The sequence below is a fragment of the Psychrobacter cryohalolentis K5 genome (genome assembly GCF_000013905.1).
In the GTDB taxonomy this organism is placed as follows: domain Bacteria; phylum Pseudomonadota; class Gammaproteobacteria; order Pseudomonadales; family Moraxellaceae; genus Psychrobacter; species Psychrobacter cryohalolentis.
This window is the reverse complement of sequence record NC_007969.1, coordinates 2,249,183-2,306,853: the sequence shown is the minus strand read 5'-3', so window position 1 is coordinate 2,306,853 and position 57,671 is coordinate 2,249,183. Positions and strand designations below refer to the sequence as shown.

The window sequence follows — 57,671 nt, the reverse complement described above, 5'->3', positions numbered from 1 at the left end:
TCAGCGATTGATGAACGCCGCTTTGAAGGATGGTCATTACGCTCTATTACGCTTGAGCGCTGGATGGTTAATGAGCCTAAGCTAAAAGCATTTATGCCTTTTAGACCTGATAGCTGGAAGTCAAACGAATGGCAGCAGTTTCTAGATATTCTGCAAGGCTATTATGAAGCGCAGGAAGTGACTGGTGATACTGATTCTCAGCCGATAAAATACAGCACGCTAGGGTTAACATTAGGCAAAGTAGTAGGGCAGCACCAAGCATTTTTCTTGATCCAAACCATATTGGGTGGATTGATTGTGTTAGCGCTACTGTGGCTGATTTTATCCGATAAGATTTTCTAAATATCTATATATGTATTCATGAAGTCAGCATAAATTGCTGGCTTTTTTTTGTTTTTACAATCAGGTGTTAAGTGGTTGTTAGGCTGCACGGACAAGGCGTAATAGATATATTTTATGCTGAAAAGCAGAAACTAATACACATAAAAAACCCCTATCACAGTATGTTGTGATAGGGTTTTTAGTGGTGCGCTTATTAGTCTTATCTAACGCTTAACAAGCATATTTGCTAATAAGTGACGCCAAATAGTGGCGTCCCCAGGGGGATTCGAACCCCCGTTACCGCCGTGAAAGGGCGGTGTCCTAGGCCTCTAGACGATGGGGACTAGTACAACGCTTCAGCTGCTTTCACCTTTATGCTGAAGTGGTGCGTATTTTAATGGGGTCTGCGCTTGCTGTCAAGCCTTTTTCTACGTCTTTTTAAAATTAAATATCTTTTTTTAAGCGCGCGACGTGGATGCAGGTCATTACGCGTCAAATGATATCGAATCCACAACGAAGTACAAGTACTGATCGTTAGTGCAAGCAGCATATAGCCGATGATCGTCGCCCATAATTTAAACTGTGGTTCCATCATAAAGTCCCTCATAATAAGCTTTAATCGTCTATAACAGACGCTAAAAGCACAATAGGTAACTTAAACCATCTATAGATCTAATCATCGCTTGAGCAAGATGTACGCAAATGATTAAATCGTCCTGTTAAATTGTAAGGTTAAAGTTAGCAGACCTTACAAATAGCACTATTATGGGTAGCGAGCAACACGTACTCTGTAATAACTGATTTATTTGCTATTATCAGTCGCAGTTTCTGTGATTTCAGGCTCGCTGTGCATGGCATTAGCGAGCATAGGATAATTATTTAAGATATAACAAAACAGCTCAGCGGTTTTTTGCGTGTCGTAGAGTGCAGAATGAGCGTCGTTACCATCAAAATCAAGTCCTGCGGCTTTACAGGCACGTGCTAGCACCGTTTGACCAAAGGCAAGTGCTGATAAAGTCACCGTATCAAAGACTGAGAAGTTATGGAAAGGATTGTGGCTCTTATTATTGGTACGTAATACCGCGGCATTTAAAAATGCCAAATCAAAATGTGCATTATGTCCGATTAACACACATTGACGGCAGTCTTCAATACGGCGTACTTCTTTTAACCCTTTAAAAATACGACGTAGCGCCGTTTTTTCGTCTTCAGCAATGGCTTTACGCAGCGGATTGTTAGGGTCAATGCCGGTAAAGGCGAGGGCACTTGGCTCAAGATTTGCCCCTTCAAAAGGTTCGATATGAGCATTAAATGCCTCACCAGGATAAAAAACACCCTGCTCATTCAGTAGTACAGGAATACAGGCAATCTCTAACAAGGCATCAGTTTGCGCGTTAAATCCTGCCGTTTCAACATCCACTACTACTGGTAGGAATTTCCGAAAACGCTCTTTTAGTTTCAGGGGTGCTAGCGTTTCTGTCGTCGACTCTATAGGAACGGCTACATCTATTTTGGGTAAAGCGGTATCTTTTTTAATGGTCATATCAGGTTAAATCGCTTTTATCAGTCGGGCTATTGTGTTTAATAAAAAAATAAACTTCCTATGACACTCATACTATTTTTCAATGGACAGATAGCATTACTATCATAGGATAAAATACAGATAATTTTACTTTATAAAAAAGAGTTTTAATTAAAAATTATCCTTTGATCGACCAAGGTAATGTCTCGCCTGCCATCAGTGGAGTTAATGAGCTACCATCAAAATAAGGATAATTTGTTGGTATTTGCATAGGTGCGTTAACAAGGGTGACCGTGCTCTCGTTAACGGGCAAACCGTAAAATTGTGCACCAAAACGACTGGTGAACCCTTCTAATCTGTCAATTTTACCAACACTATCAAACGCTGTGGCATATAAAGGTAGTGCAGTCGCTGCGCTATAGCAGCCAGCACAGCCACAAGCCGCTTCTTTCTTATCGGTCGCATGGGGTGCAGAATCAGTACCTAAAAAGAATTTTGGGTTGCCGCTGGTAGCGACATCAAGCAATACTTTCTGATGGCTTTCCCGCTTTAAGATAGGCAAGCAATAGAAGTGCGGTTTAATACCACCAAGCAATAGGTGATTGCGGTTAAACATCAAATGCTGCGGCGTAATAGTGGCAGCAATTTGATTGCCTTGTGACAAGACAAAATCAGCCGCATCACTGGTGGTGATATGCTCCATCACAATTTTCATGGTTGGGAACTTTGCGATGATTTGTACCATCACTTCATCCAAAAAGCGCTTTTCACGATCAAAAATATCAACATGGTCGTGAGTGACTTCTCCATGTAGCAGCAAAGGTAGATTGTATTTTTCAAGCGCTTCAAAGACATTGACACAGGCATTGATGTCGGTGACGCCATCAGCAGAGTTGGTGGTAGCACCAGCAGGATAGAGCTTGACCGCTTGTACGATGCCAGACTTTGCCGCCAGCTCAATATCTTGTGCGGTGGTATGATCGGTGAGATACAAGGTCATGCGCGGGTCAAATGATGCTTTACGCTCAGCGCTCAGATTGCTGATTTCTAGATGTTGCATGATACGCGCGCGATATGCTTGCGCGTCGTCAACGTTTTTGACTGGTGGTACAAGGTTTGGCATACAGATGACGCGATTAAAGCTCTCTGCCGCATGAGGAACTGTGGTTGCTAGCGCCTTATCGTCACGCAAATGAATGTGCCAATCATCGGGTTGTAGGATGGTCAATTCTCTAATTGAATCAGTCATAGTATCGTCGCGCTCTATATCGTCATATCTGGGAGTAAAAGGGAGTCTTGCTGTGCGGCTATCATAACAGATTTGCTTACCTGACTAAATATGTGGCTGAATATCTATACATAATATCTCTACAGAAATGGTAGGTAATTTATTCATCTGTAAAAGTAAGATGCCATGTTCACTCTATTATTGGCGAGAAAATTATTGCTTTAGTGGCAACTAAACTTGGGCAAAAACCTCATGCCTAACGGCAGTGCCACTTTTGCCAATGGTAAATATGATGTACACTGAGCGAGCAATCTATCTTCCTCGTGATATAGTCGATTTACCTATCATTAAATTCCTCATACTAGGAGTGTTTCATGGCTCAGCTTGATCCAAAAACTATTAATAAAATCGTATTGGCATATTCAGGGGGTCTTGACACCTCAATCATCGCTCGATGGCTACAAGAAACCTATGATGCAGAAGTGATCACTTTCACTGCGGATATTGGTCAAGGTGAAGAAGTTGAGCCTGCGCGTGCCAAAGCTGAAGCCATGGGTATCAAACATATCCATATTGAAGACTTGCGCGAAGAATTTGCTCGTGATTACGTGTTCCCAATGTTCCGTGCCAATGCCATCTACGAAGGTGAGTATCTGCTTGGTACTTCTATCGCGCGTCCACTCATCGCTAAGCGTTTGGTTGAAATCGCTAAAGAACATAATGCTGATGCGATCAGCCATGGTGCAACCGGTAAAGGTAATGACCAAGTACGCTTTGAGCTTGGTGCCGTCGCTTTATCTCCAGACGTCGTGACTATCGCGCCTTGGCGTGAGTGGGATTTATCGAGCCGTGAAAGCTTGATGGAATATGCTAAAGAGCATAATATTGCCATCGACTATGCGGGCAATAAGAAAAAATCTCCGTACTCGATGGATGCCAATTTATTACATATCTCTTATGAAGGCGGCATTTTAGAAGATCCGTATGCTGAAGCAGAAGATGACATGTGGCGCTGGTCAGTAAGCCCAGAAGAAGCACCAGATGAAGCCCAATATCTGGAATTAGAGTATGAAAAAGGCGACATCGTTGCCATCGATGGTGAAGCGCTTAAGCCATATGAAGTAATGATTAAGCTTAATGAGATTGGTGGTAAGCATGGTATCGGACGTTTGGATATCGTTGAAAACCGTTACGTCGGTATGAAGTCGCGCGGCTGCTACGAGACGCCAGCGGGCACCATTATGTTAAAAGCGCATCGTGGTATTGAGTCATTGACACTTGACCGTGAAGCGGCGCATCTAAAAGATGAGCTGATGCCACGTTATGCTAAGACTATCTACAACGGCTATTGGTTCAGCCCTGAGCGTATGATGCTACAGGCGCTGATTGATAAGTCACAAGAGTATGTTAACGGTACGGTACGTGTCAAATTATACAAAGGTGCTGTAAGCGTGGTTGGTCGTAAGTCAGATGATTCGTTATTTGATGAAAAAATTGCGACTTTTGAAGATGATGCGGGCGCCTATGATCAAAAAGATGCAGAAGGTTTCATTCGTCTAAATGGTTTACGTTTGGCAATTGAAGCCAGCCGTGGTCGCGATTTATCAAAATAAGCAACGTTAACGAAAGGTTTTTTAAGTCCCTGATGAATTAACTGACCGATAAAAAAGAGTCGCTATTTATATAGCGCCTCTTTTTTTATTGCTGATAGGTTTTTATTACACTATTTTCAGGCGCGGCTTTGTCATTCAGCTTTTGACTTTTTATCATCAGCAGCGATATCATCGTCTACCATAACGATAGCCACATCTTGCTGTTTCCGCTCTTCCGTTTCAGAGTCTTGCGCTAACACTTCATTGGTAGCAAGTACGACGCCGTTGGCTTTTTGCGTTTGATACTTGATGGTTGCCAATATTCCAAGCCCACCAATCACGAGAATAATCAGCAGAATGACGGGATTTTTCCATAGGGGGACTGATGCCTCGTATTCAATCGGCTTTTCGCTAAGGGTGCTTGGTGTATTATCATTGTTGCTATTACTGCTCAGCAATCCTGAGCTAACCAACGGCGGCTTTGGTGGGTTGATAGGTTCAGAAGTAATGCGTAATCGATTACGCTGCAAATATATCTCTGATATTTTAGCCAGTTGTACTAGCCAGCGTTGATGTGGCAAGCCAATAGCCGTCATCGGTGCAAACATCAATAAGTCATTGTGTTTACCTTGTTGAATGTTTTCAGCTGAGCGTCCAATGGCTTTTAAGTAGTTACCAGTCGCTAACTGCATGTCTTTTACTGGCTCAAATTGTTCGGGTATGAATGCTGTCAGCTCATACCAGTAAGGATCAAAAGCTGGCGGGTTATCTGTCAATTGCTCAGCGATTAATAAGTAACGCTCGTCGCTAGCTACTGACTCTATTTTTACCGCTTCTACTGCTGACAATATGATTTGCGCCTCATCGCTATGATCAGCTGATTCGTTAACAGCTAAATTTAAGACAGGGATAGCAAAACGCGCTTTGGACAAAAATTGTGGCTGTAAGGCGAACCATTTATTCACCTCATCATGATCAAGTTGGCTATACTCAACCAAAATAGCAAGCTCACGTAGCACAATGACGCATAGGGTAGTAAGCAAAATTTGTACTTGTGGCGCTGTCGCGTCAATCTGTGCTGCAATATACTCACTGGCTTTGCTCACCCGTGCATTATCATGGAATATCGCATCGGCGGCATCATGGCGATGGTATAACGTTGTATTTAGAGTGGCAAAATTCATAGAATTGTACTGGCGCATTTCTTTGACGGCACTGCGACCAAATAGCTTTTTGCTTAGAGCTTGTCCTTGATGGCGCTGCTGATAAGCGAGAAGAGCGCTGATAATCGCTTGCAAGCTGGCATCCATTGCCAAACGCGCTTGCGGCAATGACAGCGCTGCTGCATCTGCTAATAATGACACCAATGGCTTGGTATCTTGATATAGAAAATCATACATCGACACCCGTGTCGGTGAAATAGTCGTCATAATCTGCTAGCATCAAAAAGTGTGCCCCTATATTACGGTGTCAAATGTCTTGATACAATCCCTTGATAATAGAAAGACTCACTCATTTTTATGCTGCTATGGTGAGTTCAATATAAAAGAGTTACGTTCAGAATAGCATTATACTTGGATAAATTTCTCTCGCTTGCTGTGCGCTTCGCACTCCAGAGGCTTCGCAAAATTTATCCAAGCAGTACTGTATTCTTTTTAAATTGAATCGACTATAACAGCCATCATCGATATAACTGCCGGAAAATTGCTATGACAGATAACGGAAATCTTACGACCCAGATAGTGATTAGCATTGCTCAGCAAACTTTGACCGTTTATAGGCGGCAAAAAGTTATTGCTGAATATCCTATATCAACAGCCAAAAATGGGATAGGCAGTCAACAAGACAGTGGTTGTACACCACTTGGTCAGCATATCATTGCAGAAAAAATAGGCGGCAATGCGCCAAGTCATACGGTATTTATTGGACGTATAGCGACGGGAGAAATATATAATGCTGAGCTTGGGGCATTGAACCCTAAACGTGATTGGATACTAAGCCGCATTCTTTGGCTAAGTGGTCTTGAGGAAGGCTTTAATAAAGGCAGTAATAGTCAAGGTGGCTGCGATACTTATCATCGCTATATCTATATTCATGGAACACCTGACAGTGAGCCGATGAGCGTGCCACTCTCACATGGCTGTATACGTATGCGCAATCAAGATATTATCGAATTGTTTGAGCAGATTGAGGAAGGGACAGCAGTGAATATTATCGCCCAATAAAAGTAGTATTAAGTAGCTGTAGTAGTAATGTATGGATTATAAATTGAGTCGACGATATAAAAAAGACAACCCTTATTCAGTGAGCTGTCTTTTTCTCTAATATTGATAAACATAAAATGACAATATACTCAATTACCAAAATACAGAGCAATCATAAAATTTATCCAAATGTTTTTCTGTGGCTTTTTCGATTGGTATCGAAGCAGCATTTAACCAGCCTGCCGCATATAAAGCAGCAGAGTCAGAGCTGGCTTTACATTGATAGTACTGCTGACAGTCAATCATATTGAGCTGTTGACCCAGTGCTTTCTGTGCTTTTACGGCACGTTTTAGCCAGCGCTTGGTTTTCTTTTTGCTATACAAAGGTGCTACTAATTCGCTGATAGAACATAGATTTTTTAGATGAGCATGTAGGTTATGCAATGCTTTTATGATGGATTCTTTCTCTAACTCACTATCTGAATCATCATAGCTGTCCTCTAAATATTGCTCAGCTTCAAGTAATTTGTCATAGTATTTAATAAGTACTTTTTCAAGCTTATTGATAGCCAGCTTATCTGTTTGAGGCTCAAGACTAGGGTCGCTCATAGTAAAGGCGATGAGCTCAAGCAACATGATCTGGAAGTCGTTAGCACTGATTGCAGTCACTGGTGTAATTTTGATAGCATCAATATCCGCTGTCCAATCAACGATAGGTGCACCGTGCTGTTGTAACATTGGTTCAATATGATTACTAAGATGAGCAAGCTTACGATAATCAGCGAGTAAAGTAGCAGTTTGTTGCAGTATGGCTGACCAATCCGGATTGATTTCATCTGAGAAGCTATCAAATGCTTGTAGTACAGTGTGCAAGCGCTCTATACCGATAGATAGCTGTAAAATGTGATCATTGTCTTTACTGCCTGCCACGATGGCGCTGCTATTTGGGAGTATTTGCAATAAGCAGTTATGCACGACAGCGCGTAAAAAAGCAGGCATAGTGATTTTTTTATTGATACTAAGGGTGCTCAAGTCAGCAGCAGTGGCTGAGCTATAATTTTGTCCCTTAATAAGTAAGCCACCACGCTCGGCTTTAGTGACGGTAGAAAGGCACAGTTTATGACGCTGACACCATGTTTTAGCCGTCGTAAATAAAAAATCTAACTCACCTGCTATGAGCTCAAATTCAACTTCTTGAATGGCATCTCTTTGAGTATCATCAGTACCATGGATAATTTCTCCATAGTCGTAAGCCATCTCAATACTGTTAACGACTTCATCGCTCGTATCTTCTATCAATAAGCGGGTAGTACGCTCTACATCAGTCACATATAAACGGGTCAGTTTTTTAGCCAGTTTTTTGAGCTTAAAATCTGTCAATGCTGGGGCAATAAGGCTATCTTTATAAATCGTTAAATCAGGCATCAGCGCGTTATTTTCGAGCATGTTTTGTACCTGCTCATTATCTAATGTGGCATTGTGCTCTAGGCGCGCTGCAATACCATCGCCACCCGCTTTGATAGTTTGCACCCAAGCATCACCCTCCTGACGAATACGCAGGCCAATACCAGCCTGTGCAAGCTGCTGGTCAGGGGTGTCATAATAATGCGCAGCCAGTTGTGTTACTTGTGATGATTTGACTTTCGCTTGGCGCATAAGACCCTTTAATCGCGACTCTGGTACCAAGAATTTCAGCTCTATTTCTTGCATGATGGCTCCTGATTGTTTTAATAAATTTATATTATTACCATCGTATGAAAGCTATCAGTGAATAACAAGTAAAACTTTCGTTTTGGTTGGCTAAATCGAGCCAAATAATTATTGAGTAAATGAACATCAGTTAATTAAAACAGTGACTGAATAGCTCTGTTATTTGGGTAGATATCGTTATTTATAGCGCACAAAAAAGCCGCCCTACCATGTAGGACGGCTTTTCTCAAAACTTTTACTTATAAAATGTACTTATAAGTGGTCGGACATTAGAACTGGTTCATCGTGTTCTTGCCGCCGCCAGCTTTAAGGGCGTTTTCACCAGAGAAGATCTCTTTATGATCATCACCAAGGTCAGAACCCGCCATTGCTTGGTGTTTAACACAAGCGATGCCTTCACGGATTTCTTTACGTTGTACGCCAGCTGCATAAGCAAGCATACCATCTTCACCGAAGTAGCCTTTAGCAAGTTCATGAACGCTAAGAGCCGTGGTGTGATAAGTAGGTAGCGTGATTAAGTGATGGAATACACCTGCTTCACGTGCTGCATCGCGTTGGAAGTTTCTAGCCGCTTCGTCAGCTGCTGTATCAAGCTCAGTACCATCGTAATCAGCACTCATCAAGTCAGCTTTATTATAGGCAGATAGGTCTTTACCTTCTTCTTCCCACTGAGCGATGATTTGCTTACGGAAGTTCAGCGTCCAGTTGAACGATGGGCTGTTGTTGTATACAAGCTTGGCTTTTGGCTGTTGCTCTTTAATACGGTCAACCATCATTTTGATGTGTGCTACGTCTGGAGTCGGTGTTTCGATCCATAGTAGATCAGCGCCGTTTTCTAGAGCAGTTACACAGTCAAGGACCACGCGATCGATGTTGGTGTCTTCACGGAACTGATATAAACCGTTAGGCAAACGAACTGGACGTACTAATTTGCCGTTATGCTTAAGTAAGCTGTCGTTCTCTTTGGCGTTTTCTAGCGTGACTTCTTCCATCTCGATAAAATCGATGTACTGAGAAGCAAGATCGCCTGGCTCATTTGATACTGGGATTTTTTGCGTTAATGACGCGCCTTCAGAGTCAGTACGAGCAACGATAACACCGTCTTCAACACCAAGCTCTAAGAATGCATAACGAATCGCGTTTATTTTAGAGATGAAGTCTTCATGCGGTACGGTAACTTTACCCGCTTGGTGACCACATTGCTTGGCATCAGATACTTGGTTTTCAACCTGAATGGCACAAGCACCCGCTTCAATCATTTGTTTGGTCAATAGATACGTTGCTTCTTCGTTACCGAAACCTGCATCGATATCTGCAATGATTGGCACAACATGTGAATCAAAGTTTTCGATTTTTTCTAAGATAGCTGAGGTGTCTTGACCCGCTTCTTCAGCAGCGTTTAGCTCGCGGAAATAATCGTTCAATACTTTTGCATCTGCTTGACGCAAGAAAGTGTAGATCTCTGCAATCAGCTTAGGTACAGACGTTTTTTCGTGCATAGATTGGTCAGGCAGAGGACCAAACTCAGAACGTAGAGCTGCTACCATCCAACCAGATAGGTAGATGTAAGTTTTAGATGTTGTGCCAAAATATTTTTTCTTCGCATACATGGTTTGCTGTGCAACAAAACCATGCCATGCACCTAGAGACTGGGTGTATTGAGACGTGTCATTGTCATACTCTTCCATGTCTTGACGCATAATTTTTGCGGTGTACTTAGCAATATCTAAACCTGTTTTGAAGCGGTTTTGTGCCATCATACGTGCCGCATCAGTTTCGCTGATGTTCTGCCAGTTACCGTGTTTCTGTTTTAGTTCACGTACTAAATCGATCGCTGATTTATATGCAGTTGACATCTATAGTCTCCTTGGTGGTGAATAAATAAGTAAATTAAAATAATTTTGGTCTATATAGAAAGATGCTGGCAGAAGTAAAAATTTGAAATATAAGCTTCTTCCGTGAGCAGTCTCTACTAAACTATAAGAAAATGGTGATAAAAGCAATTAAAACCTGTCTCTTTGGTCAGCTTTTATTTTTAAGTCTCTTTTTTGAACAATCATTTCAGAGTTAATTGGTTGTTTTATAAGTATGTTTTGCTACTGAAGTAACTATTACCTTAAAGCGTATAAGATATTTGTCCAAGGCTGAAAAATAAGCACAAAAAACTAAGTTTCTATAAGATGCTGTTATAAATTTTATGTCCGTATTTCAGCATGAAAATACGATAAAATGCACTTAGTAACTTATTCATTGATATATGTATTAACAGTCTAATGTTGAATAGTCTCTAATGAGCGCTTGCTAGCCACTATAGCTAGGTTACCTTGATTTATCTAGTTTATGATTGTTATCTTGGGTATTTCGTTTAATTATAGTATATATAAAACAATGGCTTGTGATGGGTAGATTCAGTTATAATAAGCATATTCCAAAATAATTAACATAAAAATATCCTTATATCATGCTGTTAGGGATGAATTGCAATAAATGATAGGATAGAAAATATCACGTTTATGATGGTATTTATTCTAAGATAAAGAGACACATATATGAATTTGCAGCGGGTTGATTTAAATTTATTGGTACATTTGGATGTTTTGTTGCGAGAAAAAAACGTAACGCGCGCCGCTGAGCAGCTAGGCATTACTCAGCCGGCGATGAGTAATATTTTGCGCCGCTTGCGTAAGTTGTTTAACGACCCTTTATTGGTGCGTTCATCAGAAGGGATGACACCGACCGAGCGCGCCCTTGAATTACAGCCTCGTATCCGTGAGATACTTGCCGATTTGACACAAGTGTTAGAGCCACGTACTGAGTTTCGTCCTTATAGCACCTCACGCGTTTTTCGTATTATGACCTCAGATTATGCTGAGGCGACCTTGGTACCAAAATTGGTGAAAGCGCTACGCTCAGAGGCACCCAATGTCATTTTAGATTTCTTAACGCCATCGGATGTGTCTTATCGTGATATGGAGCAGGGGCGTGTAGATTTGGCAATCAACCGCTTTAACGAGATCCCGCAAAGCTTCCATCAAGTGTTGGTATGGCGTGATACCTTTAGCTGCCTGTTATCCTCTGAAAGTCCTTATGCTCATCGCTTTAATCTCAAAAACTATCTTAAAGCGCAGCACGTTTGGGTATCAAAAACTGGTATGGGCGTGGGCTTCGGTGTCAATCCAGAAAAATCTGGTGGCTTAGGTTCTATCGATCAAGCGTTGCAGCGTTTAGGTCAAAAACGTCAAATCAGCGTCTTTACCCGTCACTATCAGATGCCTGCTATGCTGGCCGCAAACAAAGATTTGATTGCGACTTTGCCGACTCGTGTCGCAAAAATGCAGGCTAATAACGACAGCATTATTATGGAAGAGCCACCGTTTTTTATACCAGAATTTGAGCTAACGATGGCGTGGTCGCCGTTATTGCAGCATCATCCGGCGCATCGCTGGTTACGTCAGCTGATTATGCACGTAGCACGTCAAATCGTTAATGATGAAGAAAATCCACCACAAGAAATCCCTGTGATCAATCACTTATTTTAGGTTGTTTATTGTACAACTGTATATGGTCTTCTAAAGCTCAATTATGTATAGTTAAAATATCTCAAAAACGCTACAGTGCTGCTGGTATAAATTTTTTGCAGCCTCTGTCTGCATAGGCACAGCAAGCAAGAAAAATTAATATCAGCAGTACTTGATGTATCGATATTACTTTTCTCTGACTATATCAAACCAGCCATCATGCTGGTTTTTTATTTGTCTAAAATTGTCAAAACTCTCTGCATGAGAGGCTCTATACAAGATTTAGGTTTGCTTAATAACACCGTCACATTCTTAACATCTTACGCACAATTCTTTATAACTTGTAAACCTACTCACCAAGCACTTTGTTATGATAGTCAAACATTAAGAAAAATGATGAATAAAATATCTATTGTTAAGTTTTTCTATAAAGTTGAGCTGTTAGCAATAGGTTGTTTTATAGACTAAAGAAACTCTAATAAATAAGGATAATAATCATGGCAGATATTACTACTGTAAACCCAGCAACAGGCGAAGACATTAAAGAATATAATTATATGAGTAATGATGAGGTCAACAACATTGTTGAAGCCTCGCACCAAGCGTTTCTAGAATGGCGTAAAACTAGCCATAAAGAGCGTGCGAAGGTTATTAACTCTATTGGCGAGACCTTGATGAAGTACAAAGAGGAGCTGTCTCGTCTTATGACTGAGGAGCGCGGTAAACTATATAGTCAGAGTCTACAAGAAATTGATCTGTGTAAAGCGATTTGTGATTACACCGCAGAGAAGGGTGTGGCCGCGCTTGCTGATGATGAACGTGACATCGAAGGTCTCAAAAAAGGTATTGTCACTTATCAGCCCATTGGCGTTATCTACGGTATGCAGCCTTGGAACTTTCCAGCTTATCAAGTGTTCCGTTATACCATCGCCAATTTGATGGCAGGTAACAGTATTTTGCTTAAGCACGCAGCAAATGTGACTGGTTCTGGCTTATTAATTGAAAAAATCTTCCATGAGTCTGACTTACCGAACGATTTGTTCCGTACGATTCTCATTGATCATGATCAGTCAGAAAAGTTAATTGGTAATGATAAAGTACGCGGTGTGACGCTTACTGGTAGTGATGGTGCAGGTAGCATTGTCGGTCAGCAAGCAGCAAAAGCAATCAAAAAAGCAGTCTTAGAGTTGGGTTCAAATGATGCATTTATCGTTTTAGAAGATGCTGACTTAGAGCTTGCCGTACAAACTTGTACTTTAGCGCGTCTGATAAATAATGGCGAAACTTGTGTTGCTGCAAAACGCTTTATCGTTGTCGACAGTTTATATGACGAGTTCCGTAAGCGCATTGTTGAAGAGTTTGCAAGTAAAAAAGCCGGCGATCCTATGGATGACAGCTCTGATCTTGGTCCATTAGCGCGTAAAGATCTGCAAGAAAAATTGCATGCGCAAGTAGAGGAGAGCGTAAGCAAAGGCGCTACTATCTCTGTTGGTGGTAAATTACCAGAAGGTAAAGGGAGCTTCTATCCAGCGACTATTTTGGAAAATGTTGAAAAAGGTCAGCCAGCTTACGATGATGAGCTATTTGGTCCAGTAGCATCACTAATACGTGCTAAAGATCAAGACGATGCGTTACGTATTGCTAACGACAGCCGTTATGGCTTAGGTGGCGCTATCTTCTCTAAAGACGAAGAAAAAGCGATTCGCCTAGCCAATGAGCAGTTTGATACGGGTATGGTCTATATCAATGGTTATGGCCTTGCAAATCCAGCATTACCCTTTGGTGGCGTGAAAAACTCGGGTCATGGTCGCGAGCATGGTGGTTTCGGTATTAAAGAGTTCGTAAACATCAAAGGTGTACACGTTCATAACAGTTAAGAATACGTACAGATTTTAAAGTTACAATACTTTAAGGTTTAAGTAGCGAAAAGCCCAGTCATTCATAAATTGAGTGACTGGGCTTTTTTTGGTCGATAGTTTGAAATGAGTGCTACTTTTCTTTGCTTGTTGCCATTGCTTTAACTGTTTAAATATAGCTTCAAAGGTAGCGTCGGCATACAGGTGCGCTGCTGATTTAATAATTGCTCGTTATTCAACGACAATACACCTTTGGCTAATAACAAAATTGTCCAAGGTAACAGCTGATGTTCAAGCTTTTGCACGCGCGTTTGCAAACTGTCAGCAGTATCTTTTTGATGCACTTCTAGCCAGGCTTGGGTCAAAACAGCACCTGCATCGAGCTCAGCGGTAACGACATGAATGCTACAGCCGTGCTGACGCTCACCTGCTTGAATGACACGCTGATGAGTATCCAAACCTTTATAAGCAGGCAAGAGTGCAGGATGCAGATTAATCATTGGTGCTGGCGTGTTATCAATAAAACCAGCACTTAAAACACGCATAAAACCAGCTAACACAATCAAGTCAGGTTGCCATGTGGTTAGTTGGGCGCTGGCATGACTCTCAAAAGTTTTGATTCCCATGCGTTTGCCACTAGCAACGTGAGATAAGACCGCCACTGGAATGTCAGCATCTTTTGCCCGTGTGATGGCATAAGCGTCTTCACGGTTACTAATAACGCCGACAATCTCAATTGGTAGCGCACCAGCTTGCATAGCATCAATCAATACTTGTAAGTTGCTACCGCTACCAGATACCAAAACGGCAATGCGTAATGGTTTGTTGGCATGACTGGTGTTATTGGCTAGCATTAACGGTACACCACAGCATCCGCTTCGCGCTTGACCATTTCACCTAATTTCCATGCTTTTTCGCCAGCATCATTCAAGGTTTGGATAGCAGCTTCGGCTTTATCTTTGGGTACGACGATAACAAACCCAACGCCGCAGTTAAAGGTACGATACATCTCGCTTTGCTCGATATTACCTTGGTTTTGTAACCAAGTGAATAGCTCTGAGAACTGCCAGCTATTCGTATCGATGCTAGCGGCTAGCGTTTCAGGTAATACACGTGGCAGGTTATCGGTTAAGCCGCCGCCAGTAATATGTGACATCGCATGTAGGGCTGAGCTACCAAGGGTATCTTGTAGCGCTTTAATCGCTTTAACATAAATACGGGTCGGTGCCATCAAGGCATCTTGGATAGACTGACCATCTAGCTGCTCATTGCTACTAGTCACATCCACACCGCTGACTTCAATGACTTTACGTACCAATGAGTAGCCATTGGAATGCGCGCCACTTGAGGCAAGAGCAATTAATACATCGCCTTCAGCCACGTTTTCGCCAGTGATGACTTCTGCTTCTTCAACCACACCGACGCAGAATCCCGCTAGGTCATAATCGTCGTCCTGATACATGCCTGGCATCTCAGCCGTTTCGCCGCCGATAAGCGCGCAATTTGATAATTTACAGCCTTCACCTATACCCGTAACAACAGTAGCTGCAACATCGACGTCAAGCTTACCAGTTGCATAGTAGTCTAAGAAAAACAAAGGCTCAGCACCGCAAACCAATAAGTCGTTGACACACATAGCGACCAAGTCGATACCAATGGTGTCATGTCGATTCAATTGTAATGCCAGTTTAAGCTTAGTGCCGACACCGTCAGTACCCGAAACTAATAACGGTGAGGTGTAACCAGTCGGAATGCGACAAAGCGCCCCAAAGCCGCCAAGTCCGCCCACCACTTCAGGACGTGAGGTGGCTTTTGCCACGGATTTAATACGTTGCACCAACGCATCGCCAGCATCAATATCAACGCCAGCATCTTTGTAGCTTAAAGAAGGCTTGTTACTCATGGTCATCTCACAAATTTTATAGGGAATGAAGGTCAGTCAGTAAAAACGCGTGTCGGTCATATGAATTTTGCAGATTGTGCGCGCATTATACCCAAAAATCACCCTTACTCGCAAAACAACTTGCTTTTATTTGACCTAAATTTGCTTGATATCTATCTAATATTTCAGAAAGACGGCAATAAAGATGACATGAAAATTAAGAAACAAAAAATGACGGCTTTTTTATAGGACTCTGCGATAATAGAAGGCTAAAATTATGGTCAATAACTGTTTGCTATTGGAATGTTGTCGTTCAATAAGATCTATCATCAACTTTAAATCAAATCACTCTTTTAAATAAGCCCATTCGTAGGACTAGCCTTCATGACAAACCAATCAATAGACCCCTTTTTTCGACGCCTATTTATCGTCGTTGCTATTGTTGTGGCTATGGTTTTATTGTATTTAATGATGCCGGTCATTGTGCCGTTTGTCTTTGCTTTTGTATTGGCTTATTTGTTTAATCCATTGGTCAAACGCTTATCAAAATATATCAAACGTTGGATTGCCATTATTATTGTGTATTCGACGATTACGTTGAGTATGGTGCTACTACTCTGGTGGTTGATACCGACATTGTGGCATCAGCTGCAAGCAGCATGGGATTATCTGCCACAGCTTTTAACTTGGTATAATGAAGTCGTCCGTGAATGGTTTGCTAGTAATAGCCGTATTCGTCTACCAGAGCTTGAGTCTAAAGGCTTCTCTGAGACCTTGGTTGAATACATGCAAACCAATTATAAGTTTGAAGATGCCGGTACCATGATGAGCCAAATACTGGCGTCTAGCATGAACTTTATCAATAATGCTGGGCTGATTGTACTGGTGCCGATTTTGACCTTTTATTTCTTATTTAATTGGGAGCAACGCTTACATACATGGAAAATGGCGATACCTGCGCCATACTGTAAAAAAGTGATTCAAATTGCGCAAGAGTGTGACCGTGCGTTGATGGCTTTTATTAAAGGTCAGCTATTGGTGATGGTCTTACTAGGTGCTATTTATGCTGTGCAATTGCAGCTTATTGGGCTTGAGCTTGGGCTGATTATTGGTATGGTTGCAGGTATTGCTAGCTTTGTACCGTATTTGGGCTTTGGGATTGGCTTCGTTGCCGCGATTATCGCCTGTCTGTTTCAGTTTGGCCTAGATTGGACGTATTTATCCTTGATTGCTGGCGCATTCTTGATTGGACAAGCTGCCGAAGGCTATATCTTGCAACCGCTACTATTGGGCGACAAAATTGGTCTATCGCCATTATGGGTAATATTTTCGGTACTGGCAGGTGCAAGTTTGCTCGGTTTCGTTGGTATGCTGATTGCGCTGCCAGTGTCTGCTGTCTTGAACGTGTTATTCCGTCATTTTTATACTCATTATCAAACGACTGACTTTTATAAAGGTCGTAAGCAGTTGGCATTGTTTGAAAAAAAATAATGTTGTTGTATGTATAACTGCTATGAAGTCCTTCAGGTTACAGGACATATCATAGTCGTTTGCCTGCGTGATAAAATAGGATTGATTGGGTGTTATGAGTAAAAGACTTGTCAGTCATTTTGCAAATATGTTATATATAGGCGCAGTAGTAACGGTATTGACCTTTACTAGGTTGGCTTTGGCTAAAATGAATTTTACCAAAGTCAGTTTATAAGTATATTAGTCGTTTAGCCTTTTTATTGATTGTGCTACGCAAACCGAGTTGATGATTCATGGCAGAAGCACAGCTAAGTCTCAATCTGGACATAAAGCATGATGCAAGTCTCAGCGACTTCGCCGGTCCGGGTTGGATGTCTATTATCGATGCAGTACGGCAGCTCCATGTCGGCCTGATAGGTCAGCTGTACCTATTTGGCAGTCCTGCTACTGGCAAATCGCACTTATTATCCGCTATTTGTGAGTCGTTTATTGAGATGGACAAGTCAGCGATTTGTCTGTCGTTAAACGAGCTGATTCATACCGATGTCAATGTATTATCATCGCTAGAAAATTTCTCTTTGATTGCGATCGATGATTTGGAAGTCATTGAACAAAACAGCCAATGGCAAGAAGCTTTATTTCATCTGATCAATCGTAGCCGCGAAGGGCAGCGCCAACTTTTATTTGCCGCTAATAAGCCTGCATCCGAGCTGCCGTTTCAATTGAGAGATTTGCTCACCCGTTTGGCACAAGCGCCCTCATTTAAAGTACCGACAGGACATGATTTTGCAGACCGCGAAGCATTATTACAGTCAATATTACGCAGACGTGGTTGGCAGTTTGATGAACGTATTACCAATTATCTGCTCACTGAAGGACCGCATCGTATTGGCGCAATGATGGAGGTGCTCAATTACATTCAACCCATGTTCTCCAACTTGGGTCGTAGTAATATATCAAAAGCGGTCATTGCTGACGCGCTGCGTACGATTGATGAGCAGACGCTTGCTGCTGAACTTGCTGATATCGCACAGGAATCGCAAGTAGACAATGATGCCGCTGATCAAGACCATCATACTCAGCATACGATGCCACTTGATTTTTAGCAGTCAGAACACAAACTTTCTATCCGAAATGCTTTTTACTACTATTGGAAAAATTATGAAATCAAATGCGTCTTTGCTAAAAAAACTGTCTATCAGCGCTGTGTTTGTTGGGGCAGCTTCTGTGTCTATGCTGTCTCAAGCGGCAGTTACTTTAGTGGTCGATGATCATATCAAAGTGACGGCAATTAATGGTCAAGAGCTGACACAGAGTCTTCTTCAGCCATTGACCAAGTCATTTACCTTGCAGCCAGGTAAGCATGTGATTACCGCTAAATATGATCGTCTTTATGATCTGCGCCGTGATGAGCATGATTATTTGCGTTCAGGTAACGTCAGTGTGGCCGCTGAATTGGCAGACAATCAGACCTACCGCTTAACCATGCCAAATCAGCCAGAAGACTATGCAGCTGCCAAGAAGTATGCTGAGCGTCCAACGCTTGCGATACAAAGTAATAACACCATCATTGCCAGTCAAGAAAGTGTCGGTGGCAATAGCAATAGCTTATTCTCAGGTCTTGGTAAAGCATTAGGTGGCGTATTCGGTGGTAGCGGTGATGCTGAGCTACAAAACCAACGTGCGATAGCTGCACTCGATCAGCCATCCGTGAGTACTAACAAGTCAGTAACTACAGGTGCTACTGTGACGCAAACGACAAGTGTCAACGCATCTACCAGTTCACTTGATCAGTTTATGCAAATTTGGCTACAAGCCACACCTGCTGAGCGTGAAAAAATGCGTCAATGGATGCAAAAGTAAGCTTTGAGATAAAAAAGTAAAAAGATTGCACATAAAAAAAGCACCTATATTAGGTGCTTTTTTTATATCTTAGATTTTGTGACTATTCAGCTTTTAGCCCAAAAAAGCATTATACATCCATATTAATTTTTCTTGCTCTTGTACATAAGCATCAACAAGATCGGCTGAACCCTGATCTTCTGCTTCTGCTGCTAGAGTCGATACTTGACGTTGTTCTTCAATTAGCTCTTGTAAACCTGTCACAACGCCTTTAACACAAGTAGTGCCGTCTTTAACGTTCTTATCTTCTTGAATGCTGGTATGCTGAGCAAAATCGCTATAAGCATGTAACGGTGTGCCGCCTAGGGTCAAAATACGTTCAGCGATTTCATCGATTTGGATTTGCAGCGCGGTATATAGCTCTTCAAACTTTGGATGTAAAGTGAAGAAATGCTCACCTTTGACGTTCCAATGATAACCACGAACATTGATATAAAACATATGATAACTAGATAGCAGACCATTTAACTTGCTGATGACTTCGCTCATATCTGCTTTTTCTAGACCGATCTGGTTAGTGTCGTTATTATTGTTACTCATTATATTATCCTTTTCATTGAGTGTAGGGTTCAAACATCAAGTTATTAAACCTTTAAACTTAAGCAATTTATAGCGAGCGATTATTGAACTAAAGCCTAAATAACCGCTTACTACGCGTTACTCAACCTTTGATGATTACTATTGTAGCAAGCATGCAAAAATAAGTTAAATTAATCAAATTAAAATTTGTAATATATTTTATAAAACAACTAAATCCTTGGTCTAACAGAAAGCAATAAGCCTATTTAGCAGGTATCTGTAAGCTTTCAGAGTTCAGACCTTTCACTGCTACTACTTCTAATAAATGCTGGCGTACTGTATCGATAGGGAATTTTTGAGCTTGCAAGCGTTTAGGAATAATCTGACTGCCTTGCTGACCTTTCATCTCAAACATCATAAAGATATAGTCGTCGGTCTCATCCCAGCTCTTCACAGCGCTCCAAGGAATCACCGCTTGTTGGGTGCTGCCTGCACGCATCTGCATACCGCGCATCTGATTGCTACTAAACATATCTGACTGATTGACCGGCACTGCCATTACCAGACCATGCTTCTGTACACCTAGTTTCATTTGGCGCATCTCGTCAGGCATTTCTTGCTCAGCGACTTGCTTTTCAAACTCTCTTTTCACATACCATTTAAAACCAAGCGTACGAACCAGTAGGTAAATAACAACGGCTGCTAGCATCAGCCAAAAAATAATGGTCGAATAACCTGTCAAAAAAACCAGTCCAGCAACGGCTAAAACCACAGCGACGGCCATGATAATCCATTCTTTCAGTTTGATACTCGACAGACCAAATGACGGGCTGGCACTAGAAAATAGCTCATACTGTGCTTGATGGAATTCTGCCTCGGTTAGGTTTAAGGCAACAGGTTGCAGCGTGTAGGGGTACAGAGCCATAAAGGTTTCTCAAAGACTTATAGTGAAAACGTTAAATTAAAAGCGCCAAACGTCGATAACAAGGTAATATTTGGCTGGAAATAGAATAAAGATATGCGCTTATCTTACCGAAAATCGCCCTTAAATGAAACATATAAGCCACTCTGTTCGCTAATAGACACCATATTTAAGCCATTAGTAAAGGTAAGTCACATTTATAGAGAGCTTGCGACCTTACATTATATTATTAGCACGTTAATATGAATAACTATTTCCTATTTAAAAATTAAGAGAATAGAAACTCAAAACTCAGTCAAGAGATGGGTAAAAAACGGCCAAAACATGGTCAAAACAGCCGCAGCTTGGTATTATAGCGGCTACCACCTAATTTTAAGCAAAATCAGGCTATAGAGCCCAGATTTTCATTATTTTCACACCTTTTATCCACTTTTAGCGCGACAGGCACCTATTATGATAGACCCAAAACTCTTACGCGGCGATTTGACAGATTTACAGCAGCAATTGGCCACCCGTGGTTATACGCTTGATATAGCGTTCTGGCAAAATATTGAGAACGAACGTAAATCGCTACAAGTAAAGACCGAAGAGTTGCAGTCGCGCCGTAATACAGGCGCAAAACAAGTTGGCGTGCTTAAAAAATCTGGCGAAGATGCTAGTGAGTTGCTTGCTGAGATGCAAAGTGTCAGTGGTGAGATTAAGACAGCCGAAGACGAGCTACGTACCTTACAAGAGCGCATTAGCCAAGCAGCAATGCAAATTCCAAATATCCCAGCAGCAGATGTGCCAGTTGGTACATCAGAAGACGATAACGTCGAAGTACGCAAATGGGGCACACCGCGTGAGTTTGATTTTGAGATTAAAGATCATACGCATATTGGTGAGACACTTGGTATGCTCGATTTTGAAGCAGCAACCAAGCTTACAGGAAGTCGCTTTAACGTCTTAAAAGGACAATTGGCGCAGATGCATCGTGCGTTGATTCAGTTTATGCTCAATACCCATACGATCAAGTATGGCTATACTGAAACTTATGTACCGTATATTGTTAATTCTGAAAGTTTAAAAGGTACAGGTCAGCTGCCTAAGTTTGAAGATGATTTGTTTAAATTGACCAATCATACCAATAATGATGACATGGATTTTTATCTCATTCCAACCGCTGAAGTGCCAATGACCAACTTGGTACGCGGCGAGCGCTTAGATATCAAAGAGCTACCGTTGAAATTTACCGCGCATACGCCGTGTTTCCGTAGTGAAGCTGGCTCGCATGGTCGTGATACCCGTGGTCTGATTCGTCAGCATCAGTTTGAAAAAGTTGAGATGGTTAATATTGCCACAGCTGAGCAGTCAGATGAGTTGCTTGAAGCGATGACTGGACAAGCAGAATTTATTTTACAGCAGCTTAATTTGCCATACCGCACCGTCAAATTGTGCACCGGCGATATGGGTTTTGCCGCCCAAAAAACTTATGATATCGAAGTCTGGTTACCAAGCCAAGAGACCTATCGTGAAATCTCAAGCTGCTCAAACTGCGGCGATTTCCAAGCACGCCGTATGGGTACACGTGTTAAGGACGGCAAACAAACCAGTTTAGCTCATACCTTAAACGGTTCGGGTTTAGCAGTAGGTCGTACATTATTGGCAGTGATGGAAAACCATCAAAACGCTGATGGTAGTATTACGATTCCAGAAGTATTGCGTCCGTTTATGGGTGGTGCTGACATCATTTTATTATAGTTTTTTGATATGCGGGTTTTTGACATATAGTTATTTGATGATTGATGCAATTAGTGAGTTGGTATTCAGGCTCGCCGATTGTGTTTTATTGCAGTAAGTATTGGTCAAATTGATAAAACTGATACAAATTATTATTAAATACGAACGGTTCTGTTAGCGCATTTTTGCGCTAGATAGAGTGCAAATATGTTAATATTACCCCTGTATTTACAGATTATTCGTTAAGGGCGCCTATTGCGTCCTTATTTTATGACCCTCTGAGTAAACTCTCCTCTTATCCTCCATACTTCTATCCGAATATTAGGACACTCTATGCCAGCTCCAATTAGCGAACGTAAATTAGCCAATGCCATCCGCGTACTGTCGTTTGACGCGGTTCAAAAAGCCAATTCTGGGCACCCGGGTGCACCAATGGGCATGGCTGATATTGCCGAAGTTTTGTGGCGCAAGTTTTTAAAGCATAATCCTGCTGACCCAAGCTGGCACAACCGTGATCGTTTTGTCTTATCAAACGGTCATGGGTCGATGCTTATCTATTCATTGCTACATTTATCAGGCTATGACGTTAGCGTTGATGACCTAAAAGGTTTCCGTCAATTACATTCGAAAACGCCGGGTCATCCAGAGCTTGGCTATACGCCAGGTGTTGAAACCACCACTGGTCCATTAGGACAGGGTATTGCCAATGCGGTTGGTTTTGCAATTGCAGAAAAAACGTTGGCAGCGCAATTTAATCGTGATGGTCATAATATTGTCGATCATCATACTTATGCGTTTTTAGGCGATGGCTGCTTGATGGAAGGTATTAGCCATGAAGTCTGCTCATTGGCTGGCACGTTAGAGCTTGGCAAATTGGTATTTTTCTATGATGACAATGGCATCTCTATCGATGGTAATGTCGAAGGTTGGTTCACTGATGATACGCAAGCGCGCTTTGAGTCTTATGGCTGGCAAGTTATCAAGGTCGATGGTCATGATACTGATGAGATTACGCAAGCAACTGAGCAAGCGATTAAAGAAACGACTAAGCCAAGCTTAATCATTTGCAAAACGACTATTGGCGCTGGTAGCCCAAATAAACAAGGCTTAGCAGCCAGTCATGGCGCGCCACTTGGCGATGATGAAATCGTTTTAACCCGTGATGCATTATCTTGGACGCATGCGCCGTTTGAGCTAGATGATGAAATCTATCAAGCGTGGGATGGTAAAGCGAAAGGCGACGTCTTACAGAAAAACTGGAACGCGAACTTTGACGCTTATAAGAAGGCTTATCCAGAGTTAGCAACTGAGTTGCTTCGTCGTTTAGAGGGTGACTTACCAGCTGATTTTGAGCAAAAAGCGCAAGAGTATATCCAGCAAACTCAAGAGCAGGGCGGTGATGTTGCCAGTCGTAAGGCCAGCCAAAATGCCATCAATACCTTACAGCCATTACTGCCAGAATTACTTGGTGGCTCAGCGGATTTAGCAGGCTCAAACCTCACGCTATTTAAAGACGCCAAAGGCATCCAAGACGATGACGCGGGCAACTATATCTATTATGGTGTGCGCGAATTCGGTATGACGGCCATTGCTAACGGTATCGCGTTACATGGCGGCTTTGTTCCTTATGTTGCGACGTTCCTGATGTTTATGGAATACGCACGTAATGCGGTACGTATGGGCGCGCTCATGAAGCAGCGTGTGATTCATGTCTATACTCATGACTCAATCGGTCTCGGTGAAGATGGTCCAACGCATCAGCCAGTTGAGCAATTGACCAGCTTACGTACCACGCCAAATCTACGTACATGGCGTCCTTGTGATGCGACTGAATCAGCAAGCGCTTGGGTTGAGGCAATTAAATCAGAAAATAATCCATCTGCCTTGATTTTCAGTCGTCAAAGCTTGCCACACCAAGCGCGTGACCGCGAGCAAGTAGCAAACATCACCAAAGGTGGTTATGTACTTGCAAAAGAGCAAGGCGAGCTACAAGCGATTATCATCGCAACTGGCTCAGAAGTCGGTCTTGCTATGCAAGCTTACGCGACCTTGAGCGAAAATGGCGTCGGTGTACGTGTGGTCTCTATGCCGTGTGCAGAAATCTTCGTTGAGCAAGATACTAGCTACCGTGAAGCGGTATTGCCTGCCAATACTCGCGCCCGCGTCGCAGTAGAAGCAGCACACGTCGATTACTGGTATAAGTTCGTTGGTTTAGACGGTAAAGTGATTGGCATGACGACTTATGGTGAATCAGCGCCTGCTGATGAGTTATATAAAGAGTTTGGTATCACCACTGAAGCCGTGGTTGATGCGGTGAATAGCTTGGTGTAAGTATTTAAAACTGCTCAAACAAAAAAGAGTTGCTAGGATTTCTAGCAACTCTTTTTTTTATGTTCTTTTAAGTCTTTCAGAGCTTAATTAGCAGCAATCAGTTTCCCTGATATCTCAAGCGGGATGATATTGCTAATCACTTTTGGAAAAGCAGTAACCCCGTAGTTGTAACGATCTACCAAGCCCGTCGCGCGAAATTTTAAGGTAGGTCTAGAGGTGACAGGATCATTCTCTACATCTGATAACGTTACTCTCACCGTCAAAGGTTTGGTTTGACCCAACACTGTAAAGTCACCGGTCACATTGGCTTCTTTAGTATTTATCATGCTGACTTTTTTAGAAACAAAAGTCATCGTCGGATATTGTTTCGTATTCAAAAGCTCCTTTCGGCGCAAAAATGAATCTCTCAAGCTGCGATCAGTATCGATACTATTGGTAAAAACGGTAAAATTAATGGTCGTGCTTGCAGGTTTATTGACGTCATAATTGATGGCGCCATTGACCTTATTGAACCTGCCGTCAGTCATGGCTTTACCCAAATAATTGACCTCGAACTCGACATTGGTCTTTGGGACGTCCAGTTTCCATTTTTGCGGAACGGTCGCCGCCAATCCTATGACTGGTAATGATAATAGTAGGCAGCTGCTGAGTGTGATTTTCAGCAAAGAGGTGACAGGTGTGGTCATATGTCTGATCCAAAGAGAAATAGGAGGTATATCAGTAGTTAAAATAATTTAATTCAAGTGGTTCTATAGTAATTAATCCGTGCTCTATTCTTTTTAAAATCAATCGACTATAGTAAGGCGATATCCTACTACAATTAAGCGATTTCAATGTACTATTAAAGTTATAAGCACTTGAGGCGTGTTAGGTAAATGGTTTAAGACAGCATACTATTTTAATTATAAGTGTTTTTATCTTTTTTATTGGAAGACGATTATGTCCCTCATGTCCAGCTTCAAAGGTGTCTTAGGCGAAACAGTCATTAATGTTGCCATGTGGTTAAAGCTAGAAAAAGACCTTTATCACCGTTTAAATAATATCACTTTACCATTAGCCAATGGTGGTAGTACCCAAATCGACCATGTCATTGTCTCTAAATATGGCATCTTTGTCATCGAAACCAAAAACTATAAAGGCTGGATATTTGGTAATGAGGCGCAAAGACAGTGGACGCAAGTCATTATGGGTCGCAAGTATAAGTTCCAAAACCCATTACGCCAGAATTATTTGCATATCAAAACGCTGGCGGATTTATTAGCATTAGAGATGAGCTACTTTCATTCGATGATTGCGTTCATTGGAGAGTGTGAGCTAAAAACTCGCGATGAGTTGCCGGAGCACGTATTGACGAGTGGGATGGTGTCTTATATTAAAAGAAAGCAGGATGAGATACTTACTGAAGACGAGGTCACATCCATCGTTGAGCAGATTAACAGCAATAGATTTAGTAAGTCGTGGCGCACTAATAGAGAGCACAAAGCTTATCTAAAGGATAAGCATAGCAATCCAAGCAAGTCGTCTAGCAATAACTCTAATGGTAAGTCAGTTGCTACAACTACTGCTAAGTCTACATCTGAGCCGATAGTAAAAGAAACCGCTAAACGAGCCAGGCTGAAAAGTAGAGCAGTGCATCGATGGTCTGGTCAAACTGAGATTGAGTCTAGCGATTTACCAATTGATAGTTTGAGTACTCAGCAGATAAGTTCGCCGCATGATATTACTGATAAAGTTTTTCTCACACCCTTTGAGGTTATAGAGACTGAGCCACAAGTGCATTACCCTGCGACACTTGTGGCGATAGACAATATAGCTAATTTCATCCAAGCACCAACTTGCCCGAGATGTAATAGTGAGATGGTCAAACGCGTTGCAAAAAAAGGCGCCCATCTTGGGCAGACCTTTTTTGGTTGTAGCCAATTTCCAAAATGTCGCGGAGTAGTCAATACAAATTGAGCCCAAATGAAACTTGATTTTGGGCTCGATTAATCATCTTAAACTATGTTAAGCAGGGACTGACTCAGCATGCACGTGATTGGCCTTGATAAGGTCTGCTATTTTTTCAGCAATCATAATCGTCGGTGCGTTGGTATTGGCACTGATTAAGGTTGGCATCACTGAAGCATCGATGACCCTTAGTCCATTTACGCCGCGTACTTTTAATTCTAAATCAACGACTGAATCGCTGTCTGAGCCCATACGGCAAGTGCCTACAGGGTGGTAGATAGTGTCTGATTTATTACGGATATAGCCAAGCATACCGTCTTTTTCGATATAGGGGGCAGGGTAGTCCTCAGTGATGTATTCAGCCATTGGCGACTCTTGCATAATGGCGCGCGTACGCTCTGCACCAGCGACCATATACTCTACATCTTTCGGATGCGAAAGATAGTTTGGATCAATTAACACGGCGTCAGAGGGATTGGCAGAATCGAGTCTGACCGTACCACGGCTTTCAGGGCGTAAATAGCAGGTATGACAAGAAACGGCAAATCCCCTTCTAAGATCACGTCCGTGTTCAATCACGCGAGATATCACAAAATGCAGCTGGGTATTTGGCCATTCTTGTGGGTCGTCACCGACGCTAAAGAACGCGCCAGCTTCTGCATAATTGGTAGATAACAGACCTGTGCCATCTTTTCGCCATTGCCGAATACTTTTGGTCAAGGTTGAAATAGTTGCTATACCAATACCGATGACATCAGTAGTATTAACTTCATAATCAAAAACGACGTCCAAATGATCTTGTAAGTTACCGCCAACGTCGGGCGCATCTACCAATACCTCGATGCCATGAGACTGCAAATGTTCAGCAGGACCAATGCCTGATAGCATCAAAACTTTGGGTGAGCCAAAAGTGCCGCCTGATAATATCACTTCATGGCGAGCCATAACCGTATGCTCGACACCATCCTTTTCATAGATCACGCCAGTCGCTTGTTTGTCTTCAAAGATGACGCGGTCAGCTTGTGCGTGGGTGATGACGGTTAGATTGGGTCGGCTTTGTACTGGATGTAGATAAGCAGCAGCGGCAGAACAGCGTTGACCTTGTTTTTCCCCATGAAAATGGGTGACTTGATATAATCCTGCACCGTCTTGTTTTTTGCCGTTAAAGTCATCATTTTGATCTAAACCATTGGCAATAGCAGCTTCTACAAAAGCTTTTGAGATATCGCGTGGACTTAGTAAATCACTGACATGCAGTGGTCCACTATCACCATGCAGCTCGTCCGCGCCGTGGATATTGTTTTCTGATTTGATAAAGTAAGGCAGTACATCATCAAAACCCCAGCCTGTGCAACCTTGCTCAACCCAGCGTTCATAATCAAGCGCACTGCCACGCGTATAAATCATGGCATTGATAGCGGAGGAGCCACCCAAACATTGACCGCGCGGTTGAAAGCCGCGTCGGTTATTAAGATGGATTTGCGGAGTAGTGTGAAAGCACCAATTGTTTAATTTTAGTGGCTTGCCCGGCACCATCAAAATCAGTCCAGCAGGTACGCGAACTGCCAAGTCTTTGCCCTCACCACCATATTCTAACAAGCAGACACTGATGTCTGGGTTTTCTGTTAATCGGCTGGCAAGCACACAGCCAGCTGAACCGCCACCAACGATGACGTAATCAAAGTTTCCATCAAGTTCCATTTTATATTCCCTGTAGCATCCATGCTCATTAAAACGTATTTATTGAAATAGCTTACGCTTTAGAGTATCTATTATTTTGCTGCAATAATGAAGTAAAAATGACTACAAGGTATAAGGTTGTTATAAATTTTCATATATATCAATTGTTTAGGTAATAAAAAGGGTGGCGTAGTAAGTCTGATATCTTATTGTCTGTTATTAAATGTTAGACCGCACAGACTTCTGAACGCACAATGAATCGCTTGCCTTCGGGTATCTCAAGTGAAAAACTGGCACCACGTCCATCTACCACATCAATGGTCAGATCGGTATGCTGCCACAATTTGTATTGAGGTTTGCCCATGTAAAACGGACAGCCGCTGAGCTCACCGACCAGCACATCTTGCCCACCGACCTTAAACTCACCTAATGGATAACACATCGGCGAGCTGCCATCGCAGCAGCCTCCTGATAGATGAAACATCAATTCGCCATGCTTGGATCTTAATAGTTCGATTAGCTCTTTACAGGATTCTGTCGCCGTGACGTTCATAATAATTTCCTTATCATTTATGGATAGCTCATTCTTATTGATGCCTTATTAAAGCAAAAATGCAATCTACCTTACGATAGATTGCATTTATTTATCTAAAATCAGTACATGTTTTTAGATTAAAAGAAGCCCATCGCTTTAGGACTGTATGAAACCAGCATGTTTTTGGTCTGCTGATAATGATCGAGCATCATTAGATGGTTTTCACGACCAATACCAGACTGCTTATAACCACCAAATGCTGAATGCGCAGGATAAAGGTGATAGCAATTCGTCCAAACGCGACCAGCTTTAATGCCACGACCGAAACGATAAGCGCGAGTACCATTACGCGTCCATACACCAGCACCAAGACCGTATAAGGTATCATTGGCGAGCGCCATTGCTTCTTCATCATCTTTAAAGGTCGTCACAGCAAGCACAGGACCAAAGATCTCTTCTTGGAACACGCGCATGTCATTCGTGCCTTCAAAGATGGTTGGCTGCACATAATAACCGTTTGCCATGTCGCCATCATGTTTGGCAAGTTCGCCACCGACTAAGACTTTGGCACCTTCTTTTTTACCGATATCGAGGTAAGAGAGGATTTTTTCTAGCTGATCTGAGCTGGCTTGCGCGCCAATCATAGTATCGGTATCAAGCGGGTTGCCCATTTTGATGGCTTTAACGCGGGCGATACAGCGTTTCATAAATTCATCATAGATGCTTTCGTGTACGAGTGCACGTGATGGGCAAGTACAAACCTCGCCTTGGTTTAGCGCAAACATGACCAGACCTTCGACGGCTTTGTCTAAGAAGTCATCGTCTTCATCCATGATATCGGCAAAGAAGATGTTTGGACTTTTACCGCCTAGCTCTAGCGTTACAGGAATGATATTTTCACTAGCGTATTGCATGATGAGGCGACCAGTGGTGGTCTCACCAGTAAAGGACACTTTGTCGATACGTGGGTTGGAAGCGATTGGTTTACCGGCTTCAACACCGAAGCCATTAACGACGTTCAGTACGCCTTTAGGCAGAATGTCCGCCGCGCCTATTAAGTCCAGCATAAATAAGACAGAAGCAGGGGTTTGCTCGGCAGGCTTGAGGACGACACAGTTACCCGCTGCAAGAGCAGGTGCAATTTTCCAGATCGCCATTAGAATAGGGAAGTTCCAAGGGATGATTTGACCGACGACGCCAAGTGGCTCATGAAAATGATAAGCGACCGTATCTTCATCAATTTGGCTGATACCGCCTTCTTGCGCGCGAATCACACCAGCGAAGTAACGCAAGTGGTCAATGGCGATTGGAATATCTGCGGCTAGGGTTTCACGTACGGGTTTGCCGTTTTCATAGCTTTCGGCAATAGCGATGGCCTCTAAATTGGCTTCGATACCATCGGCAAGTTTGAGCAACATATTAGAGCGTTCAGTAACGCTGGTTTTGCCCCATGCATCTTTGGCGGCATGAGCGGCATCTAGGGCAGCTTCGACATCTGCTTCTTTTGAGCGTGCGATTTGGCAGAAGATTTTACCGTCGATTGGACTTGAGTTGTCAAAGTACTCGCCATCGATTGGCGCGACCCACTCACCATTGATAAAGTTACCATATTTTTCGCGGAATTGGACGGGACTGTTTTCAGTATTGGGATAAGCGTATAACATGAACGATTCCTTGTTGTGTAATATAGTTATGTAGCCTTACTTGACCATCCTGACCAAGCTATGACTCTATCGTACTGAGCTTTGGCTCCAAGCGATAATGACTTTTTATAATGATATGCTTTGTATCACATAACTTAAAGTTATGCGAGGTAGGACGGTTAAAGTGGTTCGCAAAATGGATGTAGCTGTTATAATTGAGGTTAAATACTTTTAGCTCGTCATGGTTATGAATTTAATCCTGTCAGCTTTCTTTCTTATACTCTTGGTTGGTTTGGATATATGCGTCAATCTTCTGCTCTTGATATTTTAAAAACAGGTCAAAACGTCTTTTTGACGGGCTCAGCAGGTTCAGGTAAGACTTATACACTTAACCAATATATCGATTATCTACGCGCGCGTCGGGTACCGGTTGCTGTGACCGCGAGTACAGGCATTGCCGCCACTCATATGAATGGCACGACCATTCATAGTTGGTCGGGCATTGGTATTAAGGATGAGCTAACGGATCGCGATTTAACCAATTTATCACGTAAGCAGTTTTTGGCAGATAGATTAAAAGACACCGCGGTACTTATCATCGATGAGATATCGATGCTGCATGCCAAGCAGATTAATTTGGTCAGCCAAGTGCTTAAGCATGTACGCAAAAATGACAAAGCTTTCGGTGGTATCCAAGTCGTTGTTGCAGGCGACTTTTTTCAGTTACCACCGATTGGTAGCAAGGGCGAGAGCAATCGTGAGAAGTTTGCCTTTATGAGTGAGGCGTGGCTTGATGCTAAGTTTCACATCTGCTATCTGTCTGAGCAACATCGGCAGGTCAGCGACGCGGCAAATGGTGGGCTTGATTTAGACGATATTCTCAATCAAATCCGTCGTCAAGAAGTCACCTTTGAGGCGATTGCCGCCTTAGAAGCTACTTTTGATCAAAACGTCGATATCAAGCGTACGCGTCTTTATACGCACAATCTAAACGTTAATAAAATCAATGACAAAGAGTTGGCTGATTTGTCTGGCGAGATGATGCGCTTTGAAGCCACATCTGTTGGCGATAGTAAACTGGTTGAGACGCTAAAGAAGACGGTTCGTACTCAAGATGACTTGGTATTAAAAGTTGGCTCAAAGGTGATGTTTATCAAAAACAATACCGAGCTTGGCGTGTCTAACGGTACGATGGGTGAGCTGATTGGCTTTGCTGCTGTCAAAATTGATGATAGCAAAGAAAGTAGTGACGATTTAATCGAAGACGATGATATTGGTAGCGATAAAGACAGTGATGTTGGTAACGATAAGCAGGCTGCCAAAAGCGCAAAAGAAAAAGCCAAAAAAGATAAAGCAAAAGTTAAAAAGCCAACGACACAAAAAATGCCAGTGGTTAGGTTAAATACTGGGCGTGAGGTTATCGCTGAACCGGAAGAATGGATTATCGAGGACGAGACGGGCGATGTGCTCGCAAGCTATGAGCAAGTGCCATTATGTCTAGCTTGGGCGATTACCATTCATAAGTCGCAAGGTATGACGCTTGAAGCTGCTGAGATTGACCTGTCACGTACCTTTGAGCTTGGTCAAGGATATGTGGCGTTATCACGGTTAAAATCGCTGGCAGGTCTGCAGTTGCTCGGTATGAATGAAATGAGCTTGCAGCTTGACCCACTGGCACGCGGTGCAGATAAGCGTTTTTTAGTGCTGTCTGATGAAGCGGATGCCAATTATGCAATGCTTGATGAAGAAAGCATGACACAGGCACATGAGAAGTTTATTCTAAAGTCCGGCGGTACATTAAGCAAGTCAGTGATTGATGCTTATGCCACTCTACAAACAAAGCGCCGTGAACAGCAGCAAGCGCAAATAGGAAAAAAACAGAAACTTGGCAATCAAGTGTCTGATAAGTCAGACAGTACCTTACTTGCCACACGAATACTTCTTGAAGAAAGTTTATCTATCGCGGAAATATCGCAAGCACGGCAGCTGTCACAGTCTACCATTATGCGCCATATTGCTGAGCTGAAATCTCAAGACCCGAGCCTCGCTTGTGATCATCTGCGGCCAGAAGATGAGGTTATGACGGCAGTGGGTAATGCCTATGTGGCGATTAAAGTTGCTAATAACCCAAATGATTTTAATGATGATGGTAGTATTAAGCTGCGTCCGATATTTGAGCATTTAAAACAAAGCGCTGATTACAATACCATTCGTTTGGCATTGATATTTATTACTCCGTAGTCATTCTGAAGTCATAAGTGAATTTTTTAAAAGATGACTCTTTTATCTGCAACTGTTTTATTCGCGACTGCCTATATAGTTAATTCACTTATAAAAGGGTGCAGAGCTACTGGGGTTAATTATTCGCAGCCTCTGTCTGCGTAGGCACAGCAAGCAAGAAAAATTAACCCCAGTAGTACCTTATAACATTTGTATTTCTTTTATTCGCGAACGACTATATTTTGCGTGGCGCTTTTTTGATCAGCCGATGGCATTCAATTTTAGCCTTCATTTTTTATTTCTATTACAGCGATAACTTGTTATGCCTGATTTTTCTAGTGCTACCTACCGTTTGACGTCTAATCCTGCTACATCAGGGTTTCATACGACCAGTGACCAGACTCAGCCTTTGCGAGTGGCTATCAATGGTTTTGGTCGTATTGGTCGCAATGTATTGCGTGCGTTATTAGAGCGCTTTGAGGTGCTAGGACGTGCTATTCATGTGGTCGCGATTAATGATTTAGCGCCTGCCGAAACCTTATTACATTTACTGAGGTTCGATAGCACACATGGGCGTTTGAGCCAGCTTGGCGTGACAGCGGATATCGTACAAGATGGCTTCACCGATCATAAGCAAAAGCCCTGTGCGACAGCAAAAAACGATATTCAGCTGTGCTTGACCAAAAATAATCTTACTTACTGCATTCGTTTATTATCAAGAGAAAACCCAGAGACACTGCCATGGAAAGAGTTGCAGGTCGATGTGGTGCTTGAGTGCACCGGACATTATCGCTCATATGAGCAGGCAAGCTTGCACATAGAGGCGGGTGCCAAACAAGTGATTATCGGTGCCGCACCCTTTGACCATGTCGATGCTTGTATCGTGATGGGCGTCAATAGCGATGCTTTGACGCGTGATCTGCCTATTATCTCTAGCGTCTCTTGTACCACTCAGGCGCTCGTACCGCTCATCGATACCCTTGACAAGGCGTTTGGTGTAGAGTCAGCTATGATGACTGAGATTCATGCAGTGACGGCTGATCAAACCGTACTTGACCAAGCGCACCGTGACCTAAGGCGTGCGCGCGCCTCTGGTTATAACATTATTCCGACGACTTCAAGCAGTATCGCTGCTACGGAACGCGTGCTACCAAATATGGTGGGTAAGATAAATGGTCATTCTATTCGTGTGCCAACGATTGATGTTGCTGCGATTGATGTGACGTTTGTATTTGAGACGCCAAATGTCAGTATTGAAGCGATACGTGACGTTTTAAAATCAGCGAGTCAGGCGCATTTAGCGACGATCATGGACTATACGGAGGAGCCGCTGGTCTCAAGTGACTTTATCCACCAGACTGAATCATTGATTATAGATGGGCAACAACTGATGCAAGTCGGCAATCAATACAAGGTTTTTGCTTGGTACGACAATGAATGGGGCTATGCCAATCGCATGCTTGATATGTGCTTGCATCTTGCTTCAAACAAGCTTTAGATTTATGATTACAAGCCGTTTAAAAAATAATTTAATTTTTTTGACATAACTGCTTGCATTCTCATTTCAGATCGCTATAATGATGCACAAATGGAGACGTGGCAGAGCGGTTGAATGCACCGGTCTTGAAAACCGACAAGGGTTAATAGCCCTTCGAGAGTTCGAATCTCTCCGTCTCCGCCAAATTCGAAAATCCCCAATCAGCAATGATTGGGGATTTTTTTATGTTTCTGTTTTATATTGCTATAGATTTTAAAACCTTCGTCTTATTTGGCTAGTAACTCGTCAAATTCGATTTCCTGCCCATCCGCTAATATCATTTTACCCTCAGTGATTTCAATGCTTACTCCTGTGTTATTTTTAATAGCACGCATAACATTGATGTCTTCGATACTGCTCTCAATGATTATCTTGCCAGATTGTTCTGGAGCGATAGGCGGCTCAAACTGGGTTAATGGCACGTTGAAGCGTTTATTCTTGGTCAAACGTTTCTCTTTCATCGTGAGAGTACCTTGAAAACTTTCGATAGCTAATTTGCCATGATTTGACAGCATAAACTGTAGCTTGACTTGGTTTAAGCTGTCACTATCGCTGGTTTTGACTGGTAATAGGGCAACAGGATAATTGAGGTGATTGGCAGTTTCGAGCTTTTGACTGGTTACAATGGGACTTTTCTTACCCGTTGGGTTGTTTGGATGTAGGCGCTCATATTCGCGCTGTTGGATCAAAGCTTGTTTAATAGTAATACGCGGCATCGCGCCTGATTCATAGGCGCTACTAAGCTTCATACGTAGCATATAACGACTTAGCAGCTTTCTATCTGCTTCAGGTAGACGCTCAAAGGTATCGCCCAGTGTTTTTTGCCACTGATCAGAGTTGGTCGGTATGGTTTGCTGGCTAGGATCTACTTGCGGCTGCGAGCAACCGTACAGGGCAGGAAACAGCCCCAAGCTCACAGTCAATAACACAACTTTGTTTAAACGTTTGTATAAACCCATTATCTGATACCTCCATATGAGCCGTGATAGTTGTTATCTTAATGTATTGTATCTCACAGTTGTGTATGTTTATTTATCGCTAAATAAAGATGAGTGCAGTATTATCAATCGCAAAAAAAGACCAAGCACCGTTAGGTTAACTTAGTCTTTATTAAGGCTTCGAATATTAGCTACTCAAGCGGTTAAATACTCAAATGCTACTGCTATTTATTTTCTTGCAGATCAGACAATGAATGGGTGATATTGTTATTGTGAGTCACCACAATCGCCTCATCAATAATACGCTGGCTCACGCCTTTTTTGCGTAATGTCTCAATAAAAACTTCATCATGGGCAAGCGTATAGTCTTGATGGTCACGATCAAGACCTTGACGGATATATAGGCGAATCAAGCCTTGAATACGCTTAAATCCAAGCTCTGATGCGGTCGCCGTTAAAAGCTCAATCATCTCTTCAGAGAGGCGAATACTGATAGGGCGCATGATTTTTTGCGGATGATCAGAAAACTTATTTTTTATACGTGCAGGTATCATAATAAACCATTACTATTAGTGAGTAGGAATAAAGCACTCAGGCAAAACTGACTTAGTCATATGTACTCTTACCATACAACAAAAGTCCCCAAAAGAACACCGAAGCTGCATTAATAGCCATATTAATAAAGGACTAATAAATACAAGCCAAAAAAAGACCTCCATCAAATAAGTGATGAAGGTCTTTTCGTATATGGCTCTCCAACCTGGGCTCGAACCAGGGACACACGGATTAACAGTCCGTTGCTCTACCAACTGAGCTATTGGAGAATAATTGGTAATAACATCAAGTTTTACAAAGGCTTTAATATGCCCAATTGCTTATCTTGTTTGCGTTATGTGGGGCACATTTTAGCCAAGTAGTCATGAGCTGTCAACCTTATTATGAGATTAATTATAAATCTAATCATAATTGTCTAAATATCGACCATAACACCATTATTTTATCTACTTTAATAACATATTGATGACTCAATAATAGAACAGCCATTATCTATTTGAGCAAACTATTAAAGCAAAAAAATATCCTTACCGTATAATTGATATAGATAAATATCGCGCATCAAGATAAAGGACAAAAGCAGTGACCACCTTAAAATATATTGCTCATTATTCTGAGGATATCCAAAATCAAGCTGCCATGTTGATTAGTAGTGGCAAGTTGGGCGATTATTTGGATAAAAACTATCCCGAGAGACACCAAATCCAAAACGACAAAGCGTTATATCACTATATTAATGACATAAAAAATCAGTATATGCGCAAAAGCAATCCATTGTCTCAAGTGACTTATAACAGTAAGCTCACCGTACTCAAACATGCGCTGGGTATTCATACTTACCAGTCTCGCGTGCAAGGCAGTAAGCTTAAAGCGCACAATAGCATTACGGTCGCAAGCTTATTCAAAGAGGCGCCGCCTGAGTTTTTGCGGATGATTGTTGTTCATGAGTTGGCGCACTTTAAGGAGCAGGAGCATAACAAAGCGTTCTATCAGCTGTGCTGTCATATGGAGCCTGATTATCATCAGTTGGAGCTGGATACGCGTTTGTGGTTGCAATGGCGCGAATGCTGATCTATCGTGGTTGGCATAATAAGGTGGATGAATAGGATAGGCTATGGTGTCGTCAGCGCAACAAGGGACTTTAGGCCATAAGCAAACCTGGCTCCTTCCTCTGCTTTGTCTGCTCGCTGGCGGCGCTTTAATCGGTATTTCTACCAATTTGGCAAAATATGCAGGCGAGATTGGTCTGACGCCACTGGCATTTCTGTTTTGGTCTATTACAGGTGCCGCAGTTATTTTGTTTATTTATGCACTGTGGCGTCGTGAGCTACCGCCTTTAAACAAACCTATCCTCAGCTATTATTTTGTTGCAGCATTGGTCAGTGTTGCAGGTTCCAATTTAATATTTTTCTCAGCAATTCCCCATGTTGGCGCAAGTTTTGTCGCCTTGATTATCTCCTTGCCGCCGCTGCTTACTTACCTTGCTGCAATCGTGTTGCGTATAGAGCCATTTACTAAGCTTCGTGCACTTGGCGTGATCGCGGCACTTGCGGGCGCGGGCATATTGGCAGCACGTAAGTTTTCTGCGCCAGATGCCAGTGTATTTTGGATCGTCTTGACGCTTTGTGGTCCTGTTCTGCTCGCCATTGGTAATATTTATCGGACGCTATATTGGCCAGCCAATCTCTCTGCTAGTGCGCTTGCGCCTGGTATGCTGATTGCTGCATCAGGATTGCTAGCTCTGGTCAGTATTGTTCCTCATTACTCTTTAGCGGTTCCGATGACAGGGCTTTTACCGCTTGGTGTAATTGTGCTACAAGCATTTGTATTTGCTGCGCAGTTTTTACTGTTGTTTTTACTGCAAAAAACGGGCGGTCCTGTGCTGCTGAGCTTATTAGGGGCAGTAGGGGCGGTAGTCGGTGTACCAATTGCTATTTTTTTACAAAATGAAAGCCCACCAGAAGGGCTAATCCTAGGCGCTTCATTAATCGTGCTGGGGGTAATATTGGTCACTTATGGTGGCGTAAAGATGATGAGAGCAGAGAAAGGGTCAGTAAGTGAATGATATGCCAACCTGCCAGCATTGTTATCTGAATGTCATGTTTTGTTAAAGTCACTATGTTAAACGCCTGACTGTCTTGATTGAGCCTAAGGGTTATTTGGTATAATGCAAAAAATACATGAGATTGCATTATGAACGCCTTTACATCCGATTCTAGCCCTACCTTCAAACGTCATTCTTATAAACTCTTGCAAAGTACAGTGTGGTTAGTTGCTGCATCCGCCTTATTTGCCTGTAGCCAACCTGACAGTAGCGCGTCCAATGCAAGCTCCTTACAAAATGACGATGGCGCAGCAGTCACCGCAAATGTTGCTGAATCAAACGCTCAAACGGAATCGGCAATAACAACGCCAGCCAGCAATCCAGATTTATTAAAAAACGTCTCAGCAACGGTCTACAAAGATGCCAATTGCGGCTGCTGTAAAGACTGGATTAGTCATGCAGAAGACAATGGTCTGAGCGCCACTGCGCACGATGTTACGGATTTGGCAGTATTTAAAGAGCGCTACGGCGTACCAACTGAGATGCGCTCTTGCCATACTGCTGTCACAACCGACGGTTACGTCTTTGAAGGTCATGTACCAGCCAAATATGTGGCGCAGTTTTTAGAAAACCCACCAGTACAAGCCCTAGGTCTTGCGGTACCTGGTATGCCAGTTGGTAGTCCAGGTATGGAGTATCAAAATAAATTTGCCCCTTATCAGATTATGCAGCTTAATAAAGATGGTACTACTGAGGTCTATGCTGATATTGTCTCAACCGAGCAACAGCTATAAGCTAGCGCTTTTTTGCTTTGTAATACCTAAATTAAATCGTTATTAGCCAAGGCGGTACCATGAATAATAAATTAAGCACCTTTGCTCTCGCTACCAGTGCCTTATTGGCAGTAAGTGCCTGTCAACCAGCCAATGAGAAGGTTGACGTGACTGCCACAGAAGATGCTGCATCGCAAAAGGCTGTACAAGAAAATACTGCTGCAGCGGACCCGCATGCAGTTCATGATATGAGTGCAGGCGCTATGGTCGCTGACGGCACACCAATGACGGCTATGCTCAAAGAATACACTGACTCAATGACCAAAATGAATGAAGATATGATTGGTATGGATTATAACGATCCAGATGCAGCATTTGCTCAGGGCATGCTTGCTCATCATATTGGCGCGGTAGATATGGCAGAGATTGAGCTAAAATATGGCACCGATACAGAGATGCGTAAGCTTGCACAAGAAATCATCGACGCCCAGCAGTCTGAGATTGAGCAGATGAAAACATGGCTTGCCAACAATCCTGATAGCAAAATGCCAACAGCGGATACCAAAGCCATGCAGCAAGCTTATGCTAAGGGTATGGATGCGATGCATGGTGACATGATGAAAGGTATTGCTGACCCAGTACCAGATATGGCATTTGCTCGTGGCATGTTACTTCATCATACTGGGGCAGTCGATATGGCAGAAACGCAGCTTAAATATGGTAAAAATCCTGAGATGCGTAAGCTGGCGCAAGAGATCATCGACGCCCAGCAGCCTGAAATTGAGCAGATGCAAAGCTGGATTGCAGCAAATAAAAGTTAAATTTAACACCTAAACTTTAATACTTAAACCTTACTATAATGAAATGTAGACCCTATATTTACTAAGTATTTTGCAATTCGAAGTATAAAAAAGCAGCCTCTAGAGGCTGCTTTTTTAATATGAGTAGCTCAAAAGGCTATGGTAAGAATGACTACTTTTCACCACACTCACAGCATTTTGAACAGCGATCACATTTATCACAAGTTGATGCCGCGCTACAGCCGCACTTTGGGCAGGTACAGCCAGTACTATAGTGGATGGTCGGTATCAATGAGTGTACGCTATCTTTAGAAATCATTTTCATAACAAATCCTTGTCCTTGATCGTTTATTCAGTCTGGCAATAATCGCTACCGCAATCAGTGGTTTTATTGTTAATACATTATAATAAATAGTGCTCGTTAACATAAGTTCTCTGCTGATAAAACGGTGGAGATAATTTTGTTAAAGTAATCGTTAGATAAGTAACTATGACGAATATTGTAGTGGCTGATGTTAGAGCACATAACTGGTTACGATTATCTAAAACCACGCTTAGTATATGACAGAAAAAAGGAGTATAAGTATTCTGGTTATTCCTTTTCTGGACCTAAGCTATGTATGTGGGCATACCGTATCGGTTATTAAATAAATTTATCGTTGTAATAAGCCTTATTGGTGTCGGTGTTGCCTTAATTGACAGTGGTTTTACATTGTCCGCATGGTTACAACAAGTGTTTCACCTGTTTTATCTGAGTATAATTTTACTCAGTTTTGTCACTACGCTAAGACGTTATATACGTCCAAAAATACGCCTGACGGTCAATAAAGTAGCTGTCTTTGATTTGCTGACCAGCATTGCCATTTTAATCTTGCTCGTCCTACATTTTACTGAATTGTTTCAATCGGGGTTGTCTACGCCCGCTGATGGTTTTATTGCCATCAAGATTGCCGTACTAGTCACTTTCATCCGTGAAATATCAGATAATAATTTTAGTCTTAACCGAGCCTTTTTAAACCCCGGTCAATTTTTTATCTTAAGTTTTTTATCAGTGATACTAGTCGGATCATTATTGCTAATGATGCCAAATGCTACAAATCAACCCATCTCCTTTATAGACGCCTTATTTACCGCGACCAGTGCCGTCTGTGTAACTGGATTGATTGTTGTCGATACCGCAACCCATTTCACTACCTTTGGGCAAGTGATTATCCTAGGTCTTATCCAAATTGGCGGTCTTGGCATCCTAACGTTTGTGACTTATTTTAGTTACTTCTTTAAGGGTGGTATCAGTTACGAGACCCAGCTTAGTATCAGTGAGATGACATATTCGCCACGTATGGGCGATATGGTGACAACCTTAAAGTCTATTTTATATGTCACCTTTGGTATTGAGGCACTGGCAGCAATACTGATTTATATAAGTGTTTATGATTTGGCAGGCATGAGCATATTTGAGCGTTTATTCTTCTCTGTATTTCATGCCGTTTCGGCATTCTGCAATGCTGGATTCTCTACTTTTAGTGCAGGGTTATACGATGAATCACTGCGCTTTAATTATCCTTTACAGCTGATTATCAGTATTACCTTTTTATTTGGCGGTATGGGCTTTTTGATTGTCGTTAACTTGCTCCGCTATCTGCGTCACCGTATGCAAAGAGCGCTGTGTCGTGATGGACAGCGCTATGCCTACCAGCCGTGGCTGTTGAGTATCAATAGTCGGATCACTTTAATCACCTCTGGCGCTTTGCTGTTAGTAGGGCTGATTGGGGTGATGATGTTTGAATATCATGGTGTGTTGGCTGAGCACAGCAGCTGGTATGGCAAGCTGGTAGCGGGGCTTTTTACTGCTGCGACACCGCGAACCGCAGGCTTTAACAATATCGATATGAATGCCTTGGCTTTTCCAACCATCATGCTGACCATTTTTTTGATGTGGATTGGGGCATCTCCAAACTCTACTGGTGGTGGTATTAAAACCAGCACCTTTGCCATTGCTTTCCTAAATACGTTGAGTTTGGCACGTGGACAGACCAAAGTTGAAGTGTTCAAACGCGAAATTGCAGATAACTCAATTCGCCGTGCGTTTTCTGTTATGTGGTTGTCCTTATTGGTCATTGGGCTGGGCGTGACTTTGATCAGTTATGATCAGCCTGAGCTTGATTTGATTAAAGTGATATTTGAGTGTTTTTCAGCTTATAGCACGGTGGGCTTAAGCTTGAACCTGACCACGGAGCTGTCTACTTTTAGCAAGCTTGTGGTGTCATTCATTATGTTTGTTGGGCGTGTCAGTATGCTGACGATTTTTATTGCCTTACTCAAAAATAGACATGAGCGTAACTACCGTTATCCAACGGAAGAGATTACTATTAACTAACCCGTCCCATCACTACCACTATAGTATAGAGGTGAGTGAAAAGGAGTATTATGAAATTCATTATCGCAGGTTTGGGCAGTTTTGGCTCTTCGCTTGGTATGGCGTTGACCAGTCAAGGTCATGAGGTCATTGCTATCGATAGCAGTATGCAAAAGGTTGAAACCTATAAAGAAGTGATTACTCATACCATCTGTATGGATGCGACCGATGAATATACGGTCAATGGTTTACCGATTAAAGATACTGATATTGTCGTGGTAGCTATTGGTGAAGACCAAGGTGCCAATGTCATGGCGACCGCGCTATTTAAAACGTTAAAAGCACGGCGTTTGATCAGTCGTAGTATCAATCCACTACACGAAAAAGTCCTACAAGCGATTGGGGTTGATGATATTTTTCATCCTGAGAAAGAGGCGGCAATGCGCTGGGCAAAACGGCTGTCCTTGCGTTATTTTGTAGACTCGTTCGAGTTAAGTGACAACTTTAGTATTGTCGAGATTAGTATTCCTACTGATTTGATTGGTAGAACCATCGGCGAGCTACAGCTTGAACACCGATTTAGTATCAAATTGCTCAGCACCATGCGTTATGAGCACTATGAAGACAGCTTCGGTCGTATGCAAACCAAACCAAATATACAAGGCTTGGCAGCACCTGAACAAGTACTACAAGATAATGATGTGCTGGTCATTTATGGTGCTAATGAACATATTAATAAGTTTTTACGTAGTGTTGGGGTTAAAGCCCGTTAAATAAGGAAAGAGGCCATGAGAAAATATCGAGTATCTATGCTATGTCTGACTGCCCTGATATTGTTTTCAGGCTGTGATCAGTCTATACAAGATCCAAATGTGATGTTTTCAGAGAAGCATAAGGACCCAATTCAAGAGCTGGAAAAAACGTCAAAAGAAACGGATCACAGCCAGTTTGGCTACAAACAAACGTTTTATGTGCCCATATATTCGGACATTTATACCGATCGAGACAATCGCAAAGTATTGCTTTCTGCGACACTCAGCGTACGTAATACTACGTTAAAAAAATCATTATATATCAATAAAATTGATTATTATGATACTGATGGTGCCTTAGTAAAGTCCTACTTAAGAGCTCCTATTGAGCTGCCAGCGATGGCAACTCTCAATTATATTGTCGAAAAAGAAGAGGATAAAGGGGGTTCTGGTGCCAACTTTATCATTGAAGTAGAAGGGGTGGACGACACCGTTACGCCTGTCATTGAGGCAGTCATGATTGGTAATTTTAGCAATAAAGGCTTTGCTTTTAGCACGGAGGGTACGCCTGTTGTGCATTGATAAATGTATGCCTCAGTGTGAATAATCATCAAGAGTTTCATATCTATTAAGATTTGAGTGTCGAGAATCTACTGATGAACGTATTAGATCTAAGCAAAGGTAGATCGGTTTTGTGAAAAGACTTATCTTCACTCTTGCTGTTTTCTTTTATAAGGTTATTAATAATACACGGTCACAGTCACCCTATCAGAATAGGTATTAGGGGTGACATCAGTGTTCGGTACAGTAACGTACACTGTATGGGCTTTCGCCGCACCATCTCCTGTACCTGTTACACCATTGGTGAGGGCGGCATAAGTATTTCCGTTATTGCCCCATTCTGTACCGCTTGCATCAGATTGTAGTTGATAAGGTAAGGTAGGCTCGGCATTGGTTCCTGTCATAACGCCCTGACCATTTATATCCTTATTCGAAGGCGCTAAGCCAATATTATAAAAAGTCGTATTGGTACAGGTGACATTGATAAGGTTGCTTGCTGAACCTATCGTGGGCACAGTTGATGCCGAAACGCGTCCAAGATCCAATACACCTGCCGTAGTAACTGCGCAGTGAGCGTCAACAGATGCCTGACTGGTATATGTAAATGCGTAGGTTGAGGTATCAGTAACCGCCAGACAATCATTAGGCGCACTACTGCTATCCACTGAGTTCACAGTCATATATATCTGATTATTAAGTGTGTAATCTCCTGAAACCAGCTGCGTCTGCCCAGCGAGTGTTTGCGCATATACTGTAATATTGCCTTTGATAAGTGTGCTACTCCCATCACTACTAAGTGTCAGTTGTAGCGGATTGGCTTTACTAATAGGCGCACCATGGCTTGAACTTGAAAATAAATCAAAAGCCAATGTTGTATTGTTCGGTCCAAGTAGCTTGTGGTCATCGGTGTTCAAAGGACCAAAGGTATAGCAAATTCTAGCAGTTGACGCGCGTCCCTCACTGCCTCTGCATTCATAGTTAATGGTCGCTGAGGTTGAGGTTGTACTTGAGAAGGGATTGACAGGACCGAAGTTTAAATTACTGATGGTGTTACTCGCTTGAGTACAGCTAATAGCGGCATTTGCGGTTATAGGGTTGGCTAAGAATAAACCCACTACTAGTATGATCAATAGATGATAGCTTTGAAGTCGTAACATTATTGTACCTTTTTACAGATAAAAGGACCGAGGAGCGGAATCTCATCGCCTTGCTTGGTGTACTTAAAGCGCACAGTACAAATGCCATCAGCAGGGGTAGTGACCTCCAGTGTATTGTGGGCATCCAATGTATCCAAATATACCTCACCATCAAAACCCACTACAGTGGTTGGCGTATCTTCGTTGGAGATCAAGGTGACTTGACTACCAAGTGCAATCGGTTGCTCATCGCTATCGATTAATACAATGGTTGCTGAGCGCACAGGGGTAATATCAAAAGCGACCATAACTCCGGCACGGTCGGTTGGGGTTGCGTCCAGACTGACTTTATTAATACGTAAGTCAGCAGGCAACTGCATGGGGTCGATAGCAATCTTATTCTCTTGATAGGCATTGAGCGGTGTCACTAGCAGCAGCCCGCGGTGGTTGGTCGTGCCAATAGGATTGTTTTGCAATAGGACGGGCACATCAGCGATACCGCCAGTCGATACCACCGCAAATCCGCTATTAATTTGGCGCGCAGGAAACATGCCGCCGCCCATCATCACAAGTGACCCTGTGCCACTGGCGTAAGTGGCATAGCTGTCATCATTACTACTGATACCAGCCTGAACCCGTCCGTAGCGTCCAAGGTAGCTCAGCTCAGCCAACGCGCCTGTACTGTCTTTAGTATTACTATTTAAGCTGTCGTCTGATTGGCTAGCCGCGCTGTGGCGTACCTGCGCGCGCCAATCAATGCCACCTGCGCTTGGCGCTGATTTTGAGATATCTGCTGTGATGATGTCTTGCGCTGCGGTGTGTTGCAAGCTATTTCGCATTGACATATTGCGATCTAGTGATAGCGATGCGCCTATCGACAGGCTACTTTTTGCTGATTGGTCAAAGTCATGGTTATAATTGAGGTTCATACTTACTCGTCTGCCAAAGGATTTGGACCAAGAGACACGGGCAAATTGCGTGTCCTCTTTTTCAGCTTGGGCAACCTGATGGTAACTTAGCCCAAAATTACCGAGCGTCGGTATGCTATAACCAGTAGATATTTGCTCACTTCGATGTACAGGGGCATTGCCATATTGGGAGCCTACATCGCGATATACACCAGAAGTTCCCAGCGCATTAAAACCAATGTTAAAGCGACGATTATTCCATGAATAATTGGTGCTGTACTGCATGCCGCTTTGTCCCTGACTATGGCTTGCGGCTAGCGAGGCAAACAAAATACCACCAGCGCGCCCCAATAGCCAAGTCCCACCGACACCTGCATTGGAGAGACCGTGCGTCACTTCGGCATGGGTTTCAGCGGTAAAACGGTTGGACACCCCATGGCGCCAAGTTCCACTGGCGGCAAGCGCATCCCCATAATCAAAAGATTCCGTCCCATAATTTTCACGCACTGCGCCCATCTCAACTGACCAATCAGACAGTCCGGGCTGGAGCAGTCGATGGGTGTCATATAAGGAAAAGTTTAGCGTCTTGCTTTGACCCAAGGCATCGGTGACCACCAGTTGCGCCGTTCCTGCGCCACTGATACTAGGCGCGGTGTCCAGCTCAAAGGGACCGGCGGGCACCTCACCGCTATAGTGTTTAAGACCATCAACAAACAGCTCTACCTTTGAGGGTAGAGTTGCTGAGCCAAAAAACGATGGCAACGGTGTGGTCGAGCGATAAGGCTGCAGATTAAAGTTGGTGCCGATTTGTAGACCGCCCAAACGTGTCGACCGCGTCCACGATAATGCACCGGTCAGAATATCGCCTGCCCGAACCGTCAGCAGCTTATCAGGGAAGGATTGACTCCAGCTAGTATCAAGGCGCACGGTTTGACCCTTCCACTGACTGTGGCGACTGTCATTAGCAGCCGTATTTGCAGTCGTTAAGGCGGTAGAGCTGACCACGCCAAGCGCATTAAAGGCGCGCAGCTCCGTATAGGCGCTCAGACTTTTAGTGCTATTCTGAGTTTGACTGCCATACAGGTCATAGTTTAATAACAGACCGGGCGAGGCGCTCGCTTTTGGGCGCTTATTGGTGCGCGTACTATGGGTAGTCGTATCTAGCTTGAGCATATCGAGTGGAGCAATAAGGGTGAGTGTTTGCTGGCGTGCATCGTAGTCAATATTCAGCTTAGGTAGGCTGTCAAGGGCGATAGGGTCACGGCTTGCCTGTAGCGATGGAGGCAACACAAAGCTCAGCTGTTGCAAGATAGCTGCTGTTGCCCAAAGGCGCTCATCACGGTAGTCGAAGTGTACTAGACCCTTACTGGCACCATTCAGCGTGACGTCCAGATATAAATCCAGCCCTGCATCGTCATCATCACTATAACGGTCCAAATCAAGCTGAGCCAAATCCGCATCTATATTAGCCTGAGCAATGGTATCCGTTTGAGCCTGAATTGTAGGCTCCATAGCTTTCGCAACACGCAAAAAAGCAGCGTTGGTATCAACGCTGCTCGTAGAGATATCTTCACTCAGTGCCGCGGCGTGGCTAATAGATACTGCCACACCTTGCAAAAAAACGACTTTAGCGAGTGTTTGTGTCCAGTGTGACGTCAGGTGTCGTCTGTGTACCATTTAGCATAACCTTGAATTTACCCCCTGAAGTTAGCACGGAGGGTGGTATTTTCAGTGTCCAGTTCATAGTCGCACCGGGTAACACATAACCAAGCAAACCGGGATAGAGCTCCGTACTCGTACCTGCCGCATCACTAAAGCTTAGCCCCGCCAATTGCGCATGCCCATTACCGCGATTACTCACGCGCAGCTTGACCGCCTTGCTATCCGATTGCAGATGAGTACTCCACTGCAACTGCGCACTGGTTTTAGTCACGCCAACAGGCTGTATAAAGACCGGTAGCGAGTAGCTGAGCGCAAACTGTAGCCCGCTGGTATTCTCGGGTAAATTAACTGGCACCTCATTGACCAACAATCGGTACGCGTCCTCTATAGCGCCTGCACCTTGCGGCGGTGCTTTGGCGCGGATAATGCGTACCAGCTGCCGCTCACCGGGCTGTAGCTCAATCATCGGCGGACTGGCGAGCAGTCCTCGCGATGGGATAAGCTGGTCACCTGTGCCATCCTGAGTCCACTTCTGTACGCGTACCTGCGCCTGCACCACAGTGTTACTGGTGTTGCTGAGTGTCAGACCACTCGCTGTCTCGCGTGCCTGTAAGCTTAGCGAGATGGGCGATACCTGTAAACCCGCTGCCACTGCCACACTAGAGGACAATAGCAAGGTGGAGATAAGAAGAGTAGGTCTTAGCATGCGTTGTAACTGAGGACTTAGCATGATTATTAATAAGATACATTAACAGTAATAGTATCTTTATATAAGCTTGGCGAGACATTACTAGTACTACCTGCTTTTATATAGACTATATGTTCTTTAGCAGTAGTCGCCATACCATCGCCTGTGCCAGGAACTCTGTTCTCACTTTCAGCAACAGCATTGTTACCCCAAAGAGCTGTATGACCTGCATTGCTAAACATCTCATAGGATATTTGTTCTGTACCACCAACTCCTCCTAGCATAACCCCTGCACCAGCTATACCTGTATTTGTTGTTAGCCCAAGTTTATAAGGCGTTGTATTAGAGCAATTAACCTTAACAGGAGTAGAAGTAAGGTTTGACTGATCACTAGTACCAGCGACAGTATTACCTAACCCAACAGTAGAACCTGCTACTACATTACAGGTTTTTGTAACAGTCATATTGACATCAAAAGTTCCAGATTCAGCAGCATTCGCAGACATTACAGCAAAACTACCAACGGCAAATACGGCCGCGGTCATAACCGATTTTTTAAATAACATAGTCAATTTCCAAAGGATTAGGTTTTTTAGCGTTTTCAAAAATATAAAATTTAGGATTCAACTGAATACTAAAATTTACCGTAGTAAGATCTAAAATCAGATCTTTTAATAATTTGGAACCTATCCACACAGTACAATTACCTGATAATAACAATATATATACATTTATTATATAAACTAAATATATATTCAAGTATTTGTATATATATTGTAACATATATGTGTGCAACTGTACACTCGAATAGTGCTTAAAAATCACATTTAGTGTGTGATGGTTAGTTGGTTAAACTTGGGTCATAGAAGGCAGTCATAAAGCTTGATATTTTTTTAATATCCAGCTCTAAGTCGCTGATGTATAGCGGAAATTGGATGCTTGGGGCGTTAGAAAGGTAATATCTTGCTTGCAGTGAAGATGAGTGAAATATGTCCGTTGTTTTTGACAAGGTTTATGCTTGGCGATAGCTATTCTTTAGCGAATAGAATGCAATGATATCTAGAAATAAAAGTTTAGATTTTATAGTGATGGAAAGCTTGTTAAAAAGATCGGCTAGCCTTAATTAGCCGATCTTTTTGATAGCGCTAGACAGATTAACTATCGCTTTGAGATACTGCTAAATCACTAGCATAAGCAAATAAAGCGGGCGCGCCGCCAGTATGCCAAAACAACACACTGTCCGTTTTTTTGATTTTACCGGTACGAATCATATCGAGTAGTCCGCCCATCGCACGACCTGTATAAACAGGATCTAATAATATCCCTTCCATTTGCGCGGTCATGGCAATGGCTTCATTTTCTAGTGCACCAATCACTCCATAACCGTCTCCCACATAATCAGAGTTAAGCACTAAATCTGCCTCTGAGAAGGTGTAATCTGCCCCAATCAATGCCGCCGTGCTATTGGTGAGGGAGATGATATACTGATCAAACGGCACTTTATCGGTTTCACTTTTATCAATATTGATGCCCACTACCTGATAAGGCGAGTTAAAGATTTTATTGCCCAGCATCAAGCCCGCTTGTGTCCCGCCGGAGCTGGAGGCAAAAACGATATGCGTGAATGAGATATCCATCTCTTGACGTTGTAATTCAAGCTCTTTAAACGCTTCAACAAAGGCAAAAGCACCGAGCTCGCTTGAGCCGCCATAAGGAACAATGTAAGGTTTCTTACCTTCTTTTTTGAGTTGTTCTACGATATCAGGTATGTCTTCCCCTTTACGGTTGCTGCCTGCCCAGTGGATATGACAGCCAAAAATCTTATCCAGTAAGAGATTGCCTTGCAACTGTTCTGGTTCTTGTCCACCCAAAACTAAATGGCATTCAAGTCCCAAACTGGCTGCGGCAGCTGCGGTCTGGCGACAATGGTTTGACTGCGCGGCACCTGCTGTCACGATTGTATCCGCACCTTGAGCAAGAGCGTCCCCAATGATAAATTCAAGCTTTCTGGTTTTATTACCGCCTAATGCCAGTCCCGTATTGTCATCGCGTTTCATATAAATTTTAGGACCATCGAGTGCTTTGCTTAATCTGGTCAGCTCAATCAACGGCGTTGGGAAAAACCCTAAAGGTTGCCGATTCATACTCGGCAGGCTTGGTATAGATTTATTTTGCATCATTCATCCTCTCTGAGATAGGGCAAGTTACAGATACTTTGGAATAATATCCGACCATAATAACGATTGGAGTCATACGGATTTCCTATAATTATAAGCTATAAATGCGAATGACTCAGTCTTGGCGAGCTACTGCTATTTACTTTTATATTGGTATAAAACCTACTTTGGAAAATTTTGGGGTATTTCAGTGATTCAACCTAAAAAAATGGTGGTCATACATAGAGTATAACCACCACCGGAGAAGTATTTTGAGAATAGAGTAACTAAAACTTAAATAGCAGGCTTAAATTTTCTACGGTAGATACTACGTATGACAGGCATGAATATCATCAAAATAGCCAACAACCATAGCACTACTGTGATAGGGCTGCTCCATAAAATACTAAGCTCGCCTTGAGAGATAGACAGGGCACGTCTTAAGTTAGACTCCATGAGCTCACCCAATACATAGCCCAAAATAAGCGCTGATAAAGGGAAGTTTAGTTTACGTAAGAAGTAACCAAATACACCAAGTGCCACCATAAAGACCAAGTCAAAGGTCGTGCTATGGATAGAATATACGCCAACGAAACTGACCGCAGCAATGGCTGGTATCAAGATATAGTTCGGCACGTCAAGCAGTTTGGCGAACAAACCCACCAAAGGGATGTTCATGATTAGCAAAATCACGTTACAGATAAATAGTGAGGCAATCAGACCCCATACGATATCTGGCTGCTCAGTAAATAACTGCGGACCCGGTGTGATGTTATATAACGTCAATGCACCCATCATGACTGCTGTCGTACCAGAACCCGGCACACCTAGCGTCAACATTGGCACAAATGAGCCACAAGCTGAGGCATTATTTGCTGCTTCTGGTGAGGCAACACCGCGAAGATCCCCGTCACCAAAAGTACCGGTATCACCAGCGATTTTACGTTCACTGGCATAAGTCATAGCACTGGCAATCGTTGCGCCTGCACCTGGTAAGATACCAACGACAAAGCCCATGAGACCACTACGTAGCATGGCTCCAAAAGCAAAAGTAAACTCTTTGAAGTTTAAGAGACTGCGCTTACCTTGTTCAATAACCTTATGACCTGTCGTGGTTTTTTCGAGCAAGATTAGAATTTCACTCACACTAAAGAAACCAATAACAATGGTAGTAAATTGAATACCATCAGACAGGTTGACCGAATCAAAGGTAAAGCGATAAATACCCGTAACTGCATCGACACCAACGGTTGCTAGACCAAGACCAATTAATGCGGCAATACCCGTCTTAACTGGTTGATCACCTACTAGACCACTTAAGCATGTGATAGCAAACACCATCAATACAAAATATTCAGCAGGTCCAAATGAGATTGCCCATTTGGCTAATAACGGCGCAAATAGCACCACGCCGATTGTCGCGATAGTGGCACCAACGAAAGAGCTGACAGCAGATAAAGACAGTGCAATACCAGCTTTGCCTTGTTTTGCCAATGGATAGCCATCCAAAGTCGTCATAATAGCGCCGGCATCACCGGGTACATTAATGAGAATGGCAGAAATACGACCACCATATTCACAGCCAAGATACACGGCTGCAAGCAGAATGAGCGCACTTTCAGGCGGCAAACCAAGTGCAAAAGCAAAAGGCAGTAATATCGCTACACCATTAATCGGGCCCAGACCCGGCAACATGCCAACAATCGTACCTAAAAAAGCGCCGATCAGTGCAAGCAGTAAGTTTTTTGGGGTAGATGCAACAGCAAAGCCATGCATCAAAAAATCAAAAGTATCCATATTGGCTATCCTATTATCCCTGACAACAATCCGAGTGGTAATTTGACATCTAAAAATAGGTCAAATAAGACATATAAACCAATACTGATTAACACTGAAAAGATAAAACTCTTTAGAGGATTACCGGCAAAAAGTAAACCTACGGCGAAAGACATCAGAATAGTGGCAAGAATAAAGCCCAATACTTCAAAAATGAGACCATAGACCAATAAGGCAAGCGCACATAAAATAAGATTACGGATGATCGTTTTGTTTAAACCCAATTCAATCGCTTTAGTAAAACTGGCGGGACGAAAAGCAACGACTAAGCAGCCAAAGGCAAGCAGTGAAAAGATTAAAATAGGGTAAGGACGAGGACCAATTGGGTCATAAGCAATAGGGGCAACATAACCAATGGCTAAGTATATTAAGAATATACTGACCAGTGCCATCAGCCCGGAAAACAAACGTTCCATTGTCATAAGGAGCATTCCTTGAATTTTGGGGGCAAAAGGCTGACAGATAGACATCCTGCCAGCCCTTTGAGAAATACCAAAACATTTGATATTCAATTGCTAAAGGTTATTAAATCTTAACGTAACTATTTGGTTGGTGCTGCTTCAACAAGACCATATTCAGCAGATAACTCGCGTAGTTCGCCCGTACGTTTATAAACGTAGGCTTGTAGCTCATCGCCAGTCATAGAGAAAGGTAGCAATTCTTGTTGCTCACGTATTTCAGCGAATTTCGGATCAACAAGCATCTTATCGAAAGCCTCTTTCCACCAGTTATAAGCACTAGGGCTTACGTCTGGACCCATGTAGTAACCACGAACGACTGGCCACGTCACATCATAACCTTGCTCTTTCGCAGTAGGAATATCGGTCATCGTGCCGCCCAATCTTTCATCTGCAAATACTGCTAATACACGTAATTTACCTGCATTGGCTTGCGGCATAATCTCAGCAATACCGGCACTAACAACAGTAATATGATTGCCCATCACCGCTGTGATCGCTTCACCGCCGCCTTCCATGGCAACATAAGTCATGTCACTAGGCTTAACCCCAACGGCTTTAGCTAAAATAGCGGTTTGCATCCAATCTTGACCGCCAACACTACCGCCAGCACCAAAGCTGATAGCTTTTGGATCTTTTTTGAGCTCAGCAACTAACCCAGCTAGATCTTTAATAGGAGAGTCTGCATTGACTGCAATAGCACCATAATCAGTACCAACACCAGCTAGCCATTTCACGTCTTTTTCAGTGAATTTACCAAATTTACCTTGCGATAAATTAAGAATAGAGCCGGTAGAGAAGGCAATAATGGCATCGCCATTGTCACGGTCATTAGCAACGATTTTGTTATAAGCAACAGCGCCGACGCCGCCTGGCATATAGGTGACGCGCATAGGATCTTTTAAGATACCAGTATCTCTTAAGCCAGCTTGAGCAAGCTTACAAGTCAAGTCAAAACCGCCACCTGGTTTGGCAGGCGCAATACATTCTGGACGTGAAGGGGCAGTGAGCTCAGTTGCGCCATCTACGGCAGTCGCATCTGTACTGGCAGTTTCGTTTGCATTGTTACAAGCGGTCAAAGATAGGATAGACAGGCCAAGAGCCAGATAGGATAGTTTTTTCACACGACACTCCTTGTGTGTATTTTTACAATAAAAATTCAATAGAATTTTGGCCAAAATATAAAGTTATTACAGGTAAAGTGAAGACTCGATTAACGAGATGACTAAACTTCGTAACAGTAGAGATTTATCACTTGCCAAAAGTAACAGAATATTTTAAAAATAACAAGAAACATATGTATGTATATATGAATTTTATAGTAATATATTAAATTGAAGGCGATATAGAATCTTCTGCGATAGGGATATGAAGGACAAGTAAAAGACCCTAATGCCTCTAAGGTAAGGTATTAAAGTCAAATAAAAACAAGTAGTTGGTATGATTGGATGATAATGAGAATTATTTAGATGTATCAAAAACCACGTTGATATCAGTACCATTACGAGGCTAAAACAACAATTTAAGCAGTTATGAATTTAGTGAGAAAAATAGATATTTTGGGAGCAAAAATATAGCAAGCAGGTGTAAAATTTTTAAAAAATCACGGTATATTTTACCTATGAGAAGTTAAAATATCAGCTGGATAAGTAAAATTGCGAGTATTCCAATACCAATATCTAAGGGCACTGCCTTGAATAGTAGCGCATTAAAAAGCTTGTCTTTGTTTATAACGACTTGAGAAGCGCCTAACATCAGACTACCTCCTGATGAGAAAGGCGAGAGTGATGAGCTTTGCGCCCCCACAACAATACAGGTAAATAGTAATAAAGGGCTTAGTCCAGAGGCAACGGCTAGGGGAAGGACCATAGGGAATAAGGTAGGGGCGACTACCCCGAGCGTACTAGCAAATATCGACATAATGGCGCTAATCACAAAGACTAAAATCGGTATCATCCAGATGGGTACATTGGTACTTAGCCATTCTGTCAGCTCGTAAATAACACCTATTTCTACTCCGAGGCTGATTAACATACCAACACCACAAATCATAATGAGGGTATTCCAAGGTATTAAAGCAATCACTGCTTTTTCATCGCCTAATTTTAAAAATAAGCTCACTAAAGCAAAAAATATAGCGATAAAACCAATGTCAATCCGAGCGTTCAAAAACTGAATCGCTGATACTTGTGGCATGAGTAGATTTAAAATGGGCACGATAAGTACAATAGCCATCATAATAAAAATCAGTATAAGAGACTGTTTTTGTTTACTATCAAAGGGTTCTGGTATGGTCGTCTGAATCGCGATTTTGCTGTTTTTGGCATTGATAAAGCTATAAGCACCCAATACAATCATAGGCATTATAAAAGTGACAGCGAATATCCCTAACACATAAGTAAAAGTATTATCATTTGCGACGCCTGCGCCGCGCATCAGCTCTCTAAAAATAACACCGCTTTGTGAGGTGATAAAGTTAGCACCCGCTAAGGCACCATAGTTCACTGATAAAGTAGCAATGACAAGATTCAAGTTAGTGCGTTTAGACAATAGCAGGATCATCGGTGCCATCGTTGCTAAGACCGTATAATAACCAGCCCCTAAGCCTGCAATAATCGTGGCCACAAGGAAAATGACTAAAGGTAGGAATGCGGGAAAGTGACGGCACTTATAGATTAAATGATTGGATAGCTTTTCTAAAGCACCGTTAGCTAGGGGAAAGTTATAGAAAAGAGTCACCGCAAAAATAACAAAGAAAATTTTGAGAGGCCATAGCTCAACAATTTCATGTGCCTTCATCCCCATACCGAAACAACCGATTAGATATGAAAATGCAATAGCAAATAGGCCAATATTAATCTTAGTGGTATAGCCCAAAATGATACATATCACGATGGCGGCTAGAATATAAAGAGTCACGACTACTCCTTGACCTTAACTGTATGAATTCTATAAAAAACCATAGCAGTTTTTACAGAGTAAAGAGTATTACGCTAATATTGACACAGGGTTTTCTGGACTAGAAGAGCTTATAAATCTTCAAAGTGCATTTGTTTGAATAGAATGATAGCAAAAAAGTTGGCGTTAATTAGGAAAGATTCATCATAAAAATATAATAATGCTTTAATATTAATGTGATACCGATCGAATGCGCTGAAAGCTTAAGAGAAGTTGATCAGGGATAACGTAGTTTTACAGCAATAGCAGTGCTTGACGAGATTGAAACAGTTAATAAAAACCTTTCCACTGTGGTGAAAAAAATGCTAAATAATTTCAAAGAATTTAAGATGCCACGTTATGAGCAAGTGCGATGGCATATACAGACGTTACTGACAGAGAGTAAGTGGGATGAAAACACGCCCTTACCGACGGAGCAGGAGTTTGCAGATAAGTATGAAGTATCTGTAGGAACCGTCCGTAAAGCGGTCGAAAAATTGGTAGAAGATGGGGTGTTAATAAAGCAGCAAGGCAAAGGCACCTTCTTAAAACGTCCAGATTTTGCAAGCTCACTATTAAGGTTTTTTAAGTTTCGTGATAAAGATGCTCGCTATGTCACGCCGACGGGCATAATTAAAAAAATCATAGTTATAGACGGTATTGATGACATTAATAAAAAACTAAATATAGGTAAAAACAAAGCGCTCATTTATATAGAGCGTACGCGTATGGTTGAAGACAGAGTCTTGTTAAGTGAAAAAATTTGGTTACCTAAGAGTCGCTTCCAAGCTTTTGCAACCTTAAATCCTGAAGATTTCGAGAATCTTCTCTATCCTTTTTACTATACCAAGTGTGGTCAATTTGTGTCGTCTGCTGTAGAGACGCTGTATTTTATAACCGATCACAGCGACGATTATTTGGGCAATACTAAGCAAGAAAACTTAGTTAAGGTATGCCGCATTGCGAAGAATCTAGAAGGTGATCCTATCGAATATAGAGAGTCCTATGGGCTGGCAGAGAAGTTCAGCTATGAGATTAATATTATTTAGGCGTTTATTAAACCTATATTGATAATTAAGTAACCGTTTGAGATAAACACATTAAAAGACAGTACCTTTAGGAAATACTAAAAGTACTGTCTTTTTTGCATATATTTTTCTGTGTTATCCATTACCCTGTATTGCGTAGACCTGCTGCCAAGGCATTAATACTACGGATTAATGGATCTTCAACGTCGAGGTCACCATGATTGGTATCGCTTGTAGCGTCTTTTTGTCTGGCACGCTTCAATAGCTCAATTTGGATATAGTTGGTTGGATCTAAATACGCATTACGCCATTCAAGAGAAGCGGCAAGATTCTGCTGATGCTCCAATAACGACTCTTGGTTAAGCAAAGAGTTTAAACCTGAATGGGTAAGCTCGTGCTCATCCGTCACCGCTGTCATAATCTGTTCACGTAACCTCTCATCGTCACATAATTGGCTATAAGCATGAGCAATACTCATATCAGACTTGGTAAACGCCATTTCAATATTGCTAATAAACACGTTAAAAAATGGCCAGCAGTCAATCATTTCTTTCATCAGTGCTTCATCATCGATGACGCTATGCAACGCACTGCCGACACCATACCAAGCGGGCAGTGTAAAGCGCGCTAATGACCAGCCAAATACCCAAGGAATTGCGCGCAAGGTTGTTTTGCTTGGTAAGCCTTTATTACGATGTGCTGGGCGTGAGCCAATATTTAATAAAGAGATTTCTGCCACTGGCGTCGCTTGAGAGTAGAACTGATAAAACCCTTCGGTATGATCCGTTAGCTTGCGATAACGCTGCTCACCTGCATCTGCTAAACGCGCAAAGAGCGCTTCATAATGTGGCAGTTCAGGCGGTTGCACCACGAATCTTGAGGAGCAAGCTTTAAGCGTGCCAGTGATGCCCATGGTCAGCTCAAATACAGCGGTATCAGTGTTGGCATATTTGGCATAAAGGACTTCGCCTTGTTCGGTCACTTTGATTTGCCCATGCAGTGTACCAGCGGGTTGCGCGGCAATCGCTTTATGAGTTGAGCCGCCACCACGACTTACTGAGCCACCGCGACCATGAAATAGGCGGGTTTTGATACCGTATTTTTCAGCAATACTATTTATGGTCTGCTGCGCGCTATAAAGCTGCCATGCAGAAGTAATGATGCCACCATCCTTTGATGAATCTGAATAGCCCAGCATGATTTCTTGAGTGTTATCTGAGTGTCGTAGCAACCCTCGATACAGCGGATTATCTAAAACCGCAGGCAGGATCTGATCGATGTTTTTAAGATCTTCGATGGTCTCAAATAACGGTGCTACGGGCAAGTCGGCAGACAGTCGCCCTTCGTCATCCACTCTACATAAGCCTGCAAAGCGCATGAGTAGCAATACTTCTAATAATTGACTGGCGTTATTGGTCATTGAGATAACATAACTGCCAAAAGTATCTTGCCCAACCAGTTTGCGTAAAGTCGCTACTGAGTGCATCAAGGCCAATTGTTCACGGGTTTTATCCGTTAAATTATCGGTATAAATAAGCGGTGTGCCTGGTTTCTCAAGCAGGCGCGTTAGCCATTCTTGGCGCTCGGTTTCATTGAGGCTTTGATAGTCAGGCAAGTTAGAAGCATTGGCAAAAATATCGGCAATCACTTCGCTATGATAAGACGACTCTTGGCGAATATCGAGCGCTGCCAAATGGAAGCCACAGGTTTTGACCAAACGTATTATATCGAGTAGTAAGCCTTCGCCATGTGCAGTATCATGAGTATTCACACTTTGACGGATGATGCGTAAGTCTTCTAATAGTTCTTGTGGATTGGCGTAGGC

The 57,671-nt window shown here is 42.6% G+C and carries 47 protein-coding genes and 3 tRNA genes (2 of these 50 running past the window's edge); 23 read left to right on the top strand and 27 right to left on the bottom strand.

Annotation, left to right across the window (positions count from 1 at the left end; translation table 11 throughout):
- Positions 1-342 carry the 3' portion of a BLUF domain-containing protein gene (locus tag PCRYO_RS09550; protein ID WP_041753194.1) on the top strand. Its footprint begins 282 nt before the window's first position, so 342 of the gene's 624 nt are visible here — the last part of the coding sequence; the start codon falls outside the window, past its left edge; it ends in the stop codon at positions 340-342.
- 247 nt (positions 343-589) lie between these two features.
- Here PCRYO_RS09550 and PCRYO_RS09545 read toward each other — a convergent pair.
- The 3 genes from PCRYO_RS09545 to pyrC form a co-directional block, all read right to left on the bottom strand.
- Positions 590-665: transfer RNA gene (locus PCRYO_RS09545), tRNA-Glu, on the bottom strand.
- Between the two features lie 458 nt (positions 666-1,123).
- Positions 1,124-1,864 (bottom strand): ribonuclease T, encoded by a 741-nt coding sequence (rnt, locus tag PCRYO_RS09540; protein ID WP_011514186.1) that lies wholly within the window; start codon positions 1,862-1,864, stop codon positions 1,124-1,126.
- A gap of 157 nt (positions 1,865-2,021) precedes the next feature.
- A complete protein-coding gene (pyrC, locus tag PCRYO_RS09535) occupies positions 2,022-3,092 on the bottom strand; it encodes a dihydroorotase (protein WP_011514185.1) in 1,071 nt (356 codons plus the stop codon).
- 353 nt (positions 3,093-3,445) lie between these two features.
- Here pyrC and PCRYO_RS09530 point away from each other — a divergent pair, with 353 nt between their 5' ends.
- Entirely contained in the window at positions 3,446-4,684 is a 1,239-nt protein-coding gene (locus PCRYO_RS09530; RefSeq protein ID WP_011514184.1) for an argininosuccinate synthase, read from the top strand.
- Positions 4,685-4,815: 131 nt separating this feature from the next.
- Here the strand turns inward: PCRYO_RS09530 and PCRYO_RS09525 are convergent, their stop codons facing one another.
- Positions 4,816-6,093 (bottom strand): hypothetical protein, encoded by a 1,278-nt coding sequence (locus PCRYO_RS09525; RefSeq protein ID WP_011514183.1) that lies wholly within the window; start codon positions 6,091-6,093, stop codon positions 4,816-4,818.
- A gap of 279 nt (positions 6,094-6,372) precedes the next feature.
- Here PCRYO_RS09525 and PCRYO_RS09520 point away from each other — a divergent pair, with 279 nt between their 5' ends.
- A complete protein-coding gene (locus PCRYO_RS09520) occupies positions 6,373-6,888 on the top strand; it encodes a L,D-transpeptidase (RefSeq protein WP_011514182.1) in 516 nt (171 codons plus the stop codon).
- A gap of 132 nt (positions 6,889-7,020) precedes the next feature.
- Here PCRYO_RS09520 and PCRYO_RS09515 read toward each other — a convergent pair whose 3' ends face one another.
- Positions 7,021-8,577, bottom strand: coding sequence for a CYTH and CHAD domain-containing protein (locus PCRYO_RS09515; RefSeq protein WP_011514181.1), 1,557 nt, complete (start codon positions 8,575-8,577; stop codon positions 7,021-7,023).
- 269 nt (positions 8,578-8,846) lie between these two features.
- Positions 8,847-10,433: an isocitrate lyase gene (locus PCRYO_RS09510; protein ID WP_011514180.1), complete on the bottom strand. Its 1,587-nt coding sequence runs from the start codon at positions 10,431-10,433 to the stop codon at positions 8,847-8,849.
- Between the two features lie 693 nt (positions 10,434-11,126).
- Between PCRYO_RS09510 and PCRYO_RS09505 the strand changes: the two genes are divergently transcribed.
- A complete protein-coding gene (locus PCRYO_RS09505) occupies positions 11,127-12,116 on the top strand; it encodes a LysR family transcriptional regulator (RefSeq protein ID WP_011514179.1) in 990 nt (329 codons plus the stop codon).
- Between the two features lie 476 nt (positions 12,117-12,592).
- Positions 12,593-13,972 carry an NAD-dependent succinate-semialdehyde dehydrogenase gene (locus PCRYO_RS09500; RefSeq protein WP_011514178.1) on the top strand — a complete coding sequence of 460 codons (1,380 nt, stop codon included), beginning with the start codon at positions 12,593-12,595 and terminating at the stop codon, positions 13,970-13,972.
- Positions 13,973-14,112: 140 nt separating this feature from the next.
- On the opposite strand, the gene purN is transcribed toward PCRYO_RS09500, so the two are convergent.
- Positions 14,113-14,805 (bottom strand): phosphoribosylglycinamide formyltransferase, encoded by a 693-nt coding sequence (purN, locus tag PCRYO_RS09495; protein ID WP_011514177.1) that lies wholly within the window; start codon positions 14,803-14,805, stop codon positions 14,113-14,115.
- On the bottom strand, positions 14,805-15,854 hold the full coding sequence (gene purM / locus PCRYO_RS09490; RefSeq protein ID WP_011514176.1) for a phosphoribosylformylglycinamidine cyclo-ligase: 1,050 nt from the start codon (positions 15,852-15,854) through the stop codon (positions 14,805-14,807). Before purM ends, purN begins: the two co-directional genes overlap by 1 nt.
- Before the next feature lie 363 nt (positions 15,855-16,217).
- Between purM and PCRYO_RS09485 the strand changes: the two genes are divergently transcribed.
- From PCRYO_RS09485 to PCRYO_RS09475, 3 genes are all read left to right on the top strand, one after another.
- Positions 16,218-17,324, top strand: a complete 1,107-nt coding sequence (locus PCRYO_RS09485) for an AI-2E family transporter (protein WP_011514175.1) — start codon at positions 16,218-16,220, stop codon at positions 17,322-17,324.
- 272 nt (positions 17,325-17,596) lie between these two features.
- The gene (hda, locus tag PCRYO_RS09480; RefSeq protein ID WP_011514174.1) at positions 17,597-18,409 is read left to right on the top strand and encodes a DnaA regulatory inactivator Hda; all 813 of its coding nucleotides are present in this window, start codon (positions 17,597-17,599) and stop codon (positions 18,407-18,409) included.
- Between the two features lie 55 nt (positions 18,410-18,464).
- A complete protein-coding gene (locus PCRYO_RS09475) occupies positions 18,465-19,166 on the top strand; it encodes a DUF2057 family protein (protein ID WP_011514173.1) in 702 nt (233 codons plus the stop codon).
- Positions 19,167-19,259: 93 nt separating this feature from the next.
- Here the strand turns inward: PCRYO_RS09475 and PCRYO_RS09470 are convergent, their stop codons facing one another.
- Together PCRYO_RS09470 and PCRYO_RS09465 are read right to left on the bottom strand one after the other, a co-directional pair.
- Positions 19,260-19,745 (bottom strand): Dps family protein, encoded by a 486-nt coding sequence (locus PCRYO_RS09470; RefSeq protein ID WP_011514172.1) that lies wholly within the window; start codon positions 19,743-19,745, stop codon positions 19,260-19,262.
- 241 nt (positions 19,746-19,986) lie between these two features.
- Entirely contained in the window at positions 19,987-20,649 is a 663-nt protein-coding gene (locus PCRYO_RS09465) for a YcxB family protein (RefSeq protein ID WP_011514171.1), read from the bottom strand.
- Positions 20,650-21,099: 450 nt separating this feature from the next.
- Between PCRYO_RS09465 and serS the strand changes: the two genes are divergently transcribed.
- Positions 21,100-22,386 carry a serine--tRNA ligase gene (serS, locus tag PCRYO_RS09460; RefSeq protein WP_011514170.1) on the top strand — a complete coding sequence of 429 codons (1,287 nt, stop codon included), beginning with the start codon at positions 21,100-21,102 and terminating at the stop codon, positions 22,384-22,386.
- A 312-nt stretch (positions 22,387-22,698) separates the two neighbouring features.
- Complete coding sequence (gene tkt, locus PCRYO_RS09455) at positions 22,699-24,696, top strand: transketolase (RefSeq protein ID WP_011514169.1); 1,998 nt, start codon at positions 22,699-22,701, stop codon at positions 24,694-24,696.
- Positions 24,697-24,779: 83 nt separating this feature from the next.
- Here tkt and PCRYO_RS09450 read toward each other — a convergent pair whose 3' ends face one another.
- Positions 24,780-25,382: a YceI family protein gene (locus tag PCRYO_RS09450; RefSeq protein WP_011514168.1), complete on the bottom strand. Its 603-nt coding sequence runs from the start codon at positions 25,380-25,382 to the stop codon at positions 24,780-24,782.
- 253 nt (positions 25,383-25,635) lie between these two features.
- Here PCRYO_RS09450 and PCRYO_RS09445 point away from each other — a divergent pair, with 253 nt between their 5' ends.
- On the top strand, positions 25,636-26,652 hold the full coding sequence (locus tag PCRYO_RS09445; RefSeq protein WP_011514167.1) for an NERD domain-containing protein: 1,017 nt from the start codon (positions 25,636-25,638) through the stop codon (positions 26,650-26,652).
- A 48-nt stretch (positions 26,653-26,700) separates the two neighbouring features.
- Here the strand turns inward: PCRYO_RS09445 and PCRYO_RS09440 are convergent, their stop codons facing one another.
- From PCRYO_RS09440 to PCRYO_RS09430, 3 genes are all read right to left on the bottom strand, one after another.
- The gene (locus PCRYO_RS09440) at positions 26,701-28,344 is read right to left on the bottom strand and encodes a GMC family oxidoreductase (protein ID WP_011514166.1); all 1,644 of its coding nucleotides are present in this window, start codon (positions 28,342-28,344) and stop codon (positions 26,701-26,703) included.
- A 205-nt stretch (positions 28,345-28,549) separates the two neighbouring features.
- Positions 28,550-28,876 carry a DUF779 domain-containing protein gene (locus PCRYO_RS09435; RefSeq protein WP_011514165.1) on the bottom strand — a complete coding sequence of 109 codons (327 nt, stop codon included), beginning with the start codon at positions 28,874-28,876 and terminating at the stop codon, positions 28,550-28,552.
- A 119-nt stretch (positions 28,877-28,995) separates the two neighbouring features.
- Positions 28,996-30,522, bottom strand: a complete 1,527-nt coding sequence (locus PCRYO_RS09430) for an acetaldehyde dehydrogenase ExaC (protein ID WP_011514164.1) — start codon at positions 30,520-30,522, stop codon at positions 28,996-28,998.
- Positions 30,523-30,801: 279 nt separating this feature from the next.
- Here PCRYO_RS09430 and PCRYO_RS09425 point away from each other — a divergent pair, with 279 nt between their 5' ends.
- The 3 genes from PCRYO_RS09425 (at position 30,802) to PCRYO_RS09415 (ending at position 34,402) form a co-directional block, all read left to right on the top strand.
- Entirely contained in the window at positions 30,802-32,742 is a 1,941-nt protein-coding gene (locus tag PCRYO_RS09425; RefSeq protein WP_011514163.1) for an AAA family ATPase, read from the top strand.
- 301 nt (positions 32,743-33,043) lie between these two features.
- Positions 33,044-34,219, top strand: coding sequence for a type I glyceraldehyde-3-phosphate dehydrogenase (locus tag PCRYO_RS09420; RefSeq protein WP_011514162.1), 1,176 nt, complete (start codon positions 33,044-33,046; stop codon positions 34,217-34,219).
- Between the two features lie 92 nt (positions 34,220-34,311).
- Positions 34,312-34,402 (top strand) — tRNA-Ser (locus PCRYO_RS09415).
- A gap of 83 nt (positions 34,403-34,485) precedes the next feature.
- On the opposite strand, the gene PCRYO_RS09410 is transcribed toward PCRYO_RS09415, so the two are convergent.
- The 3 genes from PCRYO_RS09410 to PCRYO_RS09400 form a co-directional block, all read right to left on the bottom strand.
- The gene (locus PCRYO_RS09410) at positions 34,486-35,217 is read right to left on the bottom strand and encodes a hypothetical protein (RefSeq protein ID WP_011514161.1); all 732 of its coding nucleotides are present in this window, start codon (positions 35,215-35,217) and stop codon (positions 34,486-34,488) included.
- A gap of 203 nt (positions 35,218-35,420) precedes the next feature.
- The gene (locus tag PCRYO_RS09405; RefSeq protein WP_011514160.1) at positions 35,421-35,750 is read right to left on the bottom strand and encodes a hypothetical protein; all 330 of its coding nucleotides are present in this window, start codon (positions 35,748-35,750) and stop codon (positions 35,421-35,423) included.
- A gap of 194 nt (positions 35,751-35,944) precedes the next feature.
- A tRNA-Asn gene (locus tag PCRYO_RS09400) sits at positions 35,945-36,020 on the bottom strand.
- A gap of 313 nt (positions 36,021-36,333) precedes the next feature.
- On the opposite strand from PCRYO_RS09400, the gene PCRYO_RS09395 reads away from it, so the two are divergent.
- The 8 genes from PCRYO_RS09395 (at position 36,334) to PCRYO_RS09365 (ending at position 43,058) form a co-directional block, all read left to right on the top strand.
- Entirely contained in the window at positions 36,334-36,822 is a 489-nt protein-coding gene (locus PCRYO_RS09395) for a M48 metallopeptidase family protein (protein WP_011514159.1), read from the top strand.
- 43 nt (positions 36,823-36,865) lie between these two features.
- A complete protein-coding gene (locus PCRYO_RS09390; RefSeq protein WP_011514158.1) occupies positions 36,866-37,816 on the top strand; it encodes a DMT family transporter in 951 nt (316 codons plus the stop codon).
- Positions 37,817-37,944: 128 nt separating this feature from the next.
- Positions 37,945-38,589 carry a DUF411 domain-containing protein gene (locus tag PCRYO_RS09385; protein WP_011514157.1) on the top strand — a complete coding sequence of 215 codons (645 nt, stop codon included), beginning with the start codon at positions 37,945-37,947 and terminating at the stop codon, positions 38,587-38,589.
- 59 nt (positions 38,590-38,648) lie between these two features.
- Positions 38,649-39,389: a CopM family metallochaperone gene (locus PCRYO_RS09380; RefSeq protein WP_011514156.1), complete on the top strand. Its 741-nt coding sequence runs from the start codon at positions 38,649-38,651 to the stop codon at positions 39,387-39,389.
- 119 nt (positions 39,390-39,508) lie between these two features.
- The gene (locus PCRYO_RS13430) at positions 39,509-39,643 is read left to right on the top strand and encodes a hypothetical protein (protein WP_264623023.1); all 135 of its coding nucleotides are present in this window, start codon (positions 39,509-39,511) and stop codon (positions 39,641-39,643) included.
- A gap of 341 nt (positions 39,644-39,984) precedes the next feature.
- Positions 39,985-41,745, top strand: a complete 1,761-nt coding sequence (locus PCRYO_RS09375) for a TrkH family potassium uptake protein (protein WP_011514155.1) — start codon at positions 39,985-39,987, stop codon at positions 41,743-41,745.
- 50 nt (positions 41,746-41,795) lie between these two features.
- Entirely contained in the window at positions 41,796-42,497 is a 702-nt protein-coding gene (locus tag PCRYO_RS09370) for a potassium channel family protein (RefSeq protein WP_011514154.1), read from the top strand.
- A 15-nt stretch (positions 42,498-42,512) separates the two neighbouring features.
- Entirely contained in the window at positions 42,513-43,058 is a 546-nt protein-coding gene (locus tag PCRYO_RS09365; RefSeq protein WP_011514153.1) for a DUF3124 domain-containing protein, read from the top strand.
- A 158-nt stretch (positions 43,059-43,216) separates the two neighbouring features.
- Here the strand turns inward: PCRYO_RS09365 and PCRYO_RS09360 are convergent, their stop codons facing one another.
- The 9 genes from PCRYO_RS09360 to PCRYO_RS09320 all read right to left on the bottom strand — a co-directional run bounded on the left by PCRYO_RS09360 (position 43,217) and on the right by PCRYO_RS09320 (position 54,800).
- Positions 43,217-44,194 carry a Csu type fimbrial protein gene (locus PCRYO_RS09360; RefSeq protein ID WP_011514152.1) on the bottom strand — a complete coding sequence of 326 codons (978 nt, stop codon included), beginning with the start codon at positions 44,192-44,194 and terminating at the stop codon, positions 43,217-43,219.
- Positions 44,194-46,758 (bottom strand): fimbria/pilus outer membrane usher protein, encoded by a 2,565-nt coding sequence (locus tag PCRYO_RS09355; RefSeq protein WP_226939358.1) that lies wholly within the window; start codon positions 46,756-46,758, stop codon positions 44,194-44,196. Before PCRYO_RS09355 ends, PCRYO_RS09360 begins: the two co-directional genes overlap by 1 nt.
- Entirely contained in the window at positions 46,709-47,449 is a 741-nt protein-coding gene (locus tag PCRYO_RS09350) for a fimbrial biogenesis chaperone (protein ID WP_041753576.1), read from the bottom strand. Before PCRYO_RS09350 ends, PCRYO_RS09355 begins: the two co-directional genes overlap by 50 nt.
- 29 nt (positions 47,450-47,478) lie before the next feature.
- Positions 47,479-47,997 carry a Csu type fimbrial protein gene (locus PCRYO_RS09345; protein WP_011514149.1) on the bottom strand — a complete coding sequence of 173 codons (519 nt, stop codon included), beginning with the start codon at positions 47,995-47,997 and terminating at the stop codon, positions 47,479-47,481.
- 588 nt (positions 47,998-48,585) lie between these two features.
- Entirely contained in the window at positions 48,586-49,611 is a 1,026-nt protein-coding gene (locus PCRYO_RS09340) for a D-cysteine desulfhydrase family protein (protein ID WP_226939357.1), read from the bottom strand.
- 270 nt (positions 49,612-49,881) lie between these two features.
- A complete protein-coding gene (locus tag PCRYO_RS09335) occupies positions 49,882-51,384 on the bottom strand; it encodes a tripartite tricarboxylate transporter permease (RefSeq protein WP_011514147.1) in 1,503 nt (500 codons plus the stop codon).
- A 5-nt stretch (positions 51,385-51,389) separates the two neighbouring features.
- Positions 51,390-51,845, bottom strand: coding sequence for a tripartite tricarboxylate transporter TctB family protein (locus PCRYO_RS09330; RefSeq protein ID WP_041753189.1), 456 nt, complete (start codon positions 51,843-51,845; stop codon positions 51,390-51,392).
- A gap of 119 nt (positions 51,846-51,964) precedes the next feature.
- The gene (locus tag PCRYO_RS09325; protein WP_011514145.1) at positions 51,965-53,005 is read right to left on the bottom strand and encodes a Bug family tripartite tricarboxylate transporter substrate binding protein; all 1,041 of its coding nucleotides are present in this window, start codon (positions 53,003-53,005) and stop codon (positions 51,965-51,967) included.
- Positions 53,006-53,510: 505 nt separating this feature from the next.
- A complete protein-coding gene (locus tag PCRYO_RS09320; RefSeq protein ID WP_011514144.1) occupies positions 53,511-54,800 on the bottom strand; it encodes an SLC13 family permease in 1,290 nt (429 codons plus the stop codon).
- A gap of 341 nt (positions 54,801-55,141) precedes the next feature.
- On the opposite strand from PCRYO_RS09320, the gene PCRYO_RS09315 reads away from it, so the two are divergent.
- Positions 55,142-55,867 (top strand): GntR family transcriptional regulator, encoded by a 726-nt coding sequence (locus tag PCRYO_RS09315; RefSeq protein ID WP_011514143.1) that lies wholly within the window; start codon positions 55,142-55,144, stop codon positions 55,865-55,867.
- Positions 55,868-55,988: 121 nt separating this feature from the next.
- Here the strand turns inward: PCRYO_RS09315 and ppc are convergent, their stop codons facing one another.
- Positions 55,989-57,671, bottom strand: partial view of a phosphoenolpyruvate carboxylase gene (gene ppc, locus PCRYO_RS09310; protein WP_011514142.1) — the 3' portion only. 1,098 nt of this gene lie beyond the right edge of the window; the window shows 1,683 of its 2,781 coding nt (coding positions 1,099-2,781); its start codon lies beyond the right edge, outside the window; it ends in the stop codon at positions 55,989-55,991.

Coding starts and splice junctions, on each gene's coding strand:
- rnt (WP_011514186.1), bottom strand. CDS start 1,864: ATGACCATTAAAAAAGATACCGCTTTACCCAAAATAGATGTAGCCGTT.
- PCRYO_RS09425 (WP_011514163.1), top strand. CDS start 30,802: ATGCGTCAATCTTCTGCTCTTGATATTTTAAAAACAGGTCAAAACGTC.
- PCRYO_RS09390 (WP_011514158.1), top strand. CDS start 36,866: ATGGTGTCGTCAGCGCAACAAGGGACTTTAGGCCATAAGCAAACCTGG.
- PCRYO_RS09405 (WP_011514160.1), bottom strand. CDS start 35,750: ATGATACCTGCACGTATAAAAAATAAGTTTTCTGATCATCCGCAAAAA.
- tkt (WP_011514169.1), top strand. CDS start 22,699: ATGCCAGCTCCAATTAGCGAACGTAAATTAGCCAATGCCATCCGCGTA.
- PCRYO_RS09340 (WP_226939357.1), bottom strand. CDS start 49,611: ATGATGCAAAATAAATCTATACCAAGCCTGCCGAGTATGAATCGGCAA.
- pyrC (WP_011514185.1), bottom strand. CDS start 3,092: ATGACTGATTCAATTAGAGAATTGACCATCCTACAACCCGATGATTGG.
- PCRYO_RS09375 (WP_011514155.1), top strand. CDS start 39,985: ATGTATGTGGGCATACCGTATCGGTTATTAAATAAATTTATCGTTGTA.
- PCRYO_RS09365 (WP_011514153.1), top strand. CDS start 42,513: ATGAGAAAATATCGAGTATCTATGCTATGTCTGACTGCCCTGATATTG.
- PCRYO_RS09315 (WP_011514143.1), top strand. CDS start 55,142: ATGCTAAATAATTTCAAAGAATTTAAGATGCCACGTTATGAGCAAGTG.
- PCRYO_RS09360 (WP_011514152.1), bottom strand. CDS start 44,194: ATGTTACGACTTCAAAGCTATCATCTATTGATCATACTAGTAGTGGGT.
- PCRYO_RS09370 (WP_011514154.1), top strand. CDS start 41,796: ATGAAATTCATTATCGCAGGTTTGGGCAGTTTTGGCTCTTCGCTTGGT.
- PCRYO_RS09345 (WP_011514149.1), bottom strand. CDS start 47,997: ATGTTATTTAAAAAATCGGTTATGACCGCGGCCGTATTTGCCGTTGGT.
- PCRYO_RS09330 (WP_041753189.1), bottom strand. CDS start 51,845: ATGACAATGGAACGTTTGTTTTCCGGGCTGATGGCACTGGTCAGTATA.
- PCRYO_RS09515 (WP_011514181.1), bottom strand. CDS start 8,577: ATGCAAGAAATAGAGCTGAAATTCTTGGTACCAGAGTCGCGATTAAAG.
- PCRYO_RS09465 (WP_011514171.1), bottom strand. CDS start 20,649: ATGGCTCTGTACCCCTACACGCTGCAACCTGTTGCCTTAAACCTAACC.
- PCRYO_RS09475 (WP_011514173.1), top strand. CDS start 18,465: ATGAAATCAAATGCGTCTTTGCTAAAAAAACTGTCTATCAGCGCTGTG.
- PCRYO_RS09355 (WP_226939358.1), bottom strand. CDS start 46,758: ATGGTACACAGACGACACCTGACGTCACACTGGACACAAACACTCGCT.
- PCRYO_RS09420 (WP_011514162.1), top strand. CDS start 33,044: ATGCCTGATTTTTCTAGTGCTACCTACCGTTTGACGTCTAATCCTGCT.
- PCRYO_RS09430 (WP_011514164.1), bottom strand. CDS start 30,522: ATGTTATACGCTTATCCCAATACTGAAAACAGTCCCGTCCAATTCCGC.
- PCRYO_RS09500 (WP_011514178.1), top strand. CDS start 12,593: ATGGCAGATATTACTACTGTAAACCCAGCAACAGGCGAAGACATTAAA.
- PCRYO_RS09440 (WP_011514166.1), bottom strand. CDS start 28,344: ATGGAACTTGATGGAAACTTTGATTACGTCATCGTTGGTGGCGGTTCA.
- PCRYO_RS09510 (WP_011514180.1), bottom strand. CDS start 10,433: ATGTCAACTGCATATAAATCAGCGATCGATTTAGTACGTGAACTAAAA.
- PCRYO_RS13430 (WP_264623023.1), top strand. CDS start 39,509: ATGAGTAGCTCAAAAGGCTATGGTAAGAATGACTACTTTTCACCACAC.
- PCRYO_RS09380 (WP_011514156.1), top strand. CDS start 38,649: ATGAATAATAAATTAAGCACCTTTGCTCTCGCTACCAGTGCCTTATTG.
- PCRYO_RS09530 (WP_011514184.1), top strand. CDS start 3,446: ATGGCTCAGCTTGATCCAAAAACTATTAATAAAATCGTATTGGCATAT.
- PCRYO_RS09485 (WP_011514175.1), top strand. CDS start 16,218: ATGACAAACCAATCAATAGACCCCTTTTTTCGACGCCTATTTATCGTC.
- purN (WP_011514177.1), bottom strand. CDS start 14,805: ATGCTAGCCAATAACACCAGTCATGCCAACAAACCATTACGCATTGCC.
- PCRYO_RS09520 (WP_011514182.1), top strand. CDS start 6,373: ATGACAGATAACGGAAATCTTACGACCCAGATAGTGATTAGCATTGCT.
- PCRYO_RS09335 (WP_011514147.1), bottom strand. CDS start 51,384: ATGGATACTTTTGATTTTTTGATGCATGGCTTTGCTGTTGCATCTACC.
- PCRYO_RS09470 (WP_011514172.1), bottom strand. CDS start 19,745: ATGAGTAACAATAATAACGACACTAACCAGATCGGTCTAGAAAAAGCA.
- serS (WP_011514170.1), top strand. CDS start 21,100: ATGATAGACCCAAAACTCTTACGCGGCGATTTGACAGATTTACAGCAG.
- PCRYO_RS09435 (WP_011514165.1), bottom strand. CDS start 28,876: ATGAACGTCACGGCGACAGAATCCTGTAAAGAGCTAATCGAACTATTA.
- PCRYO_RS09505 (WP_011514179.1), top strand. CDS start 11,127: ATGAATTTGCAGCGGGTTGATTTAAATTTATTGGTACATTTGGATGTT.
- PCRYO_RS09385 (WP_011514157.1), top strand. CDS start 37,945: ATGAACGCCTTTACATCCGATTCTAGCCCTACCTTCAAACGTCATTCT.
- PCRYO_RS09450 (WP_011514168.1), bottom strand. CDS start 25,382: ATGACCACACCTGTCACCTCTTTGCTGAAAATCACACTCAGCAGCTGC.
- purM (WP_011514176.1), bottom strand. CDS start 15,854: ATGAGTAACAAGCCTTCTTTAAGCTACAAAGATGCTGGCGTTGATATT.
- PCRYO_RS09445 (WP_011514167.1), top strand. CDS start 25,636: ATGTCCCTCATGTCCAGCTTCAAAGGTGTCTTAGGCGAAACAGTCATT.
- PCRYO_RS09350 (WP_041753576.1), bottom strand. CDS start 47,449: ATGCTAAGACCTACTCTTCTTATCTCCACCTTGCTATTGTCCTCTAGT.
- hda (WP_011514174.1), top strand. CDS start 17,597: ATGGCAGAAGCACAGCTAAGTCTCAATCTGGACATAAAGCATGATGCA.
- PCRYO_RS09525 (WP_011514183.1), bottom strand. CDS start 6,093: ATGACGACTATTTCACCGACACGGGTGTCGATGTATGATTTTCTATAT.
- PCRYO_RS09410 (WP_011514161.1), bottom strand. CDS start 35,217: ATGGGTTTATACAAACGTTTAAACAAAGTTGTGTTATTGACTGTGAGC.